A 54,144-nucleotide genomic window follows, 5' to 3' on the forward strand; every position below is an offset into this window, starting at 1 on the left:
CGGGTGGAGTTGACTGGTACTAATAGGCCGAGGGCTTGTCCTCAGTTGCTCGCGTTCACTGTGTTGGTTCTGAAACCACGAACAGCCCCGCCTGTAATGGGTGGTGTGGCGTTCACAGTTTCATAGTGTTTCGGTGGTCATAGCGTGAGGGAAACGCCCGGTTACATTCCGAACCCGGAAGCTAAGCCTCACAGCGCCGATGGTACTGCAGGGGGGACCCTGTGGGAGAGTAGGACGCCGCCGAACAAATTTTGGGAAAACCCCCGCATCGTTGGATGCGGGGGTTTTCTGCGTTCGGCTAGAAAGTGACCTCGGCCGTTTCCATCGTCCCGCCCTGCCGGCCGGGCGCGCTGTGCCATTTCCAGTAGAGATTGGTGTGGGCGATCACCTGTTCCGGGGCGGGGGCGCCGTACTGGGAGAGGTCCTCGGTCGTGTGGGCGTCCGCGACCAACGTCGCGTCGTAGCCGCGGACGATCGCGCCGTGCAGGGTCGAGCGGATGCAGATGTCCGTCTGGGCGCCCGTGACGAAAAGCCGGCCCACCTTGTGCTCGGCCAGCACGGACTCCAGCTCGGTGTCCTCGAAGGAGTCCGGGTAGTTCTTGTGGACGAGGGCCTCGGTGTCGTGGCGGACCAGCTCCGGGACGTACTTCCAGTTCTCGCTGCCCTCCTTGAGCTCGTCGTCGGAGTGCTGCACCCAGATCACTGGTACCCCGGCCGTGCGGGCCTGGGTGAGCAGGGTGTTGATGTTGGCGATGACGCCGTCCCGGTTGGGGGTGCCGGCGACCACGCCGTTCTGGACGTCGATGATCAGCAGTGCGGTGTTGGGGCGATCGGGAAGTGTGGTCATGCGGACACGGTAGAACTCGGCACTGACACCGGGCACCGGATATTTGGGGTGAGGGCTCTGGCGGTCGCGGCTACCGTGACTGCATGAGTACCTCGACCAGCAGTGACTACGTCGTCCGCGGCATACGGCCCGACGAGTGGGCGGCCGTGAAGCAGTTGCGTCTGGACGCGCTGCAGGACCCGGTCGCGCACATCGCCTTCCTGGAGACCTACGAGGATGCCCTGGCCCGGCCGGACTCCTTCTACCAGGAGCGGGCCGTCGGATCCGGTGAGGGATCCCGGGCGGCACGGCAGTTCATCGCCGAAGCGCCGGACGGAACCTGGGTCGGTACCGTCACCGTGCTGCTGGAGGAGGCCGGGACCGAGGACTGGGCCGGATATCCGGTCGAGCAGCGGCAGGGGCATGTGGTCGGGGTGTTCGTACAGCCTGAGCACCGCGGGAACGGGCTGATCAAGGCGCTGTTCGACGCCGGTGTGGCCTGGGCCTGGGAGCAGGACGTGGAGCGGGTGCGGCTGTTCGTCCACGCGGACAACGCGCGGGCCCAGGCGGCGTACCGCAAGGCCGGGTTCGGTCCGAGCGGGCGGGTCGTGTCGTTCTCGAAGGACGAGGCCGAGAACGAGCTGGAGTTCGTGCTGGAGCGCGGGTCAGGCCGGTAGTTCCTGGTGGGGCCAGCGGGCCCGGGCCTGTTCGCGGGAGCGGAGCAGGGCGAGGGTCGGCAGGCCCTGGCCGGCTCCGGTGGCGAGCAGGTCGGGCAGCTGGGGCAGCGGGGCCACGGCCGCGACGTCGTCCAGGACGAGGGTCATTGGTGGGTCGAGCCGACCGGAGGATGACCGTTCGGCCATGCGCCGGCCGCGCTCGACCACGCTTGAGACGAGGGCCGTCAAGAGGGGCATCGCGCCCGGATCGGTCCTCGGGTCTTCGATGGATGCACCGACAACATAAAGCGTGCCCCCTTCGTGAACAAAGGAATCCAAGGTGAGCGCATCAGTTCGGTTTGGGGCGCAGGCTTCGCGGATGTTGACCGTGAAGAGGGCGGACAGCGCCCGGCTGGTCAACTCCTGCGCCATGTCCCGGCGTTCCGGGTAGGCGGTGAGGGCGGCCTCGAGTTCGCCGGCGGCGCCGGGGGCGGCGCCCGGGTGCGTGCGAAGGGTTCGTACGGCGTCCTGGACCTGGTTGCCCTGGGACCAGCGGTGCACGTGGCGGATGGTGCGGTTCTCCAGGGCGGCGGCGTGGAGATAGCTGCGCAGGAGGGTCGTCGCCGTGTCGGCCATGGCCTGGTCGAGCTTGGCGGTGGGGCGGACAGGGCTCAGGAGGGCGGTGGCTCGCTGGAGTGCGGTCTGTTTGTCCTCGCAGCCGGTGGTGGGGGGCCAGTGGAGGCGGGCCGGGGTGTCGCAGAGGTGGGTGGGGTCGTAGAGGAGGGTGGGGCCGAGTTTGGAGCGGGCGTCCTTGGTGTCCGTCCAGAGGGCCGGGTTCGAGGTGACGACCACGGTGGGGCCGGGGGCGTCCTGGATGGCCCGGGTTGCGGGTGTGAGGCGGCTTGCGGGGGGTCCGTAGACCACCGCGCCTGCGGCACGGTTCGTTTCCCACCCACCCGCCCGTTCACCGTCGGTCGAGAAGTGAGCCAACGGCCCCGACGCCGCCGCCCCCTGCAACGCCTCCGCCGGGTGTCCCACTGTCCCAGCCTCTGTCGGCTGTCCCACTGCCGCAGCCTCTGCCGGCTGTCCTGCCTTCCCGGCCTCTGCCGGCTGTGTCGTTGTCCCCGTCTCCGGCTGCTGTGCCGTTGCGGGCTGTGCCGGCCATGGGGCCGGGGGCGTGCGCGGTACGGGGACCTCGTGGTGCCGGTCCGGTGGTGGGGCGGGCGTCGTGGCCGGTGCCGGGCTCTGGGCCGGTGCGGACGACTTGGCGCGGCCTTTCGCCGCCCCGCGCTCGAAGGCTCGGTTCACCCGTCCTGCCCGCCATCTCGCCACCGTGCCCATCACGAATATGGCGAGGACGATCAGGGCCATCAGCTGCCCGATGAGCAGGCCCCAGAACAGGCCCCAGCCGGAGAGCTGGGACGGAGGGGTGTCGGGCCAGGCGCCGGCGAGGTCGTGGGGCCGGCCGATGAGGTGGCGCATGGCCAGGGGGGTGCGGGTGAAGGTGATGCCCTCGGGCCAGGCGCCTCGGGAGAAGAGGCCCGACAGGCCCGTGGACGTCCACACCAGCAGGGTCATGCCGAGGATGAAGGCGATGAAGCCGACCAGGAGGCCGTCGGGGATGCCGCCCTGGCCTTCCCGACGGCCGTCGCGGCCGTGGCTGTCACGGCGGCCGTGACCGCGGTTGTCCGGTCTCACGCTTGCTCCCCTACGCCACCGTCGATTCGGAGTCGCCCAGATGCTGCTCCACGAAGGCCGCCGCCCGCTGCTCGGCCTCCAGCTCCGCGGCGTGCAGAGCGTTGTCCGCCGCCAGGTCGCTGGAGGACTCGGTCATCGCGCGGTCGGTGAAGACCAGCGGTCGTTCCGTCTCCGTGATCAGGTGCTTGACCACCTGGACGTTGCCGTTGACGTCCCAGACCGCGATGCCGGGGGTGAGGGTGGGGATGATCTCCACCGCCCAGCGCGGCAGGCCCAGCACGCGGCCCGTCGCCCTCGCCTCGTCCGCCTTCTGCGCGTAGATCGTCCTGGTCGACGCCATCTTCAGGATCGCGGCCGCTTCCTTCGCCGCCGCGCCGTCGACCACGTCGGACAGGTGGTGGACGACGGCGACGAAGGACAGTCCGAGGCGGCGGCCGAACTTCAGCAGCCGCTGGAACAGCTGGGCCACGAACGGGCTGTTGATGATGTGCCAGGCCTCTTCGACGAGGAAGATGCGCTTCTTGCGGTCGGGGCGGATCCAGGTGTGTTCCAGCCACACGCCGACGATCGCCATGAGGATGGGCATGGCGATGGAGTTGCGGTCGATGTGGGACAGGTCGAAGACGATGAGGGGCGCGTCGAGATCGATGCCGACCGTGGTCGGGCCGTCGAACATGCCGCGCAGGTCACCGTCGACCAGCCGGTCGAGGACCAGGGCGACGTCCAGGCCCCAGGCCCGTACGTCGTCTATGGCGACGTTCATCGCCTCCGCGGACTCCGGCTCCGGGTGCCGCAGCTGCTCCACGATGTCGGTCAGGACCGGCTGGCGGTTGACGATCGACTCGTTGACGTAGGAGTGGGCGACCTTGAGGGCGAAGCCGGAACGTTCGTCCAGGCCGTGGCCCATCGCGACCTCGATGATCGTGCGGAGCAGCGCGAGCTGGCCCGTGGTGGTGATCGCGGGGTCGAGGGGGTTGAGGCGGATGCCGTGGTCCAGGGCGGCCGTCGGGTCCAGGCGGATGGGGGTTATCCCCAGCTCCTCGGCGATGAGGTTCCATTCGCCCACGCCGTCCTCGCCCTGGGCGTCCAGGACGACGACCTGGCGGTCCTTGAAGCGCAGCTGCCGCAGGACGTACGTCTTCTCCAGAGCCGACTTGCCGTTTCCGGACTCGCCGAGGACCAGCCAGTGCGGGGCCGGGAGCTGCTGGCCGTAGAGCTGGAAGGGGTCGTAGATGTAGCCCTTGCCGGAGTACACCTCGCGGCCGATGATGACGCCGGAGTCGCCGAGGCCGGGCGCGGCGGTCGGGAGGTAGACCGCCTGGGCCTGGCCCGTGGAGGTGCGTACCGGCAGCCGGGTCGTCTCGACCTTTCCGAACAGGAAGGACGTGAAGGCTTCGGTGAGGACGGACAGCGGATCCCGCATGTGGTGTCCCTACCTTCGGATGCCGGTGGCGAACGGGAGGGTGTTCACGAAGGCACGGTGGTGCTCGCGGTCGCACCATTCCAGCTTCAGGTACGACTTTCCGGCGGAGGCCCTTATGGTCCGCTTGTCGCGGTTGAGGGCTTCGGGGGAGCGGGCGGAGACGGTGATGAAGCCGACCAGGTTCACCCCGGCGGCGCCGCTGGCGAGGTCTTCACCCCGCTGGTCGAGGCGGTTGTGCGCGGCGACGTCCCGGGGGTCCACCGTCCGGTTCATCTTGGCGGCGCGGGAGGCCTCGGCCTCGTCGTTGGTCTTCTCGGTCAGCATGCGTTCGATGGCTACCTCGGTGGGTTCGAGATCCATCGTCACGGCGACCGTTCGGATGACGTCCGGGGTGTGGACGAGCAGGGGCGCGAGGAAGTTGACGCCGACGGGGGTCATCGGCCACTCCTTGACCCAGGCCGTGGCGTGGCACCAGGGGGCGCGGGTGGCGGACTCGCGGGTCTTGGCCTGGAGGAAGGTGGGCTCCATGGCGTCCAGTTCGGCCGGCCAGGCGTTGCGCTTGGTCATCGCCTGGATGTGGTCGATGGGGTGGTCCGGGTCGTACATGGAGTGGATGAGGGAGGCGAGCCGACCCTGGCCGAGGGGCTGGCGGACACGGATGTCGGCCTCCTGCAGGCGCGAGCAGATGTCGGTCAGCTCGCGGGCCATGACTACGGCGAGGCCGGCGTCGCGGTCCAGCTTGCGTCCGGACTGGGGCCGTGCGGCGCGTGCCATGGCGTGGGCCTCGGCGGCCAGTTCGCGGGTGAAGTGCATGCAGGCGACGAGGTAGGCACGGTGCTGCTCGCTGCTGGTGGACACCATGGACTGGAGCTGGTCGTAGGACTGCTGCAGCCATTCGGGTGAGCGGGTGTCGCCGCGCTGGGTGACGTCCTTGGCGTGGGCGTCGGGGTCGGCGGGCAGGGTGCGGGCGAGCATCTGCAGCCGGGTGACGAAGCCGTCGCCGTTGGCCACGTGCTTGAGCAGCGTGCCGAAGCGGTCGACGAGGGCCTCCTGGTCCTCGGAGTCGCGCAGGCCGACGCCGGGGCCCTCGATCTCGATGCAGGCCGTGACGGTCTTGCGGTCGGCGTGCAGGAGTACGGCGATCTCGTCGGGCCCGAAGGGCGCGGCGAGCCAGGTGATCCGTCCGATGCCCGGCGGCGGGCCGATCTCGACCTCGCGGCCTTCCAGCCGGGTGCCGGCCTCCATGGCACCGGAGCGGTAGGTGGCGCCGTGCTTGATGGTCCGCTTGTACGAGCGGTTGATCTCGAACCACTTGTAGAACGTGCGGCGCTTGTAGGGCACGTAGACCGCGGCGAGCGCGATCAGCGGGAAGCCCGTGAGCAGCACGATCCGCAGGGAGAGGACCGGGACGAGGAGGCCGCACATCATGCCGAGGAACGCGCCGGCGATGATCAGGGCGATCTCGCCGGACTCGCGGTTGCGGCCGACGATCGCGTTCGGCCGGGCCCGGCCGATCAGATACGTACGGCGGGGCGTGACCGGATGGGCCATGTGGGACTCGGTCGTCAACGCCCTTCACCTCCCGAGCGGTTGCTGCTGTTGCGGGTGTTGCTGGCATGTGGGGTGTTGGCCGGGCTGGGTGCGCGCGGCGCGGGTGTTGCGGAGGGGACGGCCCCGCCGCCGCCCTGGGGGGTGCGGCTGCTGTGGGCTGCGACGCCGCCGGAGGCCGGGTTGGCCGGGCGGGGTGCTCCTCCGCCGCCTCCTCCGTTGCTGTCGGCGCGGGAGCTGTGGGTCTTGATGCCCTGGGCGACGAAGGAGGCAGGGGAGGTGATGACCGCGGCGGCCTTGCTCTCGGCGCCCTGCATGATGCGGTTGTTGCGGCCGTTGGCGATCTCGTCGCCGAAGCCGGGCACGAAGCGGTAGATCATCGCGCTGGCGAAGATGGCGAGCAGGATGATGGACAGGCCGGAGACGACGGCGGAGAAGGAGTCCGGGCCGTTGTCGCCGGAGAGGGCTCCGGCCAAGCCGAGCACTATCACCACCACGGGTTTGACGAGGATCACGGCGATCATGATCCCGGCCCAGCGGCGCACGTGGCCCCAGAGGTTCTTGTCGACCAGGCCGGCGTAGACGACGGTGCCGAGGAGGGCGCCGACGTAGAGCAGGGCGGCGCGGATGACCAGCTCCAGCCAGAGGATGCCGGCGGCGAGGATGCTGACCAGGGAGACGACGATCAGCATGATGGGGCCGCCGCCGATGTTCGTGCCTTTGTCGAGGGCGCCGGAGAAGGTGCCGAAGAAGGTGTCGGCCTGGTCGCCGGTGGCTTTCGCGAGGACGTCGGTGACGCCGTCGGTCGCCGAGACGACGGTGTACAGGATCAGCGGGGTGAAGGCGGAGGCGAGGACGGTCAGCCAGAGGAAGCCGATGGCCTCGGAGATGGCGGTGGTCAGCGGCACGCCCCGTACGGCCCTCTTGGCCACGGCCAGCAGCCACAGCAGGAGCGTCAGGATGGTGGACGCGGCGAAGACGACGGCGTACTGCTGAAGGAACTTGGTGTTCGTGAAGTCGACGTTCGCGGTCTCCTTCACGGCGTGGCTGAGCTTCTGGATGGTCCAGGAGGCGGCGTTGGCACAGCCCTTGGCGAGGGAGGTGAGGGGGTCGACAGTGCCGAGGGTGTCGTTGGGGTCGTTGCTGGTGAGGCCCTTGGAGCCGTTGTCCTTCTCGCAGAACTGCTTGGCGGCGCCGTGGATCAGGTCGCAGCGGTCGGTGCTCTTCGTGGGCGAAGGCGTGGGGGAGGGCGCGGCGAAGGCATGGGTGGCTGCGAGGACCGCTGCCGTCTGCACGGCCGTGACGGCGGCTGCCAGGGTGAGTACGCGGCGGCTAGCGGGCATAGGTGAACCCTCCGTACTCGTCGACGGCCTTCGAGATATCGTCCGAGCTGGAGGCCTTGTCGTCGCCGGGTACGGGCGCCGGGCCCTCCTGCTGGGAATGCGTGATGATCTTCCAGTCACCCGCGGTCCATTCGAGTTTCATCGTGATGGTGAACCAGCTGTTGGTGACCGGGTTGGTGGACTTGTCGCCGGCGAGACCGAGGAGTCCGCTGCACCAGACCGCGACCGTGGCGGTGTCGCTGGTGGACTCCGTGACCTTGGTCCCGACGGGACTCGTGCGCGAGACGAACGTGTAGCCCTGGGGAGCCGCCCCGCTCGCGCTCAGGCCGAGGCTCTGGTTGAACGCCGGTGTGTAGGCCTTATCCATCGCCGCCTGGGACGTCGTCACCTTGGACGGCGTGACGATGGCCTGGAGGATGAAGTTGCGGCGGGCTTTGTCGAACATGTCCGCCGAGCCCAGTGCCACCGCGTAGTTCGCCGCGGCGCTCTGTGCTCCCTGTGGTGTGTGGGCGAAGCCGGACGGGATGGTGGCGGTCTTCGTCTCCACCGGCTTTGTGCCGCTGGCCGCGGTGGACGAGGTGTGCGGGCGGTCGTCCTTCGTTCTCGAGCCGTGGCCGGGCGAATCGTCTCCTCGGTTCGCGAAGGCGATCGCGGCGACGAGGAGGACGACCACGCCGACGACCGTGACCAGGCTCCGTGAGGAGGAACGGCCGCCTCGTCGGGGTGCCCCGCCGTACGGGTCGCCCCCGGGCAGCCGGGTGCGGGTCTGGCCCGCCTCGGTGTAACCCTGCTCGTCTCCGTGACTCATGCCGCGTACGCCCCCTCCACCTCGTAGAGATACGACGGTAGCCGTGCTGGTTCCCGCGCGGGCGCGGTGTGGTGACTCGACATCAGGGAAACGCAACCTCTGCCGGTGGGCACGACGGGTGGGTGGGGTGGAGGGGACGACCGGGCGTGCCCGGGAGGGTACGGAGGGAGCGGGCCGTCAGACCGCCATGCCGTACACGATCGTGAACAGCGTGCCGAGGGAGCCGATGATGAAGACTCCGGTGAGGCCGGCGATGATGAGGCCTTTGCCCTGTTCCGCGCTGAAGGTGTCGCGCAGCGCGGTCGCACCGATCCGCTGTTTGGCGGCACCCCAGACCGCGATGCCGAGGCAGAGGAGAATGGCGACGGCCATCACCACCTCGATCATCACCTTGGCCTCGTTGCCCAGGCTGCCGAAGGGGCCCCAGTCCGGAGCGATCCCGCCGATGATGGTGTTGATGTCTCCCTTGTCGGCCGCAAAGAGCATGTAAGTCACCGCCCCTGGTGGGTAGTTCTGCATCGCCTCTGCCGTGTGCAGAGGTCAAGCATCATTCTCGCCGACGACGGCGCCGTCGTATGTCGACTTGACGTCATTGACTGGCGGGTTTCGTACGAATGGCCCGTACGGTCACTCTGTGTATCACGGCAGGTCACGCCGGGCAACGAGGTGGGTGCGGAACCTGTCGTGTGGTTCCGTCGTTGTCCCCCTTTACGACCTGGCACGGTTTCTGACGGCTGGTCGGGTGAGGTGTCGAGACGATGTTCTCACGGACGGAAAACGACGGAAAAGGAGAGGGCCCCGGCGTCGGCCACCGGGGCTCCTGGGCCGGGACGTCTCCGGGCGGGGAGGCCGAGACGTCCTCGGACGAGGGAACGGACGAGGGAACGGGCGCGAGATCGGACGAGGGAACGGACGAAGGGGCGGGTGGGGGATCGGGCAGGGGCTCGCGCAGGGAGGACGGGCCGCGGCCGGCTGCCGTGGCCCGTCCTCCTCTCCGTGCCGCCGAAGGGACCCCACGTCCCCCTCGGGCGGCGGCTCCCCGTGACCCGACGGGGCGGTCGGAGATGCTGCCGCTCAGCCCGTGAAGGCGTCCGTGCCCTCGGGGGTGCCCCAGCCGGTCGGGCCGTCGTAGCCGGACTTGGCGGTGCAGAAGTAGCTGGTGGAGCAGGTGCCGTTGGTCCCGCTGGTGACGTCGTTGAGGGCGGAGGTGCCGGCCGCGGCGTACGGGTACTTCGACGGGTAGTCGGCGGAGCCCGGGGTGCCCGCGAGGGCGTAGACGCCCGCGATGATCGGGGCGGAGGCGCTGGTTCCGCCGTAGGTGTTCCAGCCGGTGCCGTCGGAGCCGTAGGTGTCGTAGACGGAAACGCCGGTGGCGGGGTCGGCGACGGCGGAGACGTCGGCGATCATGCGCTTGGTGCAGCCGGTGTCGGTCTGCCAGCTCGGCTTGGCGTCGTAGGCGGAGCAGCCGGAGCCGGTGCCCTCGGTGCTGGACGTCCTCCAGACGCTCTCGCTCCAGCCGCGGCTGTTGGAGGAGGACTTCAGGGCGGTGCCGCCGACGGCGGTGACGTACTTGGAGGCGGCCGGGTACTCGGCGCCGTAGCCCTCGTCGCCGGCGCTGGCGGTGATGGCGACGCCCGGGTGGTTGTAGTACTTGGAGTCGTACGAGGTGTCGGAGGACGACTCGGAGCCGCCGTAGCTGTTGGAGACGAACTTCGCGCCCAGCTTGACGGCCTCGTTCACGGCGGTGCCCAGGTTGGCGTCGCTCGCGGACTTGGCCTCGACGAGCAGGATGTTGCAGTTCGGGCAGACGGCGGAGGCCATGTCGAGGTCGAGGGAGATCTCGCCTGCCCAGCCGCTGTCGGCGCTGGGCAGCGAGGTGGTGGAGCCGGTCTGGCCGACCTTCTCGAAGCAGCCGTTGTCGCCGGTGCAGTCCGGCAGGCCGTAGTACGAGCGGTAGGCGGCGAGGTCCGCCTCGGCGTTCGGGTCGTCGTAGGCGTCGACGATCGCGATGGTCTCGCCGGAGCCGGCCGAGGCGGCGGCGTCGGCCAGGCCGTAGGCGTCCTGGAGGTCGCTCGGGCCGTACCCGGTCGGGGAGTCGGAGGCGGCCTTCGGGCTGACGGTGCTGGGCGCGATGCCCTTCTTGGCGGCCTGCTCCTCCTGGAAGGCGGTGGTGCCGCCGGTGACGCGCAGGGCGTGGCAGGACGCGTAGCCCTTCTTCGGGGTCGTGGAGCACGCATTGGTGTACCGCACATGGGCCTTGGCGACCTGTGCGGCGATGGCCTGTGCGCTCACGTGGTGGGCCGTCGGGGTGGCCGCGTCCGCGTGGGCGGCGGTGCCGAGTCCGGCGGCCACCAGTGCCGCGGTGGCCGCGGCGGCGGAGCTGATGCGGCGCCATCTGCCGCGTATGTGTGGGGTGGTGGGGGCGGGCGTACGCAACGTACAGCCTCCTGTGGATGGGGTTGACAGAGGCCTGCGGGCGGGGGACCACCGGTGTGAGGTTTCCGGTGGGGGCGGCGGCCCGCCACGACGATCGCTTGTTGAGTACGCGACAAACAAGTCAGGGCTTCGAATCCTGACTCCCGCCATACCGAAGGGGGTTGGCGGCTTACTGGTCGATGGCCGTGGGATGGAAGTGTGCTGGCCTGTGCTTGACCTGCGGCACAGGGTGGGCCCAGCTTGCTTCTGCGCGCGTAGAGGGTGGCCTGTCCCTGCGGGCGGCGCCGCCGGGCGTCAACGCGGGCGGAGTCCGTGCAGCAGCAGGTGGACGTGTACGTCCACGCCGGCCAGGGCCTCCTCCGCGTCCAGGGCGCAGCTGGCGATGAGGGCGGCGAGGCCGTGCAGGGTCGCGGCGGCGACCATCATGATGCGCTCGGGATCGCCCGGGACGATCTCGCCCTGGTCCTGGGCCTGCGCGATCATCCCGGTGAGGGAGGCCAGGGAGCGGTCGACGGCCGAGGCGAGCTGTGCGGAGCTGTCGGGGTCGTGCTTGCGCGCGAACATCAGCTCCAGGAGTTCCGGATTCTCGACGGCGAAGCCGAGGTAGGCCCGCGTCAGTGCCGTCATCCGCTCCTCGAGGGTGCGGCCGGGGTGCTCGGCGGCGGCGTCCAGGGTCCGGTTCAGGCGCTCGTACCCGTCCAGTGCGAGGGCGTCGAGCAGGGCCTGCTTGTCCTTGAAGTGGCGGCCGGGAGCGGCGTGGCTCACGCCGATGTCACGGGCCAGTTCGCGCAGCGAGAGCGCGCCGGCCCCCTTCTCCCGCAGGGTGCGCTCGGCGCTCGTGAGCAGGGCTGCGCGCAGGTCTCCGTGGTGGTAGGGGCGGCTCGCGGCTGACGGGGACATGCGGGACATGCGCACCATCGTATCCCGATGTTGACGTCGTCAATATAGTTGCCGTTGCCATCATTGTTGTCATTGACAGCATTGTTGGCGATGTCTACATTGGGCTGCATGGCTGAGACGACCGAAGCGCGCGGCAAGCGCACATGGAACGCGACCCACCTCCCCGACCTGGCCGGCCGTACGGCCGTGGTCACCGGCGCCAACAGCGGCATCGGCTTCGCGGCCGCGGACGCGCTGGCCCGGGCCGGGGCGCACGTGGTGTTCGCGGTACGGGACCTCACGCGCGGCGGTGCCGCGGCGGCGAGGGTGAGCGGCAGCACCGAGGTGCGCCGCCTGGACCTGGCGGACCTGGACTCGGTCCGGGAGTTCGCCGCCTCCTGGGACCGCCCGCTGGACCTGCTGATCAACAACGCGGGCGTGATGATGCTGCCCGAGCAGCGGACGAAGCAGGGCTTCGAGATGCAGTTCGGCACGAACCACCTCGGGCACTTCGCGCTGACGAACCTGCTGCTGCCGTACGTCACCGACCGCGTCGTGACGGTCTCCTCCGGCCTCCACCGCGCGGGCGACGGAGTGATCCACTTCGAGGACGTGAACCTGCGCGGGCGCTACTCCCCGTCCCGCGCCTACGCCCAGTCCAAGCTGGCCAATCTGCTCTTCACCCTGGAACTCCAGCGCCGCCTGGCCGAGGCGGGCTCGTCGGTGCGCGCCCTGGCGGCCCACCCCGGCTACGCGGCCACCAACCTGCAGAGCCACCACGCGAACCCGGTGGCACGGGCGTTCATGGGCCTCGGCAACAAGGTGCTCGCACAGGACGACCGCTCCGGTGCGCTTCCGACCCTCTACGCGGCCACCCAGGACCTGCCCGGTGCGTCGTACGTCGGTCCCGACGGCCTCGGGGAGATGCGCGGCACCCCGACGCTGGTCGGTCGCAGCGCGGCGGCGAGCGATCCGGAGGCGGCCCGGCGGCTGTGGACGCTCTCGGAGGAACTGACGGGCGTTCAGTGGCGGTCCACGACGGCCCGGACGTCCTGACTCCGGCTCCGGCTCCGGCTCCGGTGTCGGGAGGCGAGGCCCGTGGTGGCCTCCTCTTTCGGCCGTGATGTGTGGGCGACGAGGAAGAGCAGTGCGCCACAGGTGGCGACCAGGATCCAGCCCGGGCGGGACGCCTGGGGGAGCCCCGCCGGGCTGGTGGCCGTGACCAGGCCGCCGGCGAGAGCGATGCCGAGGGCGGAGCCGAGTTGCCGTGCGGTGGAGGTGATCGCCCCGGCCACGCCGGCACGGGCGGGCGGCAGTCCATTGACCGCGGTGTTGGTGATCGGGGCGTTGGCGAAGCCGAACCCGATGCCGATGAGCGCGTATGCGGTCAGCAGCAGGAGCACGCTCGTGTGCGGGGTGAGCCGGACCAGGCAGAGCCCGCCGGCCGTGATGAAGCCGCCGGCAAGGAGCAGCGGCAGCCGCGGTCCCGCGCGACCGACCATGCGGCCGGACCAGGGGGCGCAGACGGTCGCTCCGACGGCCATGGGCAAGGTCGCCACGCCGGCGGCCAGCGGCGTCCATTCCCGAGTGCGCTGCAGGTAGAGGGTGTTCAGCAGCAGGGTCATGTTCAGGGCGACGAAGACCGCCACCGCGCCCACGACGGCACCGCTGAAGACCGGGCGCCCGAAGAGCCGCAGATCCATCAGCGGATCACGTCGGCGGGACTCGACCCACACGAATCCGGCTGTCGCCACGGCCGCCCATGCGTATCCCGCCAGTGCGGCGGGCGACGTCCAGCCGATGCGCGGCCCTTCGATCAGGACGCCGACCGCGGCTGCGAGGACCATGGTCAGCAGCACCTGGCCGGGCAGGTCGAGCCGCCGGGCCCGCTGTGCCCGGGACTCCGGCACGAACACCGCACTGAGCAGCAGAGCGGCCGCGATGACGGGTGCGTTGATCCAGAACAGCGCCCGCCAGCCGAGCCCTGCGAGCAGCGCGCCGCCCGTGACGGGTCCGGCGGCCATGCTCAGTCCGAACACCGACGCCCAGATGCCGATGGCCTGCGCCCGTTCCTTCGGGTCCGGCATCGCGTTCACCACGATCGCGAGCGCCACGGGGCTGAGCATCGAGGCGCCGATGCCCTGCAGGGCGCGCGCCGCGATGAGTACGCCCGCCGACGGGGCGAGCGCGCAGACCAGTGAGCCCGCGCCGAACACGACCAGCCCCCACCGGAACACCCGGCGGCGTCCGAAGCGGTCCGCCAGTGCGCCGGAGGAGATCAGGAGACTGGCCAGGACGAGGGTGTAGGCGTCCACGGTCCATTCGAGACCGCGCGTGCCGACATCCAGGCCGCGCCCGATGGCGGGCAGACCCACATTGACGATGGTGGTGTCCAGGCCCACCAGGAACATGCTCAGGCAGCAGACGGCCAGTACCGTCCAGCGTCTGCGCGCGCTCAGCATGGGGGGAACAGGGTGTGTCGTCGCGGTCACGGTCTACCTCTGATGTCCGGGAACAATGCCCGGCAAGGCTCGGCCCGGGCGACGGCCGAGGCCCATCAATTTTGCGAACACTGCAAAACTGGGTCCATGAAGACAGGATCCAGGGACGCGGAGCTGGAGCAGATCCTCGACGGCATCGGGCCCCGGCTGCGCAGGCTGCGCCGGGAACGGGGACTGACGCTCGAGGCACTCGCGGCCACGACCGGGATCTCGGTCAGCACACTGTCCCGGGTGGAATCGGGCAAGCGGAACCCGACTCTGGACCTGCTCATCCCGCTGGCACGGGCGCACCACGTCGCACTCGACCAGCTGGTGGCGGCGCCGGCCAGCGGCGACCCTCGGGTGCATCTCCGGCCCCTGCGCAAGGAGCGCGGGAGCGTCCTCGTGCCCCTGACGCAGTACCCGGGCCGAGTGCAGGTCTTCAAGCAGGTACTGGCACCCCGCCGGCCGGAACTGGTCACCCACGAGGGCTACGAATGGCTCTACGTCCTCGCCGGTCGGCTACGCCTCATCCTCGGGGCGCAGGACTTCACGCTGCGGCCCGGCGAAGTGGCCGAGTTCGACACCACCGAGCCCCACTGGTTCGGCCCCGCGGACACGAGCGCCGTGGAGATCCTGCACCTGTTCGGTCCACGAGGAGACCAAGCAGTCGTCCGCGCCGGACCGTCCACAACCGATCCCGCCCCGCCGACCGTCCCAGACCCACCGTCGACAACGCCATGACCCGCAACAACCAGGGCACGCGGGACCGGCCGCAGACACCCGCGACTCTCCGGCTGACACCGTCGAGCGCCTGAGCGGCCGGCCGAGGTCCTGGCGCGGCATCGCCACGCGGTACGACGAGACCCCGGACAGCAGGTGACGCAGGCCACCGTCGAGCGCTGTCACACTCACGGACCGTGCGCGGTTCTACAAGCACCGCATCGACGCGGAAGTGAGAGGAGCATCGTCATGAAGGCCATGATCGTGTGTGTCTCCGTTTCGCACGGCAACACCCAGAAGGTCGCCGACGTCCTGGGTCACGTCCTGGAGGCCCCCGTCGTCACCCCGGAGCAGGTCGACCCGGCCGAGCTGTCCGCCTGCGACCTCGTCGGATTCGGGTCGGGGATCTTCTCGATGTCGTTCCATCCGGGCCTGCGCCGGTTCGTCCGCGCCCTTCCGAGGGAGCAGCGACGCAAGGCGTTCGTCTTCGCCACCAGTGGGTTTCCCGAGCCGCCGTTCCGTCCCTACACCCGCCCCCTCACGGGACTTCTCGAACAGAAGGGCTTCGAGGTGGTCGGCTCCTTCTCGTGCCGCGCGCTGGACACCTGGCTCCCGTTCAAGCCCGTCGGCGGTGTCAGGAAGGGACGCCCCGACGCGGCCGACCTGGTGGCGGCACGCACGTTCGCCGAAGGGCTGCGGGCGCAGGAGTAGGACAGTGAGCGGGAGAACCGTGTGCCCTGCGAGCCGCCGACCTCACCCGCGTGGTCATCCACTCGGAGACCGTCCACCCCGACGTGCAAGCCGCCAGGTCAGTCACCGGCCTTTTTGCCGAACCATCCGAGCGACCGGATGAGGAACGCGCCGGTAAAGAGGATGCCGAGAGGAACGATTTTGAACCAGACGGCATCGGCTTTCGCGGCCGCGAGCAGGGCGATGGCGCCGATGGCCAGCGCCAGGAGCACGAGCATGCCCAGAAGGACACGAATCCTGGAAACCAAGGGAGGACTCTCCAATGTTCAGACGGGCTCTATTGACCAGACAGCGTCCGCTCCCCGTTGGACCGCCGGCGGTGGTTGACCAGTAGGGAGGCAGCAAGCTCCCCGGTGTGACAGCACGGCTCCGTCAGGAAGCTCACGGGGCGAGTCTCCCAACGCTGGCTTCCAAAGACGCCAGTAGAACTACGGAATCGAATACGTAGGTTCACCGGCCGGCGTGTGTCGGGGAGGCCGGGTGTGAGAAGAGGGGACTCGTCCAAGCAGTCCTCACCCTCCACCTCAACGCCTCGAACTGAGAAGGCTCAGTACGGCGGGAGCTTCCGCCAAGTGCAGGAGCCGTTCAACGACCGCAAAAACCAAAAGAAGCGACGTGTAAGGGTGCAATGGATGGAACCTGTGGCGCTCCGGGCGTTTCGCTCGGTGTGCCTCATGTGGCATGCGCTGACTAGAGCACAACCTATGGGGGCGAAAAGTGGAACTGCCCCGGAAGGCGGGAGATATGAAGCTCTATCAGCGAATCGCGGCCATCGGTGTTTCCGTCGTTGCACCATTTCTGCTCAGCACGAGCAGCGCCCAGGCACAGGACAACGGTCTTCTCTCGCTGCTCAACGGGAACTCGATCACGCTCCTCTGCATCCCGGTGGGACAAGCGGGTCAGGGGAACAGCGTGAGTGGTACACAGAACATCAATTGCAGCCAGAGCGCCGGACAGACCTCGACTCCACCCGGCCAGCAGGGCCTCACGGGCTACGAGGTGGTGCCGAAGAACTTCGACGTCCTTCCCCAATCGCTCGGTGTCCCTTTCGAGGCGGACTGCCCCGCCGGCAAGAAAGTGACGGGCGGGGGAATCCGCTGGACCGGGCACAGCACGGACATCGGTGAGCACGACAACGGCCCGACCAACGACAGCACCGGGTGGGTGGTCAACGTATTCAACACCGGGAACAACACGTTCTCGGGCACCGTCTACGCCATCTGCGTCAACACCGGCACCTGATATCCGGGTCGTTGCCGGTCCGCGTTCGGATGATTGCACCGCACAGGTGCACGACGCGGGCGGAGATGCGGCCGGTTCACGAGGAATTCGACGCGATGCGCGCCGGTGCGGGTGCAGTACCGGCGCGCCGTTTCTGTCCGCCGGCTCCACGACAGCTCAGCGGCCCGCGACGTCACACGGCGAAGTGGTCGAACTCGCCCGCCTGGACGCCGAGGACGAAGGCGTTCCACTTGCCGCGGGTGGTGGTGACGACCGTGTCGGCGGAGCGGAGGTGGAGGGGAGTGTCGCCGCTGTCGTCGTGGAGGCCGGGGGCGGGTTCCTCCTTGAGCGCGGAGAGGAGGGCGCCGAAGGCGGCGGGGGTGGTGGTGAGGACCGTTCTGCTGGGGTCGGCGGATTCGGTGAGGTGGACGGTGCCGGGGGTGGTGGCGGCTATGTGTATGCAGGAGTCGCCCTCGCCGCAGTACGAGGACTTCTGCCAGGTGAGCTCGGACATCATGGGTTCCTTCAAAGGTCCTGGGCGATGGAGTGGATCATTTCCCGTGACTTCTCGGGGGAGAGTGCTTTGGCTTCCATCCGCTTCAACAGGACGCGGTACTTGTTCAGCTGCGCCTCGGCGTCGAGGAAGACGGGGCCGTGGGACTGGTCGAGGTGAACCGTGTCGAGCTGAGGGACGGGGCCGCGCGAGTAGTAGATCGACTGCCCTGACCCCGGGAAAGCCCCGGCGGCGAAAGGCAGCACCCTGACGGTGATGTGATCCCGCTCGGTCGCGTCCAGCAGGTGCCGCAACTGGGCTCGTGCAACGGCCGGCCCACCGAACTGCATGCGCAGGGCGGCCTCGTGGATGAGCACGAGGTACGGCGTAGGCGGGACCCGGTAGAGCACGGCCTGGCGTTTGATGCGGAACGAGATCCGGTGCTCGATGTCGGGCGGAGCGAGATCGGGCACGACCTGGCGGAACGTCTCGCGGGCGTGGTCGACGGTCTGGAGCAGGCCAGGGATATGCACGGTGATCGCGGTGCACAGGTGCGTCGCGTGGTGCTCGACCTCGGCCAGGTCGAGCAGTGAGCCGGGCAGGATCTCGCGGTACTCCTCCCACCAGCCGCGTTTCCGGTCACCGATCAGGCCGGCGATCGCCTCGACGAGAGCGTTGTCCGAACAGTCGTAGTGGCAGGCCAGCGCACGCACGCGCTCGTGGCTCACCCCGGCCCGGCCTGCCTCGATGTTGCTGATCAGGGTCTGCTTGGATCCGAGCAGTTGACCGGCCTCGGTGGCTGTCAGGCCTGACTGCTCCCGGAGTTTGCGCAGCTCGGTGCCCAAGCGGAGTTGGCGCCCCGTCGGATTGGCTCTCACGGGCTTGTCCTCCTCGCCGCCCCAACTGTCACTCACATGGGTGCATCTGAAATGGGTTTTAGCGAAATCGAGTAATGCATTACTCGGACGCCGCTACCTTACAACCGGGCCCCCACCCCAGAAGCGCACCGGATCGACGGACCGGCAGGCCACTGGGCACCCGGACACGACGCCTCAACCGCCTTCACCGACCGGAGACTTCCATGCCCACCGTAGCCCCGCCCTGGACCTACACCCTTCAACTCCCGCATGATCCACGCGCACCGGGGATCGCGCGGGCGACGCTGCGCAGCGTTCTTGCCGCGCACGATCTCTCCGCCCTCGCGCCCACCGCCGAACTCCTGGCCGCCGAGCTGCTCGCCAACGCGCATCTGCACACCGCCGGGCCCTACGCCCTGCGTCTGCTCGGCAGGGAGCCGGGGCGACTCTGCGTGGCCGTCTGGGACACCGACCCGCGGGTTCCGCCCGGCTTCTGCGCGGAGGGGGCCGCCGTGGCGCCGGACGACGCCGAGTCCGGGCGCGGGCTGCACCTCGTACGGGCGTGTGCCGATTCCTGGGGAGCGTCCGTGCTGCGCGAGCTGGGGGCGTCGAAGGGCGGGAAGCTGCTGTGGGCGGAGTGCCGTGGTGGGGGCGATCCGGCGTGACGCGCGGGGGGCGCGAGAGGGGGGCGCACAGTACCGTGGGGTGCACGCCTTACGCCTCTCCGGAGAAGCACAGCGGCCATAGGTAGGTTTCACAGGAAAATCTCAGTGAAGTCAGGGCGGGATTCTCACCTTCATGGGAGAGAGTGAGGCCTGATGAAGCGCATCTCACGCATCTGGCTCACCTCGCGTCCCGCCTTGCTGTGTGCTGTGGTGACGCTCGCCCTGACGTCGGCATCCGTGGCCGCCGCCTCGGACGGGCCGGGCCCCTTCGGGGTCACGGCCGTCGCCGACGTGACCTCACCGAACAAGCGGATCGGTGCGCTGTTCGACGCGGACCGGGTCGGCAAGCTGGCCGGCGGGCACTTCTGCAGCGCCTCGGTGGTCCACAGCCCGCAGCGCACGCTGATCGTCACCGCCGCGCACTGTGTGGACGAGGACAACGGCGATCTTGTCTTCGTGCCGGGGTACCGGGACGGCAAGGCGCCCTACGGGGTGTGGAAGGTGGGCAAGCGGTTCCTGCCCGACGGGTGGGCCAAGAAGCAGAGCGAGGACAGCGACATCGCCTTCGTCCACCTGGAAGAGGTCGGCGGGAAGCGGATCGAGGACGTCGTGGGCGGCAACCGGTTCGCGCCCGGGGTGGCCACCGGTGCCACCGCCGTGACCGTCACCGGCTATCCGGACTCCCGCGAGGCGCCCATCACCTGCACCAACAGGCCCGCCCCGCAGGGCCGCACACAACAGCGCATCGACTGCCCCGAGTTCACCGGCGGCACCAGCGGCAGCCCCTGGATCAACGGCGACCGCCAGATCGTCGGAGTGCTCGGCGGACACGACAAGGGCGGCACGACGGCGGACACCTCGTACAGCGTGGTGCTGCGCAGGGAAGCGGCCGAGCTGTACAGGGACGCGATCGGCGCCCGCTGAGAGCACCTCCCCCGGGACGCCTACCTGTGAAATGGCGCCACTTCGCGCCCAAATGGCCTTGAACGGCCTCCGCATGGGGGAAAGTTGAACCGTGCGGAAGGTATGGGTGATCGGTGGAGCGGCCGTCGGGCTCGGCATGGGCTTCGTCATGCTGCTCGTCATCGGGGTGTACGTCGTCGCCGGAAACCTCGTCAACAGCGCGACGACGAGCGGCCGCGGGCTTGCCAAGGGAGCCGTGCCGTCCGCCTACAAGCAGCTGGTGCAGCAGTGGGGCAATCTGTGTCCCGCGCTCAGCCCGGCTCTGCTCGCCGCCCAGCTGTACCAGGAGAGCGGGTGGAACCCGACGGTGGTCAGCCCGGCCGACGCGCGCGGCATCGCCCAGTTCATCCCGGGCACCTGGGCGACCCACGGCATCGACGGCAACGGCGACGGCAAGCGCGACATCTGGGACCCGAACGACGCGATTCCGTCGGCCGCTTCGTACGACTGCGAACTGGCGAGGTATGTGAAGACCGTCCCGGGAAACACCACCGACAACATGCTCGCCGCCTACAACGCGGGCGCCGACCGAGTCATAAAGGCGGGCGGCGTCCCGGGCATCAGCGAGACGCAGAACTACGTCCAGCGCATCCGCAGCCTGGAGAAGAGCTTCGCCGCGCCGGTCCAGCGGCTCGATCCCACCCGGCAGGCCGCCGGTGCCATCGGGTTCGCGCAGAGCAAGCTCGGCACCCCGTATCTGTGGGGCGGCAACGGCACCGCCGACCAGGGCGGCCGCTTCGACTGCTCGGGCCTGACCAAGGCCGCCTACGAGGCGGTCGGGATCACGCTTCCCCGGGTGGCCAACGACCAGTACAACGCGGGCGCGCACCCCTCGCGGGGGCAACTGCTCCCCGGGGACCTCGTCTTCTTCTCCGACAACCTCACCGATTCGCGGGCCATCCGGCACGTGGGGATCTACGTGGGCGGTGGATACATGATCGACGCGCCGCGGTCGGGGGCCGTGATCCGGTTCGACCCGATCGACACACCCGACTATTTCGGTGCCACCCGGGTCACCGAGGATGGCGCAAAAGCACTCCCCACCAAGGTGTGAACGGTCCGTGAACCTGCCCCCTGAGCTGCAATAACGAGTCTCTCTTCGATAACGTCTGCGTGATCATTCAGTGGAGAGTGGAACGTATTAACGGGGGCCGTGCGTTCCTGTTGACGTAGCCGAGCGGACGTCAGTGCGGCAGTGCAGCGGAAGCGGATCTACGAACCACGGGGGGCAGGAGCGACGCACACGAGGTGCGTCCGGGAAGACGACGAAGGGGCCGCAGCACCATGGCTGTACTCGCCGAATCCGGATCGAACCCCGACGTCGAACTGCTCTACGACATCAACGGCCTGGCCAAGGACGCGCCGCACGGGTTCGACCGGGTCATGGAGTTCGTAGGTGAGTACGGGCTGCTGCTCGCGATGGTGCTGATGGTGCTGTGGTGCTGGTGGTCGGTGCGCCGCCGGGCCGACGAGGACGCCGCGTCCTCGGTCGCCGCGCTGGTGTGGGCGCCGCTCGCGGCCGGCCTCGCGGTGCTGGTCAACGTACCGATCAGAGGATTCGTCGCCCGCCCCCGGCCGTTCAACGACCATCAGGGACTGGACGTCCTCGTCTCCGGCAAGACCGACTTCTCCTTCGTCAGCGACCACGCGACGATCACGATGGCGCTCGGTGTCGGGATGTTCGTCGCCAACCGCCGCTTCGGCATCGCGGGCATCGCGCTGGCGCTGCTGGAGGGCTTCTGCCGGGTGTACATGGGCGTGCACTACCCGACGGACGTCATCGGCGGCTTCGCGCTCGGCACGGCGGTCGCGCTGCTCCTGTCCCCGCCGGCGATGGCCCTGCTCACCCCGGTGATGAAGGCGGTGGAGCGGTCGCCGCGGGCGGGCTGGATCGTCCGGAGCCGCCGGGCGCCGGGCGAGCGGAGGGACGCGCTGGTCCCGGGCGCCCGCAAGCCGGTGGAGTCCGAGGAGCGCGACCTGGCGGCGTGAGTCCCGCGCACGACGGCGACCGCAGACCCGTCACGGCTCCGCCGTCACCCGCCGGAAGGCCGAGCTGGAGCCCCTGGCGTGAAGTGCCCCGGCAGGGCGCGCTCGGCAGGGCGCGCTCCGCACCGCGGTGCCCGGCCACGGCTGCTGGGACCGGGCCGGCACTTGCGCTGACGCCCCTGATCCCGAGATCCCGAGATGCCCGAGATCCCGATGCCGAATGGATCCGCATTCCTCCCTTTGGCTCCGTTCAGCTGGGCATGTCATGGCGGGCTCCTGCAGGCTTGAAGCGCAGAAGGATCCTGCCCGGGAAGGGATAGCTGTGACGAAGCAGACCACAGAGTTCTCTGCTGGTGGCTACGGTGACCACGAGACCGAATTCAAGACGCTGTTCGACACTCTGGGGTCTGCGCTGCAGAACTTGATCTTCGATGAAGCCGTGACTCCGGCGGCTTCGGCGGAGTCCGGGTCGGCGGGCCAGTTCTGCGCCGTCATGATCCTCGGCCACTCGGACCGTGTGGACACCCCCGGCCTCACTCCTGAGCAGCGTCGCGCCGACGAGCTGGCTGCCAGCACGAGCCGTGCCGAGAGTGCCAGAGACTGGCTGTTCGACCAGATCGCCGAGCTCGTGCTGGCGGCAGGAGGCATCGTCCCGGCCGACATCGCCTCCCTGCAGAACGTCGCTTTGCCGATCGCGGCATGTGGCTCCGCCGACCTGATCCACGTCACTCCCGCGAGTCCGGCCGAGCGAGCCGAGAACCGTCGGGTGCAGTTCTTCGTCTCGACCTTCTCGCCCGGTACACCGTGAACGAAAACGCGGTCGTCGCCAGCTGTGCCGGAGCCGTGCTCCAGAGCTACAGCCCCGGAGCCGTGCTCCGGAGCTACAGCCCCTGTGCGTAGGCGAAGAACCTCGCCGGGTCGTACTGCTTCTTCACCTTGGCCAGGCGCGGGGCCGCGTCCCCGTAGTACGCCGTGCGCCAGTTCGTCAGGGTCGGGTCCGTGTAGTTCTGGTAGGCCGCGCCGGAGGCGTACGGCTTCATCGCGGTGTGGGCGGAGGTGAGCCAGGCCTGGGCCGAGGAGCCGGTGCCCCCCGCGCCCCAGGACGCTATGTACTGCGCCAGCATGCGCGAGCGGCGGTGGACGAAGGCGGTCGCCGTCGGGCTGACACGGTTGACCGCGCCGCCCAGCGCGGTGAACGCGATGCTGCCCCCGCCGCCCCGGACCGAGCCGATCTGCCGCAGCAGGGTCTGGATGCCCGCCGAGGACAGGGAGCGGTCGAAGAAGTCGGAGCGGGCCGCGTAGGTCTCCCGGCCCAGGCGGCCCTGGGGGGAACGGCCGGGGGTGGAGCCCGGCAGGTGGCACTGGGCGTCCGTGGAGAAGGAGGAGCAGCCGGCGTAGATCTCCATCGCCTCCTCGTAGCCCCGGCGGCGCAGGGTCACGGAACGGGCGTCGGCGCCGGCCTTGTGCGCGAGCTGGTCCACCGCGTTCTGGAGTTCGCCGTAGGTGCCGAGGGAGAAGCAGGCCACCGAGATCGTCGGGGTGCCGCCCGGGGTGTTCGCCAGGTGCAGCGAGGACCAGATCTCGTCGGGCTGGGACGGTCCCCACTCCTGCCAGGCCTTGATCACCGTGGCGGCCTTGGACCACGACCAGGTCATGTACGCGGTCACCGCCTGCGGTGCCGCATGCGTCTTGAAGTGCAGCTCGGTGACGACGCCGAAGTTGCCGTTGCCCGCGCCGCGCAGCGCCCAGAAGAGGTCGGAGTGGTTGTTCGCGTCGGCGGTCACCTGCGTGCCGTCGGCGGTGACGAGCGTCGCCTGGGTGAGGCTGTCGCAGGTCAGGCCGTAGGCGCGGGAGGCGACACCGTGGCCGCCGCCGAGGACCAGGCCGGAGACGCCGACGGTGGGGCAGGAGCCCGCGGGTATGGTCACGCCCTTCGCGCCGAGCGTCCGGTAGACGTCGATCAGCTTGGAGCCGGCGCCGACCACCGCCTGCCCGCCGCTCACCCGGATCCGGTTCAGCCGGGAGACATCGAGGATCAGCCGGTTGTCACCGGAGGAGTAGCCTGCATAGGAGTGTCCGCCATTGCGTATGGACACCTTGATCTGATGTGCGTGGGCGTACGCCAGGGTCGTACGGATGTCGTCGGCATGCGAGACATAGGCGACCGCGGCGGGCTTCAGGCCGTCGAAACGGGTGTTGTACAGCTGGTGGGCCGTCTTCCAGGTGGTGTCGCCGGGGCGCACCAGAGGGCCGTCGAGGTCGCGGGCGAGAGCTGCCCAGTTCGCGGCGGCGACCTGACTGGTGGTCTTCAGGGCCGTACCGGAGGATGAGAAGGCGCGCGTCGAGGACCCGGCGGACGTGCCCGAGCCAGAACTGCATCCCGTCAGCGCGGTCGCCGCGAGTGCGGCCGCGCCGCCCGATATGAACGTTCGCCGTTGCATGTCCGTCGCCCTTCCTCGGCTCTCCTGGGACGAGACGACGGTGTGCGCACAGAGGTTCCCGTGACAGGTGAACGAGCGGCGAATACGTGTTCGTGCAACCCCCCTGTCGGAATCTCCATGTGCCCTCCCCGTAAGCATTCCGTGACCTAACCAGGCCGATGGCAGGGGTTCACCCTCCGTTCACTTATGGCCATCGGCCGCTTCACCTGATCTGCCTAATTTCGGCCCTACCCGATGCGGGGGCGGTCATGAACGCGCTCGCGCTCTCTTACTTGCCTCGCACGCCGCCCCTAGCGGCGGCTCCTGGAAGGAACTCCCGAAAGTGAAGCTTCAGCGCAAGAACCGGCTGCGCGCCCTGTCTCTCGGTGCCATCGCGGTCTCCGGCGCCCTGGCCCTGACGGCGTGCGGCTCGGACGACAACGGCAACAACAACGCCGGCGGCAAGTCCTCGGCGCCGGCCAGCGCGGGCTCCATCAAGTGTGACAACGCCAAGGGCCAGCTGCTGGCCGATGGCTCCTCCGCCCAGAAGAACGCGATCGACGCCTGGGTGAAGCAGTTCTCGCAGGCCTGTGGCGTGCAGATCAACTACAAGGGTGGCGGCTCCGGTGCCGGTGTCACCTCCTTCAACCAGGGCCAGCTCGCCTTCGCCGGTTCCGACTCCGCGCTGAAGCCGGAAGAGGTCACCGCCTCCAAGCAGGTCTGCAAGGGCGGCGAGGGCATCGACCTCCCGATGGTCGGCGGCCCGATCGCCCTCGGTTACAACGTCCCGGGTGTCGACAACCTGGTCCTGGACGCTGCGACGACCGCCAAGATCTTCGACAGCAAGATCAAGTACTGGGACGACGCGGCCATCAAGTCCCTGAACAAGGGTGCCAAGCTCCCGCACCTGAAGATCCAGGCCTTCCACCGCTCCGAGGACTCCGGTACCACGGACAACTTCACCAAGTACCTGATCGCCACCACCCCGGCCAACTGGAAGTACTCCGGCGGCAAGGCCTGGCAGGCGCAGGGCGGCCAGGCGGCCTCCGGCTCCGCGGGTGTGGCCCAGGGCGTCAAGCAGAACTCCGGCGCGATCGGCTACTTCGAGCTGTCCTACGCCAAGGACATGACCACCGTCTCCATCGCCACCGGCGCCAAGGCCCCGGTCAAGCCCTCCGTGGAGAGCGCCACCGCCGACATCGCGGCCGCCAAGGTCGTCGGCACCGGCAAGGACCTGTCGCTGAAGCTCGACTACGCGACCAAGGCCGAGGGTGCCTACCCGATCACCCTGGTCACCTACGAGATCGTCTGCGACAAGGGCAACAAGGCGGACACCCTGCCCGCCACCAAGGCGTTCCTCAACTACATCGCCTCCGAGGACGGCCAGAAGCTGCTGTCGGACAACAGCTACGCGCCGATCCCCGACGAGATCATCGCCAAGGTCCGCACCACCATTGCCGGCCTGAGCTGACCTGATCCCAGAGTGCGGCCCGGTTCTCCTGCGACCCGGGCCGCACCGTCCGGTGCACCGCCGCCCGGAGCCGGTCCCCGAAAGGGGATCGCCTCCATGGAGCCGCCCACCCAGTGGCTCCGCAGACCGGAGAACCTCGATGGACATATCAACAAAGACCACTGACGCACCCCCGCCCACGCCCGAGCCGGACGTGGCCAGGCTGAAGCGCAACGCCCGTGGCGCGACCCGCCCCGGCGACCGCATCTTCCTCGGCCTTTCCCGTGGCTCCGGCATCCTGTTGCTGGTGATCATGGCCGCGATCGCGGTCTTCCTCACCTACCGTGCCTCCCTCGCGATCAGCAAGGACCACGGCAACTTCCTGACCACCTTCGAGTGGAACACCAACCTCACGCCGCCGAGCTTCGGCATCGCGGTGCTGGCCTTCGGCACGATCGTCTCCTCGATCATCGCCATGGCCCTCGCGGTCCCGGTCGCCGTGGCGATCGCGCTGTTCCTCACCCACTACGCCCCGCGCAGGCTGAGCGGTCCGATCGCCTACGTGATCGACCTGCTCGCCGCGGTGCCGTCCATCGTCTACGGCCTGTGGGGCGCCCTGATCCTCGTCCCGCACATGCAGGGGCTGTACGGCTGGCTGAACGACTACCTCGGCTGGACCGGCATCTTCTCCTGGGACGGCGGCGCTCCCCGCGCCATGCTCACCGTCGGCATCCTGCTGGCGATCATGATCCTGCCGATCATCACCAACGTGAGCCGCGAGGTGTTCCGCCAGGTCCCGCGGATGCACGAGGAGGCCGCCCTGGCCCTCGGCGCCACCCGCTGGGAGGTCGTCCGCATGTCGGTGCTGCCCTTCGGCCGCTCCGGCGTCATCTCCGCCTCGATGCTCGGCCTCGGCCGTGCCCTGGGCGAGACCATGGCCGTGGCCACCGTGCTCTCCCCGAGCTACGACATCCAGACCAGCCTGCTCGACCCGGGCGGCGGCACCTTCGCCCAGAACATCGCCAGCAAGTTCGGTGAGGCCACCGAGCAGGGCCGCGACGCGCTGATCGCCTCCGGCCTGGTGCTCTTCGTCATCACCCTGCTGGTCAACGGCGCGGCCCGTGCGATCATCGCCCGCCGCAAGGAGTACTCGGGGGCCAACGCATGAGCACCGCAGCCGTCCGCCACAAGCGCGCCAGCACCCTGCGGGCCGCCAGCCTCCCGAAATGGACGCCGTACGCCATCGCGGCCGGCTCCCTCGCGCTCGGGATCGGCATCAGCGCCGCCGCCGGCCTGCAGAGCAAGATCCAGTGGGGTCTGATCGCCGCGATCCTGTTCGTCCTCGGCACCTACGGCATCGCCGCCAAGGTGGAGGGCCGCCGCCAGGCCAAGGACCGGGTCGTCACCTCGCTCGTGTGGGTCGCCTTCATGGTCGCCGTCGTCCCGCTGGTCTCCCTGATGTGGGTGACCATCTCGCGCGGCGTGAAGGTCCTGAACGTCTACTTCCTGACCCACTCCATGGGCGTCGTCGCCGACTCCGAGCCGGGCGGTGGTATCTACCACGCCATCATCGGCAGCCTGGAGCAGGTCGGTCTGGCCACGCTGATCGGCGCCCCGATCGGTGTGATGACCGCGATCTACCTCGTCGAGTACGGGCGCGGCCGCCTCGCGTCGGCGATCACCTTCTTCGTCGACGTCATGACGGGTATCCCGTCGATCGTCGCGGGTCTGTTCATCCTCAGCCTGATGCTCATCTTCAAGATGCAGCCGTTCGGCTTCGCCGGTTCGCTGGCCCTGGCCATCCTGATGATGCCGGTCGTCGTCCGCTCCACGGAGGAGATGCTCAAGCTCGTCCCCAACGAGCTGCGTGAGGCCTCGCTCGCCCTCGGTGTGCCGAAGTGGCGGACCATCCTGAAGGTGGTCCTGCCGACGTCCATCGGCGGTATCACCACGGGCGTTATGCTGGCGATCGCCCGTATCGCGGGCGAGACCGCTCCGGTGCTGCTGCTGGTGTTCGGCAACCCGTTCATCAACAACAACCCCTTCGAGGGTGCGCAGGCGTCGCTGCCGCTGTACATCTACCAGCAGTATTCGCAGAGCGCGGGCGCCAACGCGGCCTACGACCGCGCCTGGGCGGCGTCCCTCACGCTGATCGCCTTCGTGATGATCCTCAACCTGGTGGCCCGCGGCATTGCCCGCTGGAAGGCCCCGAAGACCGGTCGCTGACCGCGGCCCCCTCAGCGACTGACTGGAAGTGAAGTACTAATGGCCAAGCGAATCGATGTAAGCGGACTCACCGCCTACTACGGCTCCCACAAGGCGATCGAGGACATTTCGATGACCGTCGAGCCGCGCTCGGTGACGGCGTTCATCGGCCCCTCCGGCTGCGGCAAGTCGACGTTCCTGCGCACCCTGAACCGTATGCACGAGGTCACCCCCGGTGGCCGCGTCGAGGGCAAGGTCCTCCTGGACGACGAGGACCTCTACGGCCCCGGCGTCGACCCGGTGTCGGTGCGGCGCGAGGTGGGCATGGTCTTCCAGCGCCCGAACCCGTTCCCCACGATGTCGATCTTCGACAACGTGGCCGCGGGCCTGCGCCTGAACGGCAGCTACAAGAAATCCGAGCTCGCCGACATCGTCGAGAAGTCCCTCAAGGGCGCCAACCTCTGGAACGAGGTCAAGGACCGGCTGAACAAGCCCGGCTCGGGTCTCTCGGGCGGTCAGCAGCAGCGGCTGTGCATCGCGCGTGCGATCGCCGTCGAGCCGAAGGTGCTGCTCATGGACGAGCCCTGCTCGGCCCTGGACCCGATCTCGACGCTCGCGATCGAGGACCTGATCGGTGAGCTGAAGGAGCGCTTCACGATCGTCATCGTGACGCACAACATGCAGCAGGCGGCCCGTGTCTCGGACCGCACGGCCTTCTTCAACCTCTCCGCCGTCGGACAGCCGGGCCGGCTGATCGAGATCGACGACACCGAGCGGATCTTCTCCAACCCCTCGGTCCAGGCCACGGAGGACTACATCTCCGGCCGCTTCGGCTGAGCCGGTGCGGTTCCTCCGCTAGAACCCCTCGCGGTGCTGCATGGCGGTGCCACCGCGAGGATGCAAAAGGGCCCGCCCCTGGTTCCCGGGGGCGGGCCCGCAGCATGTCACTCGGCCACTTCGGTCCGTTCCCACCAGCGGTAGACGGTGACCCGTCCGTCCGAGGTGTCCTCGTGCCGTGTGGTGACCTTGTAGTGCTCGTATCCGCCGGTGTGCGGGATCTTCAGCTCTTGGCCGGGGGGAACGATCGGCACGGTGGTGCCCGCCAGATCGTCCGGCCCGCCTTCGAGGAGTGCCTTGGTAGTCATATGTCCAGTCTTGCCACTGGGGCGACTACCGCATCTCGGGACCGTCCGGGGTGCTACAGCACCGTCAGCTTCACGATTCCGAAGGCGAGGGCCGCGACCAGGGCGGCGGCCGGCATGGTGATGAACCAGCCCATGACGATGTTCTTGGCGACGCCCCAGCGCACCGCGTTGACACGCTTGGTCGCGCCCACGCCCATGATCGCCGAGGTGATCACATGGGTCGTGGAGATCGGGGCCTTGAAGAGGTAGGCCGTGGTGAACATGATCGACGCGCCGGTGGTCTCGGCGGCGAAGCCCTGCGGAGGGTCGAGTTCGATGATCTTGCGGCCCAGCGTGCGCATGATGCGCCAGCCGCCCGCGTAGGTGCCCAGCGACAGCATCAGCGCGCAGACGACCTTCACCCAGACCGGGATCGGATCGCCGTAGGTCTCATGGCCGGAAATCACCAGTGCCATCACCACGACACCCATCGTCTTCTGGGCGTCCTGGAGACCGTGACCGAGGGCCATGCCGGCCGCCGAGACGGTCTGGGCGATGCGGAAGCCCCGCTTGGCCTTGTGCGGGTTGGAGCGGCGGAACAGCCACAGGATGGCCGTCATCACCAGGTAGCCGACGATCAGGCCGACGACCGGCGACAGGAACATCGGGATGACGACCTTGTCCAGGACGCCGTTCCAGAGCACGGTCGTGCCGCCCGCCAGGGCCGCGCCCACCAGGCCGCCGAACAGGGCGTGGGAGGACGAGGAGGGCAGGCCGTAGTACCAGGTGACCAGGTTCCAGATGATCGCGCCGAGGAGGGCCGCGAAGAGGATGCCCATCCCCTGGGAGCCCTTGGGCGTCTCGATCAGGCCCTCGCTGACGGTCTTGGCGACCCCGGAGCCCAGGAAGGCACCCAGGAGGTTCATCGCCGCGGCCATGGCGAGCGCCGCGCGCGGGGTCAGCGCACGCGTCGACACCGACGTCGCGATCGCGTTCGCCGAGTCGTGGAAACCGTTCGTGTACGTGAAGAAGAGCGCGACCGCGATGGTCACGATGAGAGCGAAGGTGTCCATCGACGCCTCAGGACTCCTTGACGGCGATGGTCTCCACCGTGTTCGCCACGTGCTCGAACGCGTCCGCCGCCTCTTCCAGGACGTCGACGATCTGCTTGAGCTTGAGCACCTCGATCGCGTCGTACTTGCCGTTGAACAGGTGGGCCAGCAGCTTGCGGTGGATCTGGTCCGCCTGGTTCTCCAGCCGGTTGACCTCGATCCAGTACTCGGTGAGGTTGTCCAGCGTGCGCAGGTTCGGCATCGCCTCCGCCGTCAGCTCGGCGGCCCGGGCCAGCACCTCGATCTGCTGCTCGACGCCCTTCGGCAGCTCCTCGACGTTATAGAGGACGACCAGGTCGACGGCCTCCTCCATGAAGTCCATGATGTCGTCGAGGGAACCGGCGAGGGAGTAGATGTCCTCGCGGTCGAAGGGCGTGATGAACGAGGAGTTCAGCTGGTGGAAGATCGCGTGCGTGGCGTCGTCACCTGCGTGTTCCGCGGCCCGCATACGCTCTGCGATCTCGGCCCGGGCAGACGCGTCCGCCCCGAGCAGTTCCATCAGGAGTTTCGAGCCCGTGACGATGTTGTCCGCGGATGCGGCAAACATGTCGTAGAAGCTCGTCTCCCTGGGGGTCAGACGAAAGCGCACGTGGGGTCCTCGGGGTGCTTCGGTTTCGGTCAGGCTGATGCTAGGCGCAACATCCGGCCACGGCTATCGGGCCGTCCCCCAGTGTCGCCCATGGGGCATGGTGATCAGCACAGGGGCGTACCAAGGGCCCTTTACCCAGCAAAATTCGTTACCATATACCCACCAGGGGTATGTATCCGCAGTTCGTCCCGAGATGGAGGCCCGCGATGACGACGACCGAGGCCGGCGCCACGCACGGTTACCACAAGCAGAAGGACGAGCACCTCAAGCGACTGCGCCGGATCGAGGGCCAGATCCGCGGCCTGCAGCGCATGGTCGACGAGGACACCTACTGCATCGACATACTCACCCAGGTCTCCGCGTCCACCAAGGCCCTGCAGTCCTTCGCCCTGCAGCTGCTGGAGGAGCACCTGCGGCACTGCGTCGCCGACGCGGCCCTCAAGGGCGGCGAGGAGATCGACGCGAAGGTGGAGGAAGCCACCAAGGCGATCGGCCGGCTGCTGCGCACCTGAGCCGGGGGCTCCCGCCCTGGCCGCCGGCACCGCCGGGACCTCAGGCGCCCGCCGTCTCCCGCTCCTCGGCCACCCGCAGCACCTCGTCGATGCTCTCCATGCTGAGCCGGTCCTCGGCGGCCGAGGCGGCGATGATCAGCTCTCCGCACAGGTCGATCTCGGCGAGGGCCACGTGGTCCTGAACTGCCGTACCGCGGACCGGAGCCACGTGCATCACCTCATCTCTGCCGTCACCACTTCCTAGAGTAGGCAGTGGTCTACACACCGCGCATGGCACGGACGGGCTAGTTCAAGAGTGGGGTTCCGGACTAGTGCGCAGGCTGGTTCTCGCCACCGCCGCCGCTCTCGTTCTCGGCGATCCGGCCCGCGTAGATGTCCTGCGGACGCGGCAGGCGCACGTCGACAGGGGTGCCGAAGCTGTACAGCAGCGTGGTCGAGGCGACCGCCACGCTGGCCTTCTCCCGGCCGTTGACGAAGCTGAAGCGCTGGCGCAGCTTGCGGATGCGGCCCTCGTCGTCCAGGTAGGCGTCGAACGGAACCTCGGACGAGGCGAACCCTCTCGCCGCCGCCCGCAGCGGCGCCCTGTCGTCGGCCGAGGCGGAGGCCGCCGCGGTGGTCAGGTCCGCGGTGCCCCGGTAGTGCCGCACCGGCGTCCCGGCGACCTCGGTCTGCCCCACGTAGGTCGCCCTGCGGGTCCCGCGCAGCACCTCGGCGGCCGTGTACGGGTCGGTCACGCCGCCGGTGACCAGGTTGCCGTCGGACAGGCTCGCGGTCTCCACCCGCACCCACTTGTCGGGGGGCACCCCCGCGCCGCGGTTCTTCATGAACAGGGCGCCCGGGGCGAGGAGTTCGGTGATGGGCCGGTGCTCGGAGGTGCCCGCCGGGTCCTCCGGCAGCACGACGGTCAGCCGGCCGATGCGGTGCCGGTAGTCGTAGACCCCCCTGCCGCGGATGGTGACCCGGGTGCCGCCGGTCGCCATCTCCATGGACGTGGTGGCCTTGGAGGTGCCCGCCCCGCGCAGGGTGTCGGCGGCGCGGTGCAGGGCGGCCACCGGGTCGCCGAGCGAGCCGCTCACGCCCTCCGCGGCGGCCCCGCTGCCGGAGCACCCCGTGGCACCCGCCCCGAGCCCGACCATGATCCCCACCGCGACGGCCGTCCTGCCTGCGCGCCTGTGCTGCTCCCGCCGATCCATCGCCTGCCTACCCCCAGCCGGTACGTCCGTCACGGGCCCCCTGTCGTTTCGGTTAACGACGAGTAGGGGGTGCCGTCACGCGCCGCCCGGGCCGTACCGAGGGCGGAAAATGGCCATACAACCTCTTTAACCGAGCGGGTCGGTAACGTTGTCACCGTGGTGCAGCAGGAGGGGCCGGAGGGAATCCGGCAGGGGCAGGAACACCTCACGACGACGACCGAGCAGGGCCGCTTCTGCCTGGCCCGGTGCACGTGCGGCTGGCGCGGCCCCGCCCGCCGGGCCCGCAGCCAGGCCCGTACGGACGCGGAGGGGCACCTGGCGGGCGGGTGAGAGCGCCTGGCGGGCAGGCTGAGGGCATCTGGTGGGCGCGTGAGGGCGCCTGGTGGGCGGTGAGGGGCGCCTCGGGCGGGGGATCCGCCCGCCCCTGGGCTCAGGTCTGTTCGATGGGGTGGCCGAGGGCGTCCACGAGTTCGCGGTCGCGGGGCTGGGTCAGCCGGCCGCGGGCCGAGCCGGGGGAGAGCCACAGGATGCGGTCCACCTCGGCGGTCGGGGTGAAGTGCCCCGTCGTCGCCTCGGCCGCCCAGTAGCGCACCTGCTTCGGGCGGCCGTTGGCCAGATAGTGCATGGTCGGCAGCTCGGGGCCGGGGTCGGCCGCGTACCCCGTCTCCTCCGCGACCTCGCGCAGGGCGCCGGCGAGCGCGGCCTCACCCCGCTTGAGCTTGCCCTTGGGATGCGACCAGTCGTCGTACTTCGGCCGGTGGACCAGGCAGATCTCCAGCCCGCCGTGCACCGGCGAGCGGCGCCACAGCACGCAGCCCGCCGCCTGGACCGTGGTGTCGTTCACACCGCCTCCTCGGGAGGGTTCAGGGTGCGCTGACCGTCTGCTTCTGCCACGCCTGCTGGAAGGCGAACCTGGCCGCCTCCACCTCGTGCCGCTGGTCGGCGTGGAGCACGCCGAGGGCGTACGCCGTCGCCGGGGCGATACGGGGGGTGCGGGCCGCCTGCGCTGCCGCTGCCGCCGCCTCGGACGCGTCCCGGTGCCGGTTCAGTGCCTGGCCCGCCGCCAGCAGTCGTACGTCCACCGGCGCGTCGCCCTCGCACAGCACCTCACGGGCGTACCGGTGCAGGCGCAGCAGCAGGCGGACCTGGTGCCAGGGGCCGTCCTGGGGGTGCGGGGACGGGTCCGGGGACAGGCCGTGGACCAGGGCCTGAGCGTTGTAGGGGTGGCCCGCGGTGATCAGGGGCAGGACGGCGACGGCGTCCGTGAGGCGCTCCTCGGCGGCGGCGGCCAGGGGGCGCAGACCGGTCGTGGGGGCGGCCGGGGTCAGGGGGACCTCGCTGGCGAGTACGGCGACCTTGTCGGCGACCGCGTGGAAGCGGGAGGAGCCGAGGGCCTGGAGAGCCGTGGAGTGGGCCCGGGTCCGGGCCAGCGTCAGCTGTCGCTCCAGCAGGGCGCCTGCTTTGGCCGCGCCGACCGTGAGGTTGCCGCGTTCGGGGGCAACCGTCCGGCGGGCCGGGCCACCGGAGTTCTCCAGTGCTGCACCCACCCGTGCCGCCCCGGCGGCACGACTGCCCGCGGCCGGGTCGACGACGAGCGCCGCCGGCACGGACTGCGCGGGGACGGCCGTGGAACCCGACAGACGGTGCAGCGCCAGCAACAGGCGTTCCAGGCGGGACTCGCAGGCGTGCTCAAGGCCCAACGTGCCGGAGAGCCATGCCAGTTCGGGGCGCATCTCCTCCGACCAGGTCGCGTCCAGGAGCGGACGGAACGTGTGCAGGCTGCCGCTGATGCGGCGGGCCGAGTGGCGCAGGGCGCGCGCGGCGTCGACGGACTCCTCCGCGCCGTTCGCCGGGGCGGAGCCGGTCTCCCGGTGCAGGCGCAGAGCGCGGAGGAACTCCGTGGCCTGGGCGCGCAGGTAGCCCGCGAGAGCCTCCCCCGTCACCGCCTTGGCCATCGGGTCCGTCGGGTCAAGGTGTTGCTGTGCCACGCCGGCGCCTCCGGGCGTCTATGAGCATCTCCTGAACGTTGCGCAGGGGCTGTCCGTCCGCGTCGGTCGCATGCCGGGTCCACTCGCCGTCGGGGCCGAGGTGCCAGGAGGCGGTGCCGTCGGACATGCCGGTGTCGAGCAGCCGGTTCAGGGCCGCCCGGTGGCCGGGGTCGGTGACCCGGACCAGGGCCTCTATCCGGCGGTCGAGGTTGCGGTGCATCATGTCGGCGCTGCCGATCCACACCTCGGGCTCGCCGCCGTTGCCGAAGGCGAACACCCGGGAGTGTTCGAGGAAGCGGCCGAGGATGGAGCGGACCCGGACGTTCTCCGACAGGCCCGGGACACCCGGGCGGATCGCGCAGATGCCCCGCACCCAGATGTCGACCGGCACGCCGGCCTGGGACGCCCGGTAGCAGGCGTCGATGATCGCCTCGTCGACGATCGAGTTGACCTTGATGCGGATGAAGGCCGGACGGCCCGCACGGTGGTGCTGGACCTCCTTGTCGATCCGCGAGATCAGGCCGTCGCGCAGGGACTTGGGGGCGACCAGCAGCCGGCGGTAGGTCTCGCGCCGCGAGTAGCCGGACAGGCGGTTGAAGAGGTCCGAGAGGTCCGCGCCGACCTGCGGGTCGGCCGTCAGCAGGCCGAGGTCCTCGTACAGGCGCGCCGTCTTCGGGTGGTAGTTGCCCGTGCCGACGTGGCTGTAGCGGCGCAGCGTGTCGCCCTCCTGGCGGACGACCAGGGACAGCTTGCAGTGGGTCTTGAGTCCGACCAGGCCGTAGACGACGTGGCAGCCGGCCTCCTCCAGCCTCTTCGCCCACTTGATGTTGGCGTGCTCGTCGAAGCGGGCCTTGATCTCGACCAGGACGAGGACCTGCTTGCCGGCCTCGGCGGCGTCGATGAGCGCGTTGACTATCGGGGAGTCGCCGGAGGTCCGGTAGAGGGTCTGCTTGATCGCGAGGACGTCCGGGTCCTCGGCCGCCTGCTCCACGAAGGCCTGCACGGACGTCGAGAAGGAGTCGTACGGGTGGTGCAGCAGGACGTCCCGGCTGCGCAGGGCCGCGAAGATGTCGGGTGCCGACGCCGACTCGACCTCGGCCAGGTCACGGTGGGTGCCCGCGATGAACTTCGGGTACTTCAGCTCCGGGCGGTCCAGGCCGTGGATGCGGAACAGGCCGGTGAGGTCGAGCGGACCCGGCAGCGGGTACACCTCGGCCTCGGAGATCTTCAGCTCGCGCACCAGCAGGTCGAGCACCTCGCGGTCGATGGACTCCTCGACCTCCAGGCGCACCGGCGGGCCGAAGCGGCGCCGCATGAGTTCCTTCTCCAGGGCCTGGAGGAGGTTCTCGGCGTCGTCCTCCTCGACCTCCAGGTCCTCGTTCCTGGTCAGGCGGAAGGCGTGGTGCTCCACCACCTCCATGCCCGGGAACAGCTCCTCCAGGTGCGCGGCGATGACGTCCTCGATGGGGACGTACCGGCCGGGCGCTGCCTCCAGGAAGCGGTTCAGCAGCGGCGGCACCTTCACGCGCGCGAAGTGCTTGTGGCCGCTGACCGGGTTGCGTACGACGACGGCCAGGTTCAGGGACAGGCCGGAGATGTACGGGAAGGGGTGCGCGGGGTCCACGGCCAGCGGTGTGAGGACCGGGAAGATCTGGTGCCGGAACAGCGTGAAGAGACGTGCCTGCTCCTTGTCGGTCAGCTCGCTCCAGCGGACCAGGTGGATGCCCTCCTCCGCGAGGGCGGGGGCGATGTCCTCGTGGTAGCAGGCGGCGTGCCGGGCCATGAGCTCGCGCGAGCGGGCCCAGATCATCTCCAGCACCTCGCGGGGCTGGAGGCCGGAGGCCGAACGGGTGGCGACGCCGGTCGCGATACGGCGCTTCAGACCGGCCACCCGGACCATGAAGAACTCGTCCAGGTTGCTGGCGAAGATCGCCAGGAAGTTCGCGCGCTCCAGCAGCGGCGTGTTCGGGTCCTCGGCCAGCTCCAGGACGCGCTCGTTGAACGCGAGCCAGCTGCGCTCCCGGTCGAGGAAACGGCCGAGCGGCAGGGGAGCACCCTCGTTCGGTGCCTCCTCGTACGCGTCGAGGTCGGCATCGATGTCGGGTTCCAGGTCGGAGACGTTCGCTGCCACGGTGAGTGGCCGGTGCGCGGCTATGGAGCCCACGGAGGGCTGGGGGTGCTGGGCCTCTGCCTGGGTGTCTTGCTGACTCATGACCCCATTCTTCCGCGCCAGGGGCGATACGGGCGCGTCGGAACGTGCGGGTGGGAGCGTCACGACCCCGTTCCTCCCGGGCCCCTCGGGGGGCGGCGAAGGCTCTGGCACGGCGGGCTTCATTGGCCGAGCGTCGCAAGCCTGGCTGAATCAATGGTTACGGCGACATGACGTGCGGGATATCGCAGGGCGGCTCGACGGCGTATCCGTCGTGAAAGTGACCGGCCGCCGCGCTCCCGGGCCGCCCGGTGCGGAGCGGGGCAACGGCCCTGGTCATCGCGTGGCGGGCCGCTCACCCGCCGTGGTGCGGCACGGGCCGGGGACGGCCTTCGGGGCAGCCATCACCCGTCCGGGCCACGACCGCTGCCCGCCGGGACTACGACCGTTCCCCCGTCCAGGCTACGACCATCCCTCGGCCGGGCTACGACCGTGCCCCCCGTCCGGGCTACGGCCACCCCCTGACCTGGGCCTGCGTCACGTCTCGGTGCGGTACATCAGGTCGGTCTCGTACGTGGTGAACCCCAGCCGCTCGTACACCGAGACCGCCGATTTGTTGTCGGCGTCCACATAGAGCATCGCCGTCGGCAGGCCCTGCGCGGCCAGGTGGCGCAGGCCGATCGTGGTCAGGGCCTTGCCCAGGCCGCCGCCCTGCTCGCCCGGCCGGACCCCGAGCACGTACACCTCGCCGAGCCCCTCCTCGGCGTGCACCTTGGTCCAGTGGAAGCCGACCAGCTCCCCGGACCGCTCGGCGAGGAAGAACCCGGCCGGGTCGAACCACGCCTCGCCCTTGCGGTCGTCCAGGTCGCGCTGGGTCAGCGAGCCCTGCTCGGGGTGGTGCGCGAAGGCGGCCGCGTTCACCGCGAGCCAGGCCGTGTCGTCCTTGCCGGGCACGAAGGCGCGCACGCTCACGCCCTCCGGCAGCTGCGGGTCGGGCAGTTCCAGGGCCGCCAACGGCCGCCGCATCTGGCGCAGTTCACGGAACAGGGTCAGCCCCAGCACCTGGGCGAGGTGCCGGGCGGCGGAGTGCCCGCCGTGCGCCCACACCCGCAGCCGCTTGCCCGAGGCGGCCAGCAGCGCCGAGCCCAGCGCCCGGCCGTGCCCGTGCCCGCGGTGCGCCGGGTGGACGACCAGTTCGGCGGCCGGCGCCTCCACCGGGTCGGTGTCCTCCAGCTGGGCGTAGCCGACGAGTTCGTCCCCGACGGTCAGCAGCAGATGCGACACGCCGTCGCGGGCACCGCCGCGCAGCTGCAGACGTCCCTGCTCGGACACCGGCTGCTGTCCGTCGACACGGGCGGCCTCGGCGAGCAGTCCGAGCACGGCCTCGGCCCGGCCCGGGCCGAGTTCGGCGAAGGTCTCGATGGAGCGGGAGGGAAAGGGCCGTACGGCGTCGTCGCTGCTCATGCGTACGAGGGTACGGGGCGTGCGGGGTGAAGGGGCGACAGCGCAGCGGGTAAAGGAAAGGGCAAAGGGAAACCAGGATGTAACCATGAACACCCTGTCGCGCTACGCGCGTTGACCCTAGGCTGCGCCGCGAACGGGCCAAGGCCACCGTCCACCCACAGGGGGGTCCCATGTCAGCCACGCCGCGGCGCACCAGACGCCGCACCTACGCCGTTCTCGCGACGACCGCCGCACTCGCCACGGCCGCCGCCCTGGCCGCCGCGCTGCCCGCGCAGGCACACACCGGCCACGGCGACCACGGCGGACACGGCCGGCCCGGCCGCTACCAGGACGTCCAGCTCCTCTCCTTCAACGACCTGCACGGCAACCTGGAACCCCCGGCCGGCTCCTCCGGCCGGGTCTCCGAACTCCAGCCGGACGGCACGACGAAGACGATCGACGCGGGCGGCGTCGAGTACCTCGCCACGCACCTGCGCCAGGCCCGCGCGGGCCACCCGTACTCGGTCACCGCGGCCGGCGGCGACATGGTCGGCGCCTCCCCGCTGCTGTCCGGCCTCTTCCACGACGAGCCCACCGTCGAGGCGCTCAACAAGCTGAAGCTGGACGTCACCTCGGTCGGCAACCACGAGTTCGACGAGGGCGCGAAGGAACTGGCGCGCCTGCAGAACGGCGGCTGCCACCCCACGGACGGCTGCTCCACCGACAAGCCGTTCAAGGGCGCGGACTTCCCGTACCTGGCGGCGAACGTCCAGGACGAGAAGACGGGCAGGCCGGTCCTGAAGCCTTACTGGGTGTGGAAGAAGAAGGACGTCAGGATCGGCTTCATCGGCGTCACCCTCAAGGGCACCCCGGACATCGTCTCCGCCGACGGCGTCAAGGGCCTGGCCTTCAAGGACGAGGCCGAGACGATCAACAAGTACGCGAAGGTGCTCCAGCGCCAGGGCGTCCGCTCGATCGTGGCCCTGATCCACGAGGGCGGCTTCCCCGCCTCCGGCTCCTACAACTACGACTGCGACTCCCCGGGCGCGGGCAGCGGCATCTCGGGCCCGATCGTGGACATCGCGAAGAACGTGAGCCCGGCGGTCGACGCCCTGGTCACCGGGCACACCCACCAGGCCTACGTCTGCACGGTCCCGGACCCCTCGGGCAGGCCCCGCATGGTCACCTCGGCGGCCTCCTTCGGCCGCCTCTACACCGACACCACGCTGACCTACGACCGCCGCACCGGCGACGTCGTGCGCACCGCCGTGAAGTCCGCGAACCACGTGGTCACCCGGGACGTCCCGAAGGCCGCCGACATGACGGACCTGATCTCCCGCTGGAACACCCTGGCGGCCCCCATCGGCAACCGGCCCATCGGGCACATCGCCGCCGACATCGACAACACCGGCACCGAGTCCCCGATGGGCGACCTGATCGCCGACGCCCAGCTCGCCCACGGCCGTGAGCTGGACCCGAGGACCAGCCTCGCCCTGATGAACCCGGGCGGCGTGCGTGCGGGCCTCACCTACACGGCCAAGGGAGCCGAGGGGGACGGCGTCGTCACCTACGCCGAGGGCTTCACGGTCCAGCCCTTCGCCAACACCGTGAACCTCCAGGACCTCACCGGAGCCCAGCTGCTCCAGGTGCTCAAGGAGCAGGTGAGCGGGCCCAACGCGGCGGCCCCGAAGATCCTCCAGCCGTCCGCGGGTCTCACCTACACCCTGGACATGACCAGGTCCGGCGCGGACCGCGTCGTCACCGACTCCGTCCGGCTGGGCGGCGCCCCCCTGGACCCGGCGGCCACCTACCGCGTCGCCACCAACAGCTTCCTGGCGGGCGGCGGCGACGGCTTCCCGACCCTGGGGCAGGGCACGAACGACCTGGTGGGCGGGGATGACCTGGGCGCCCTGGTGAAGTACCTGACGGCGAACTCCTCGGCCGCCTCACCGATGGCGCCGCCCGCGGCGGACCGGATCAGGATCGTGCAGTAGAGCCCGAGTGGCTGCCGCCGCGGTTGCGGCATGACCCCGGGAGCCGGTCCCGGGGTCATGCCACCGGGGCCCCCGCGGAACCGGCCCCTGCGGAACCGGCCCCTGCGGAACCGGCCCCTGCGGGGCCGGCCGCGCCGGGGCCGGCCGGCCCCGGCGCGGGAACCTGGGACTCCCAGCGCCGGTGCAGCACCGCGGCGAGCACCGCGAAGGTGCCCAGCGGAAGCCCCAGGAACAGCAGGAGCGTGGGCGGGTCGGCCGAGGTGCACAGCAGCACCACCCACAGCAGGAATGCGCACAGGAGGGCGACGAGCCCGCCGGTGACCGCACGCTCCCACGCCTTGCGGTGCCCGGCCCGCCGCCGGATCAGCGCCTCCACCTCGGGCCGCCGTTCCCAGGCCGCGCCCCGGTGCAGGGCGGCGGCCCGACGCAGCGCGGCGACCTCGGTGGGCGGATCGTCCAGCTGCAGGTCGTCCATGTGCGGGAGCACGAAGCGCCGGCCCTCGGTGTCGTACAGGTACGTGATCCACTTGCGGGCGGACCTGGCGGCGTTCGGCACCGGCTCGGCCCGGATGTCGTAGATCTCGTGCCAGGCCCGGCCACGCTCGGTCACTGCCCGGCGTGCGGTGATCCCGCGCGCCCCGACGAGCGTGCGGCCGCGCCGCATGTACAGCGCCAGCTTCGCGATCCCCACGAGGTAGAGCGCGGCGAACGACACCGGAACCCACAGGGGGAGGGTGTGGTCGTGCCACATACGGAAGAAGCCGTTCAGGCTCAGCAGCCCCAGGACGAAGACCATGAGAAGCGGTGACCGCCTGTGCTTGCGGTACTCGCGCTCGATCCCGCTTCCGACCTCGTCCACTTCCGCCCCCGACGCTCTGTCCGTACACCTGTGCGCAGGGATCGTAGAGCGGGGCGCCGGGGGCGGGAAGGCGGGGTGCCGCTGACGGGCGTGAGCGCAGTGCGCCGTGGGCGGCAGCGTGGGTCGCGGCCGCCGCCAAAGGGCCGCGTGTCCTGTACTTCGACGACGGCAATGGCCGGCTCGTCTACACCTTCGTGCGACGCTCTGAAGATCCGCAGATCCTGGTGTTCGAGGTCTTCTGGCAATGACCGCGCAGGGTGGGCGCCTACGGCACCTCCGGCGGCGCCGTAGGCGCCCCCGGCAGCCGTACCGTCGCCACTGTGCCGCCGCCCTCCGCGTGGTCCAGGGCGACCTCGCCGCCCGCCTGCCGGACCGTACGGGCGACGATGGACAGGCCGAGGCCCGAGCCGGGCAGGGCGCGGGCGCTGGGGGAACGCCAGAAGCGGTCGAAGACGTGCGGGAGTTCGTCGGCGGGGATGCCGGGGCCGTGGTCGCGCACGGTCAGTTCGCCCTCGCTCAGCTGCACCTCGATCGTGCTGCCCTCGGGGCTGAATTTCACCGCGTTGTCGAGGATGTTGACCACCGACCGCTCCAGCGCGGAAGGCTCCGCCCGGACGTACCAGGGCTTGAGGTCCGCCGTGATCGTCAGCTCGGGGCCGCGCAGCCGGGCCCGGCGCAGTGCGGACTCCACCGTGTCCTGGAAGGGGACGACCTCGACGCGTTCGCCGCGCTGGCTCTCCGAGCGGGACAGCTCCTGCAGGTCGCCGATCAGCGACGCCAGTTCCGTCATCTGTGCCGTCACGGAGGCGAGGAGTGCCTTGCGGTCCTCGGGCGGGAGCGGGCGGCCCGTCTCCTCGCTGCGGGTGAGGAGTTCGATGTTGGTGCGCAGGGAGGTGAGAGGGGTGCGCAGTTCGTGGCCGGCGTCCGCGATCAGCTGCTGCTGGAGGTCGCGGGAGCTGGCCAGGGCGGTGGTCATCGAGTTGAAGGACCGGGAGAGCCGGGCGACCTCGTCCTCGCTGTCCTCCTCCACGGGGATGCGGACGGCCAGGTCCTCCGTGCGGGCCACGTGCTCCACGGCCTCGGTGAGCTTGTCGACCGGACGCAGACCGGCGCGGGCCACCGCGAGACCGGCCGCACCTGCTCCTACGACACCGATGCCGGAGACTAGGAGAAGGACGAGAGCAAGGTCGCTGAGCGTCTTCTCGGTGCCGCGCAGGGGGACGGCGGCGACGAAGGCCGCGTGGCTGCTGGCGTTCGTGAGCGGATCGGTCAGGGTCAGGGGCACGGTCAGTACCCGTACCGGGTTGCCGTCCGCGTCCGTGCCGTTGCGGAAGACCTCGTAGGTGACGGGCCCGGTCCCGGAGCTCTTGATCACGTTCAGGTCGCTCCGGGCGACCTTGACGCGGCCCAACGAGGTGCCGAAGAGACAGACCTTGCCGTCCGGCCTGACCACCTGGGAGTAGGTGTTCTGCCAGCCGCCCCGGTGCTCCGGGGACTGCCTGCAGTCGGTGAGGGCGTCGACGACCTGGGCCTGGAGCTGTCGCTGCGGCATGGCCACCGCCTTGTCCAGGTCGGTCTTGAGCTGGTCGTACAGCTTTTGCTGCACGATGAACCAGCACGTCACCGAGACCGCCGCCACCGCGAACGCCACCGCCGCCGCGACCAGCATCGCCAGGCGTGTCCGGATGGGCAGGACCCGGTACCTGCGCAGGAGCTTCTTCACTCCGCGCCGCCCTGTCGCAGCACGTACCCCACGCCCCGGACCGTGTGCACGAGCCGCGGTTCGCCCCCGGCCTCCGTCTTGCGGCGCAGGTACATGACGTAGACGTCCAGCGAGTTGGACGAGGGCTCGAAGTCGAAGCCCCATACGGCTTTCAGGATCTGCTCTCGGGTGAGGACCTGCCGGGGATGGGCCATGAACATCTCCAGGAGCGTGAACTCCGTGCGGGTCAGTTCCACCTGCCGGCCGGCGCGCGTGACCTCCCGTGTCGCGAGGTCCATGCGCAGGTCCGCGAAGGAGAGCGCCTCGTCCTCCTGCGCCTCGGCGGAGACGGACGCCGCATAGGAGCTGCGGCGCAGGAGTGCACGGATACGGGCGAAGAGTTCGTCCAGCTCGAACGGCTTGACCAGGTAGTCGTCGGCCCCCGCGTCCAGTCCCGTCACCCGGTCGCCGACCGTGTCGCGGGCCGTGAGCATGAGGATCGGGGTCATGTCCCCGGTGCCCCGGATCCGCCGGGCCGCCGTCAGGCCGTCCATGCGGGGCATCTGGATGTCCAGGACGACCAGGTCGGGCCGGTAGGCGGGGGCCTTGTCCAGCGCGTCCGCGCCGTCGACCGCGACCTCGGTTTCGTACCCCTCGAAGGCGAGGCTGCGCTGGAGCGCCTCGCGCACGGCGGGCTCGTCGTCGACGATCAGGATGCGCAGGGGGTCACGGTCGCCATCGGCGGGGCTCATCGCTCGCGATTCCTCGGGGTGCGGTGGTCGTGTGGGCGGAGTGTCCCTCAGCCTCGCACGTTTGCGGGCTGCCGGGCATGCAGGCCGGGCTAGGCCTGGAGCGCGGCCAGACCGTGGACCGTGTTCAGGCGGCGCAGCGGCACCTTGCGGCGGTGCCGGCGGTCGGCCGAGGTGCGCAGGCCCATCATCTCGGGGACGCGCGGGACCTCCGCGGGGCGGGGTACCGGGGTGGGCCGGGGCGCCGCGGTCGACGCGTGCAGTTCGTACGCGACCGCGAGGGCCGGGGAGAGGGCGGCCGGACCGGTGCCGGCGCCCTGGTGGGAAACCTGCTTGATCATGACGTACTCCCTGATGTGCGGGGGATCGATCAGCTGGTGGAGCCCGCCCGCAACTTCGCCAGGTCGGACTTGACGGTGTTGACGGGGATCGCGAATCCGAGGCCGACGCTGCCCGCGTCCGAGGACGAGGAGGCCTGCGAACTCGACGAGTACATGGCCGAGTTGATGCCGATGATGTGGCCGCTCGCGTCGATCAGTGCACCGCCGGAGTTGCCGGGGTTGAGCGAGGCGTCGGTCTGGATGGCCTTGTACGTGGTCGTGGACGAGCCAGTGTCGCCGTTGAACTGGCGGCCGCCGAACTGGAACGGCCACTGTCCGTCGCCGCTCTGGTCCTGGCCCTGGCTCTCGTCCGTGGAGACCGTCACGTCACGGTCGAGCGCGGAGACGATGCCGCTGGTGACGGTGCCGGTCAGGCCCTCGGGGGAGCCGATGGCGACGACCGTGTCACCGACCTGGACGCCGCTGGAGTTGCCGAGCGCGGCGGGCTTGAGGCCGGAGGCGCCCTTCAGCCTGATCAGCGCGAGGTCCTTGGAGCTGTCGGTGCCGACGACCTCGGCCGGGTAGCTCTTGCCGTCGCTGGTGCGCACCTTGATCGTGCCGGCGCCGGAGACGACGTGGTTGTTGGTGACGATCTCGCCGTTGCCGGTGATGATGACGCCGGAGCCGGTGGAGGTGCCGTTGGAGAGGGTCGCCTGGATCTCGACGACGCTCGGGCTGACCGCGGAGGCGATCGCGGCGACGTCGCCCTTCTTGCTGGAGGGGACCACGTTGGTGGTGGTGCCGGCCGAGGTGACCGTGTCGTTCCCGGCCAGCTCGCGGAAGGCGTAGGCCGTGCCGCCCCCGACCGCGGCCGCGACGATCGCCACCGCCGTGAGCAGGCCGACCGGTCCGCGGGCGCGCTTGCGGTTCGGCGCGGGTGCGGGCGTGGGCGTGGGCGACGGAGAGGGCACGGGCGTGGCAGCGGGCATCGGCGTGGTGGCCGTTGCCGGGTCCGGGACCGGGGCCGCCGCCGGGTGGTACGCCGGAGGGGGCGGCCACTGCGGGTTCACGGGAGCGGAGTAGTGCTGCTGCTGCGCGTAGGGACCCTGGGGGTGCTCGTACTCGTACTCGCCGCTGCGGCGGATGCTCTCGGTCATGACAAACAGCCTTCCCTGCCACCATGAGAGCTTCCTGAGTGCTCCCTGAGAAGCCCGGCAGAACCTCGTTTGCCCGATATAAGGACGCTTCTCGCAGCTTGGGAAGGGCTCTCACCCGTCCTTCATGAAGGGCGGCCCGGCCGGAGCACGCGACGCTCTGGCGCATGGGGCCCATGGGGTGCATGTGGCGCATGCGGAGCGACCGGCTCGGCCGGCGCACGAAGCGGCCGGCCGTAGTCCGGTGGGTTCGGCCGCAACCCGACGGGTTCAGCGCGACGGGTTCAGCCGCAGCCGCAGCTGGTCCGCACGACCAGCCGGGACGGGAACGTCTTCAGCCGCTCGCGCCGTGAGCCCGCCACCCGGAGCCCGTCGTCCAGGACGAGATCCACCGCCGCCCGCGCCATCGCCGAGCGGTCCGAGGCGACCGTCGTCAGCGGCGGGTCGGCGAGTGCCGCCTCCTTGATGTCGTCGAAGCCGGCCACCGCGAGCTCGCCGGGCACGTCGATGCGCAGCTCGCGCGCGGCCCGCAGCAGACCGATCGCCTGGTCGTCGGTGGAGCAGAAGACCGCCGGCGGCCGGTCGGGACCGGCGAGCACCTCCAGGGCCACCCGGTAGGCGTCGTAGCGGTTGTACGGCGCCTCGAACAGACGGCCCTCGGTGGTGACGCCCGCCTCGGCCATGGCCCGCCGCCAGCCCTCGACGTGGTCGGAGACCGGGTCGCCGACGGCCGGCGTCTCGGCCGTACCGCCCATACAGGCGACGTACTCGTAGCCGTGCTCCAGCAGGTGGCGTACGGCGAGCTGGGCACCGCCCATGTCGTCGGTGACGACGGCGACGTCGTCGATGGCCTCCGGGCGCTCGTGCAGCAGCACCACCCGGGCGTCCCAGGCGTCGATCTCGGCCGCCGCGAGGTCGTTCAGGGCGTGGGAGACGAGGATCAGGCCGGCCACCCGCATGCCGAGGAACGCGCGCAGATAGTGAACCTCGCGTTCGCCGATGTAATCGGTGTTGCCGACGAGCACCATCTTCCCGCGCTCGGAGGCGGCCTGCTCCACCGCGTGCGCCATCTCGCCGAAGAAGGGCTGGCGGGCGTCCGGGATGATCAGGCCTATCAGGTCGGTGCGGCGCGAGGCCATCGCCTGGGCGACCCGGTCGGGCCGGTACCCCAACTCCTTGATCGCCGCGAGGACACGCTCGCGCGTGGCCGGGGCGACCGGCCGGGGTCCGTTGTTGATGACATAACTGACGACGGCTGTGGAGGTTCCAGCCAGCCGTGCCACGTCATCGCGAGTCACCTTGGCCACGCGCGGAGTCTACGCGGATGGACCCGCTCTGGGCAGGGCTTATCGCATGCCGACTGTGCGGAAGCAATGCCCGCCCAAAGCGGTGTCCATGCCTCCGCTAGGCGTCCGCGTGGAGCTCGGAGCCGTCCAGGACGGCAGAAGTGTCGGCATCGTCCGCCTTTGCCCGGCCCGCCTTGGACTTGGTGTCGTCGCCGGACCGGTCGCCCTTCTCGGGCGTCACGAATCGATAACCGACGTTGCGGACGGTCCCGATCAGCGACTCGTGCTCGGGGCCGAGCTTGGCGCGCAGCCGCCGTACGTGCACGTCCACGGTCCGGGTGCCGCCGAAGTAGTCGTAGCCCCAGACCTCCTGCAGCAGCTGGGCGCGGGTGAAGACGCGGCCCGGGTGCTGGGCGAGGTATTTGAGGAGCTCGAACTCCTTGAAGGTGAGGTCGAGGACGCGGCCCTTGAGCTTGGCCGAGTAGGTCGCCTCGTCCACGGACAGGTCGCCGTTGCGGATCTCCATCGGCGAGTCGTCGTTGACGATCTGCTGGCGGCCCATGGCCAGCCGCAGCCGGGCCTCGACCTCGGCCGGGCCGGCCGTGTCGAGCAGAACGTCGTCGATGCCCCAGTCGGCGGTGACGGCGGCCAGCCCGCCCTCGGTGACGACGAGCACGAGCGGACAGCCGGGGCCGGTGGAGCGCAGCAGCTGGCACAGGCTGCGCACCTGCGGCAGATCACGGCGCCCGTCGATGAGGATGACATCGGCGCCCGGGGTGTCGACGAGGGCGGGTCCCTCGGCCGGAGCCACCCGCACGTTGTGGAGAAGCAGGCCGAGCGCGGGGAGCACCTCCGTCGACGGCTGGAGGGCGTTGGTCAGGAGCAGCAGAGAACTCATACGTCGGTTCCTCCTCGGTCCCTGCGAGGACTGTGCGGACGGGCACTGCTCTGCGATCCCGAAAGCCCGTACACCGGCGGTTTCCCGCTTCGTATACAACGCGTCCGAAAGCACAAAAGGACCCGGGGGCTTCGCTGCCCGAGTCCTCTGCCCAGCAGAATAGCCCACATGAGCAACCGCCCGGCAGGTCAAGCGGCACGTTCCACCGATCGTCCGTATGGCGAGACAGGCAGAAGGGCGCCTATCCGGACGTTCCTGCGCACTGCCGACGGGATCGCGGTCGATTCCGTATACAACCCGGGCACGGTCGTATACGAAGGCGCACCGGACACCTCCCGTCCACTCTCGGGCGACCTCGTGTTCGTGGTCGCCCACGGTTTCACCGGGGACGTCGACCGGCCACATGTACGAAGGGTGGCGGGCGTGCTGGCCCGTTACGGGGCCGTCGTCACCTTCTCCTTCCGCGGGCACGGTGCCTCGGGCGGCCGCTCCACGGTCGGCGACCGGGAGGTGCTGGACCTGGCCGCCGCGGTCCAGTGGGCGCGGGGCTTCGGGCACGCGCGCGTGGTGACCGTCGGCTTCTCCATGGGCGGCTCGGTGGTGCTCCGGCACGCGGCCCTGCACCCGGGCGCGGTCGACGCGGTGGTCTCGGTCAGCGCCCCCGCGCGCTGGTACTACCGGGGCACGGCTCCCATGCGCCGCCTGCACTGGCTGGTCACCCGCCCCGAGGGCCGCGTGGTCGGCCGCTACGGCCTGCGCACCCGCATCCACCACAGGGACTGGGACCCCGTGCCCCTCTCCCCGGTGGAGGCGGTGCCGGGCATCGCGCCGGCGCCGTTGCTGATCGTGCACGGCGACCGGGACGGCTACTTCCCCCTGGACCATCCCCGGATGCTCGCCGAGGCGGCGGGCGGGCACGGCGAACTCTGGCTGGAGTCCGGCATGGGGCATGCCGAGCACGCGGCGGACGACGGGCTGCTGGCCCGGATCGGGGACTGGGCGCTCGCACAGGCGGGCTAGCCTGACCCCGACCATCTTTTGTTCTTTCCTGCCGTCGATTGAGGAACCAGATGCCCAAGGTCACGGTCCGGTACTGGGCCGCTGCCAAGGCCGCGGCCCAGGTCGCCGAGGAGCCGTACGACGCGGCCACCCTCGCCGACGCGCTCGCCGCCGTGCGTGCGCGACACCCCGGTGAACTGACGCGCGTCCTGCAGCGATGCTCCTTCCTCGTCGACGGTGACCCCGTCGGGACCCGCGCGCATGAGACGGTACGGCTGGCCGAGGGCGGCACGGTCGAGGTGCTCCCGCCGTTCGCAGGAGGGTGAGGCGATGAGCGACCAGCAGTATCAGGGCGGCCCGTACGAGGGCTACGACCCCTATCAACAGCAGCATCCGCAGCACCAGCCGCAGCACCAGCAGCCCCAGCCGCAGCACCAGTCCCACCAGCAGCAACAGGCGCATCCGCAGCACCAGTCCCACCAGCAGCAGCAGGCGCAGCAGGCCTGGTCCGCGTACGACCAGTACCCGGCGCAGGCGGGACAGTACGAGCAGCCCGGGTACGACCCGCAGCACACCCAGCAGTGGCAGGGCCAGACCTGGGAGACGCAGACGCACGGGACGATGCCGGCGGCGCAGGAGACGGCGTACCCGCAGCCTCACGACGCCTACCAGCAGCAGCCGCCCCACGACGCGTTCCAGCAGCAGCCGTCCCACGACGCCTACCAGCAGCAGTCGCCTCACGACGCGTACCAGCGGCAGGACTACCAGCAGCAGGGCTATCAGCAGCCGGCCCACCCACAGCAGCCGTCGTACGGAGCCTTCCCGGCGTCCGCGCCCGAAGCGGGAACCGCGTCCGCAGCCGCCCCCTCGCCGGCCGCACCCGCTCCCGAAGCCGCACCCGCGCCCAGACCCACGCCCAGACCTGCGCCCACACCCGCGCCGCAGCCGTACGCGTCCCCGGTCCAGGAGCCGGCCGCCGAGCCGGCGTCCGACGCGGGCGATGCCGGCTACGGCCCCGCCACCCTCGCCGGCAACGCCCGCGTCACCGACGCCCAGCGGGCCCGGGCCGAGGGCCGCTCGCCGATCATCCCGCCCGGCATGCAGCCGGCGCTGCTCACCGCGGTGCTGGGTGTGCTGCTCGCCGTCTCGGCGCCCATCGCCTCGTGGGCCCTCGTGGTGCCGCTGGTGCTGCTCCAGGCCGTCATGGCGGCGGGCTGGTTCCGGCTGAACGGCATGTGGCCGGCCCGGCAGGGCATCGCGCTGGCCTTCGCGGGCGGGCTCGCCGCGGACGTGGCGGTCCTGGCCGCGGGCCGCGAGCACGCGCCGGCCGCGATCCTCGGCCCGCTCGGCATCTGGGTCCTGCTGTCGCTGGTGCTCCAGCTGCGCTCGCACGCCTCGCCCGACGAGCGGATGTACGGCCTGATGGCGACGGTCGTCTCCGCGGCCCTCACGGTTCTGGCCACGGGCTACCTCGGCGCCGAGCCGCACGCGGTCTCGGTGGGCGCGTCGGCGGTCGCGGTGGCCGTCCTGGCCCGCGCCCTGCCTCTGCCCGGCCCGGCCTCGGTCGTGGTCTCCCTGCTCGCGGCGGCGGGCGCGGGGATCGCGGTGGGCGGCACGAAGGGTGCGGCCCTGGGGGCGGCGGCAGCGGCCTGCGCGCTGATCGGCCACCGGGTCGCGAGCTACGACTACCCGTCCCGCTTCGTCCACTTCACGGCGGGCGTGGCGCTTCCTCTCTCGGCGGCGGCACCGGTGGTGTGGACCCTGGGCCGCGCCCTGGGCTAGCCGCCGCAGGGGTGTGTCCCTCTTGCCGGGTGCAGGTCCGTCGTGGCTCGTCGCGCAGTTCCCCGCGCCCCTCACGGCGTCGCGCCGAGCGACTTCCCAGGGGCGCGGGGAACTGCGCGAACGGCCTCCACGCACCCGCACCCGGCGGGCAGTCCGCACTCCTGCGGCGAAACCCCGTACCCGGCCTTTCCCGCGGCGCCCTGTCACAAGTGATCCACAAACAGAACCCGGCCGAGCCCCGCAGGGTTACCGTGGCGTAGCCGTACACCGCCGACCCGGGGGAAACACCACATGCGCGCCCTGCGAATAATCCTGATCCTCGTCGTGATCCTGGGCGGGCTCTTCGTGATCGTGGACCGGGTGGCCGTGTACTTCGCCGAGGGCGAGGCCGCGGACAAGCTGAAGACGACCGAGAACCTGGCGTCGACCCCGGACGTGAGCATCAAGGGCTTCCCGTTCCTGACCCAGGTCGCGGACGGCTCCCTGGACGACGTCGAGGTCGGCATCAAGGACTACGAGGCGGCCACGGGCACCGGCGGCAAGACCATCCGCATCGACGACCTCAAGGCCGACATGAAGGGCGTCGAGTTCTCCGGCGACTACAGCTCGGCCACCGCGGCCACCGCCACCGGCACCGCGACGATCGCGTACGACGAGCTGCTGAAGACCGCCAAGTCCGAGCCGACGCCGGTCGCCCCGGGCGTCACGGCCCGGGTCGTCGGCCTGTCCGACGGCGGAAACGGCAAGATCAAGGTCGCGGTCGACGCCACGGTCCTCGGTACCAAACTGCCCAACCCGGTCTACGTCCTGAGCACGGTCACCGTGGAGAACGACAAGGTCAAGGTGCACGCCGACTCGCTGCCCGCGCTCGGCGGCGGGGCCATCGCCGAGGACCGCGTCCGCCGGATCACCGACTTCCAGCAGGCCGTCGACCAGCTCCCCGGCGGCATCAAGCTGGACAAGGTGGAGGCCGCCGAGAAGGGCGTGGAGATCACGGTGAAGGGTTCGGACGTCAAGCTGGCGGGGTAGTTTCCGACCGCTGGGGAACCGGTGGGACCAGGGGCGTCCGACAGGCGAGACGCCCATGTCCGCACCGCAGATGTCCGGACCGGTACAGGCGCCCGGAGGCCGTCGTGCGACGGCCCGGGCGCCCTTTCCATCCCACAATTCGGACGATCGCGTCTCAGGATGCGACATGCCGGTGACACGCCCGCCCGGACGTCCCTACGATCGTGGCCATGCGGTACTCGACAAGCGTCCTCCAGCCGCGGGGACAGGCGGATCTCACGAAGCGGCGGGCAGTGGACCTGTGCCGCGTTGCCGCCATGCTCTGTCGCCCCTTCTGAGCGAAATTCTGCGGGTGATCCCGCGGATGCCGCATTCTCGGCCGCCCTGTCTGGAAGGGCACCCGTGCGCCGCTCGGGCCCGAGCGCGCACCCTCTGAACTCGCACGCCCCGCCGTAACTGCCCCGGAGGAGAAAGAGCATGAGCCGCAGCGACGTCCTGGTCGACGCCGACTGGTTGCAGGAGCGCCTGGACGACCCGACCATCGCCATCGTCGAGGTGGACGAGGACACGTCCGCCTACGAGAAGAACCACATCAAGAACGCGATCCGCATCGACTGGACCAAGGACCTCCAGGACCCGGTCCGCCGCGACTTCATCGACCAGGAGGGCTTCGAGAAGCTCCTGTCGAAGAAGGGCATCGCCAACGACACGCTGGTGATCCTCTACGGCGGCAACAACAACTGGTTCGCCTCGTACGCCTACTGGTACTTCAAGCTGTACGGCCACGAGAACGTCAAGCTCCTCGACGGCGGCCGCAAGAAGTGGGAGCTGGACGCCCGCGAGCTGGTCGACGGCTCCGAGGTGCCCGAGCGCGCCACCACCGGCTACAAGGCCAAGGCGCAGAACACCGCCATCCGCGCCTTCCGCGACGAGGTGGTCGCCGCGATCGGCTCGAACAACCTGGTCGACGTCCGTTCGCCCGACGAGTTCTCCGGCAAGCTGCTCGCGCCGGCTCACCTCCCGCAGGAGCAGTCGCAGCGTCCCGGCCACGTCCCGACCGCGAAGAACATCCCGTGGTCGAAGAACGCCAACGACGACGGCACCTTCAAGTCGGACGACGACCTCAAGGAGCTGTACGCCCAGGAGGACGTGGACCTCGCCAAGGACACGATCGCCTACTGCCGCATCGGTGAGCGCTCGGCCCTGACCTGGTTCGTGCTGCACGAGCTGCTCGGTCTCCAGAACGTCAAGAACTACGACGGCTCCTGGACCGAGTACGGCTCCCTCGTGGGCGTGCCGATCGAGCTCGGCGCCGGCAAGTAACCCATCCCGACCGACCTTCTGGTCAGACCCCTTACGGAGACAGACATGTGTGGAGCGAAGGCCGGCGGCCCGGACGCCTCGACGATCAAGCCCGGTGAGACCACGATCCAGGGTCAGGTGACCCGCGACGGCGAGCCGGTGACCGGCTACGTCCGGCTGCTGGACTCGACCGGCGAGTTCACCGCGGAGGTTCCCACCTCCGCCACGGGGCAGTTCCGCTTCTATGCGGCGGAGGGCACCTGGACCGTTCGTGCCCTCGTCCCCGGTGCCACCGCCGACCGTACGGTCGTGGCTCAGCAGGGCGGTCTCGCCGAGGTCGCGATCGCGGTCTGAGCAGCCTCAAGAACCGGCCGAAGGGCCGCACCCGCCGGGTTGGACGCCTGGGGTGCGGCCCTTCGGCCCGTCCGGACCTACTCTGGACTCATGTTGGCTCGGCGACGTCATCTGTACTTCGCCATGATGGGGACCTGCATCGGTCTCTTCGTCCTGGCCTGGGCGGTCGTGCGCCTGTGGTCGGTTCCCGCGGCGGTCGGGATGTGCGTGGTGGCCATGGTGATCCCGCCCGTGGCCGCGATGGTGGCCAACCGGCGCGGTCCCGAGGACCGCTGGTGGGACGACCCCTCGGGTGACCCGCAGTCCGACGAGTGGTGGGACGAACTGGACGGCAAGAAACGGCCGCGCCCCTAGGGGGACATCGGAATCAGCCGGCGCAGGCAGTGGACCGCCAGCTCGGCCGGTGACCCCGGCCCCTCGACCCCGGCGTCCGTGCCCGCCCACGTCTCCAGCGCGATCCGGATGGCATCGGTGGCGGCTGCCGCCACGAGCCGTACCTCCAGGGGTCCGCCCCGGCCGTCCGACAGGCGCGCGATCACCGGGACGAGACGCTCCTCGGACTCCTGGTTCACCCGGTACCACACCGCGCGCAGCGCGGGATCGTCGGCGACGGCCCGCAGCAGTCCGCGCGTGCGCAGCAGCGCATCGGCGGCCTCCGCGTCCGGCGCCGCCAGCGCCTGCTCGACCGCGGTCCGCAGTGCAGGGCCCAGGGCCGTGCCCGGTTCCGTGGCCTCCAGCAGCGCCCGCCAGCGGTCGGCCCCCACCGTGAGCAGCGGACTGACGGCGTCCTGCTTGGAGCGGAAGTACCGGTAGAAGGTCCGCAGCGCGACCCCCGCGCGCCGGGCGATCTCCTCGGCCGTCGTGGCGTGCGGGCCCTGGGTGGCGAACAGCTCCGCCGCCGCGTGCGCGATGTCGAGCTGGGTGGCGGCCTTGCGGCGCTCGGTCAGGGACGGGGACGGCTCGGTGCTCACCCCAGCAGAGTACGGCGTGCAACCTCAGTGCGGCATGATGTGACGAGATGGCAAATCGTGCCACTTAGGCGTAACGTGAAGCGGCATCGAGGCGCCCGGCGGAAGAGAGCAGGCGCCATGACGGTCCGCCCGGACAGCGGCGGCGCCGGGTTGGAGAAACACATGAACCGCTACGACGGCCGTCGCGCCTTGGTCACCGGCGGCGGCTCGGGCATAGGCCAGGCCACCGCGCTGCGGCTGCTCGCCGAGGGCGGCACCGTCGTGGCCGCCGACGTCAGCGAGCGCGGCCTGAGGGACACCGCCCAGAAGGCCGCCGCCCACGCGGACCGGCTCACCACGCTCGTCGTCGACATCGCCGACGAAGCCTCCGTGCGGGCCGGGGTGGCCGCCGCGACCAGGGCGCTGGGCGGCCTGGACGTCCTCGTCAACGCGGCCGGCATCCTGCGCTCCTCGCACACCCACGAGACCGGTCTCGACGAGTTCGAGCGCATTCTGCGGGTGAACCTCGTCGGCACGTTCCTGGTCATCCGCGAGTCGATCCCGGCGCTGCTCGACGGCCGGGACGCCGCCGTCGTCAACTTCAGCTCGACCTCGGCGACCTTCGCGCACCCCTATATGGCGGCCTACGCGGCCAGCAAGGGCGGCATCCAGTCCATGACCCACGCCCTGGCCGCCGAGTACGCCGGGCGGGGCATCCGGTTCACCGCCGTACAGCCGGGATCCATCTCCTCCGGCATGACGGACGGCAGCGGAGCCAGCGGACAGAGCGCCGGTCCCGGGCTGCCCGAGGACGCCGACATGCGCCTGTTCGCGAAGCTCTCCCCCG

The 54,144-nt window shown here is 70.2% G+C and carries 57 protein-coding genes and 1 rRNA gene (1 of these 58 only partly in view); 27 read left to right on the forward strand and 31 right to left on the reverse strand.

Annotated features, from left to right (window positions below):
• Nucleotides 1-129 precede the first annotated feature (129 nt).
• Nucleotides 130-246 (forward strand): 5S ribosomal RNA (gene rrf, locus ACFZCP_RS03670).
• 52 nt (nt 247-298) lie between these two features.
• Here rrf and ACFZCP_RS03675 read toward each other — a convergent pair.
• Nucleotides 299-847: an isochorismatase family protein gene (locus tag ACFZCP_RS03675; RefSeq protein ID WP_391423734.1), complete on the reverse strand. Its 549-nt coding sequence runs from the start codon at nt 845-847 to the stop codon at nt 299-301.
• Nucleotides 848-930: 83 nt separating this feature from the next.
• Between ACFZCP_RS03675 and ACFZCP_RS03680 the strand changes: the two genes are divergently transcribed.
• Nucleotides 931-1,503, forward strand: a complete 573-nt coding sequence (locus ACFZCP_RS03680; RefSeq protein ID WP_391423736.1) for a GNAT family N-acetyltransferase — start codon at nt 931-933, stop codon at nt 1,501-1,503.
• On the opposite strand, the gene ACFZCP_RS03685 is transcribed toward ACFZCP_RS03680, so the two are convergent.
• The 8 genes from ACFZCP_RS03685 to ACFZCP_RS03720 form a co-directional block, all read right to left on the reverse strand.
• Nucleotides 1,492-3,180, reverse strand: coding sequence for a type IV secretory system conjugative DNA transfer family protein (locus ACFZCP_RS03685; protein WP_391423738.1), 1,689 nt, complete (start codon nt 3,178-3,180; stop codon nt 1,492-1,494). The two genes, ACFZCP_RS03680 and ACFZCP_RS03685, sit on opposite strands and share 12 nt — an antisense overlap.
• A 10-nt stretch (nt 3,181-3,190) precedes the next feature.
• Nucleotides 3,191-4,603, reverse strand: coding sequence for an ATP-binding protein (locus ACFZCP_RS03690; RefSeq protein ID WP_391423739.1), 1,413 nt, complete (start codon nt 4,601-4,603; stop codon nt 3,191-3,193).
• Nucleotides 4,604-4,612: 9 nt separating this feature from the next.
• Complete coding sequence (locus ACFZCP_RS03695) at nt 4,613-6,172, reverse strand: SCO6880 family protein (protein WP_362681940.1); 1,560 nt, start codon at nt 6,170-6,172, stop codon at nt 4,613-4,615.
• A complete protein-coding gene (locus ACFZCP_RS03700; protein ID WP_362681937.1) occupies nt 6,169-7,494 on the reverse strand; it encodes a hypothetical protein in 1,326 nt (441 codons plus the stop codon). Before ACFZCP_RS03700 ends, ACFZCP_RS03695 begins: the two co-directional genes overlap by 4 nt.
• Nucleotides 7,484-8,302 carry a hypothetical protein gene (locus ACFZCP_RS03705; RefSeq protein ID WP_362681934.1) on the reverse strand — a complete coding sequence of 273 codons (819 nt, stop codon included), beginning with the start codon at nt 8,300-8,302 and terminating at the stop codon, nt 7,484-7,486. The genes ACFZCP_RS03700 and ACFZCP_RS03705 overlap by 11 nt, the downstream gene beginning before the upstream one ends.
• Nucleotides 8,303-8,479: 177 nt before the next feature.
• On the reverse strand, nt 8,480-8,788 hold the full coding sequence (locus ACFZCP_RS03710) for a hypothetical protein (RefSeq protein ID WP_014673544.1): 309 nt from the start codon (nt 8,786-8,788) through the stop codon (nt 8,480-8,482).
• Between the two features lie 588 nt (nt 8,789-9,376).
• A complete protein-coding gene (locus ACFZCP_RS03715; RefSeq protein ID WP_391423741.1) occupies nt 9,377-10,738 on the reverse strand; it encodes a peptidase S8 in 1,362 nt (453 codons plus the stop codon).
• Nucleotides 10,739-11,032: 294 nt separating this feature from the next.
• On the reverse strand, nt 11,033-11,647 hold the full coding sequence (locus tag ACFZCP_RS03720; protein ID WP_391423743.1) for a WHG domain-containing protein: 615 nt from the start codon (nt 11,645-11,647) through the stop codon (nt 11,033-11,035).
• Between the two features lie 99 nt (nt 11,648-11,746).
• On the opposite strand from ACFZCP_RS03720, the gene ACFZCP_RS03725 reads away from it, so the two are divergent.
• Nucleotides 11,747-12,673: an oxidoreductase gene (locus ACFZCP_RS03725; protein ID WP_391423745.1), complete on the forward strand. Its 927-nt coding sequence runs from the start codon at nt 11,747-11,749 to the stop codon at nt 12,671-12,673.
• On the opposite strand, the gene ACFZCP_RS03730 is transcribed toward ACFZCP_RS03725, so the two are convergent.
• Nucleotides 12,640-14,079 (reverse strand): DHA2 family efflux MFS transporter permease subunit, encoded by a 1,440-nt coding sequence (locus ACFZCP_RS03730; protein ID WP_391423747.1) that lies wholly within the window; start codon nt 14,077-14,079, stop codon nt 12,640-12,642. The two genes, ACFZCP_RS03725 and ACFZCP_RS03730, sit on opposite strands and share 34 nt — an antisense overlap.
• Before the next feature lie 126 nt (nt 14,080-14,205).
• Here ACFZCP_RS03730 and ACFZCP_RS03735 point away from each other — a divergent pair, with 126 nt between their 5' ends.
• The gene (locus tag ACFZCP_RS03735) at nt 14,206-14,841 is read left to right on the forward strand and encodes a helix-turn-helix domain-containing protein (protein ID WP_391423749.1); all 636 of its coding nucleotides are present in this window, start codon (nt 14,206-14,208) and stop codon (nt 14,839-14,841) included.
• Nucleotides 14,842-15,069: 228 nt separating this feature from the next.
• Nucleotides 15,070-15,531, forward strand: a complete 462-nt coding sequence (locus tag ACFZCP_RS03740) for a flavodoxin domain-containing protein (RefSeq protein WP_391423750.1) — start codon at nt 15,070-15,072, stop codon at nt 15,529-15,531.
• A gap of 98 nt (nt 15,532-15,629) precedes the next feature.
• Here ACFZCP_RS03740 and ACFZCP_RS03745 read toward each other — a convergent pair whose 3' ends face one another.
• Nucleotides 15,630-15,788, reverse strand: a complete 159-nt coding sequence (locus ACFZCP_RS03745; RefSeq protein WP_391423753.1) for a hypothetical protein — start codon at nt 15,786-15,788, stop codon at nt 15,630-15,632.
• A 526-nt stretch (nt 15,789-16,314) separates the two neighbouring features.
• Between ACFZCP_RS03745 and ACFZCP_RS03750 the strand changes: the two genes are divergently transcribed.
• Nucleotides 16,315-16,812: a hypothetical protein gene (locus ACFZCP_RS03750; RefSeq protein WP_391423755.1), complete on the forward strand. Its 498-nt coding sequence runs from the start codon at nt 16,315-16,317 to the stop codon at nt 16,810-16,812.
• A gap of 172 nt (nt 16,813-16,984) precedes the next feature.
• On the opposite strand, the gene ACFZCP_RS03755 is transcribed toward ACFZCP_RS03750, so the two are convergent.
• Both ACFZCP_RS03755 and ACFZCP_RS03760 read right to left on the reverse strand, forming a co-directional pair.
• On the reverse strand, nt 16,985-17,305 hold the full coding sequence (locus ACFZCP_RS03755; RefSeq protein ID WP_391423757.1) for a DUF397 domain-containing protein: 321 nt from the start codon (nt 17,303-17,305) through the stop codon (nt 16,985-16,987).
• An 11-nt stretch (nt 17,306-17,316) separates the two neighbouring features.
• Nucleotides 17,317-18,162: a helix-turn-helix transcriptional regulator gene (locus ACFZCP_RS03760; protein ID WP_362681910.1), complete on the reverse strand. Its 846-nt coding sequence runs from the start codon at nt 18,160-18,162 to the stop codon at nt 17,317-17,319.
• 203 nt (nt 18,163-18,365) lie between these two features.
• On the opposite strand from ACFZCP_RS03760, the gene ACFZCP_RS03765 reads away from it, so the two are divergent.
• The 5 genes from ACFZCP_RS03765 to ACFZCP_RS03785 all read left to right on the forward strand — a co-directional run bounded on the left by ACFZCP_RS03765 (nt 18,366) and on the right by ACFZCP_RS03785 (nt 22,563).
• Complete coding sequence (locus ACFZCP_RS03765) at nt 18,366-18,806, forward strand: ATP-binding protein (RefSeq protein WP_391423759.1); 441 nt, start codon at nt 18,366-18,368, stop codon at nt 18,804-18,806.
• Between the two features lie 153 nt (nt 18,807-18,959).
• Complete coding sequence (locus tag ACFZCP_RS03770; RefSeq protein WP_391423761.1) at nt 18,960-19,730, forward strand: trypsin-like peptidase domain-containing protein; 771 nt, start codon at nt 18,960-18,962, stop codon at nt 19,728-19,730.
• Nucleotides 19,731-19,866: 136 nt separating this feature from the next.
• Entirely contained in the window at nt 19,867-20,823 is a 957-nt protein-coding gene (locus tag ACFZCP_RS03775; RefSeq protein ID WP_391424682.1) for an NlpC/P60 family protein, read from the forward strand.
• Between the two features lie 230 nt (nt 20,824-21,053).
• Nucleotides 21,054-21,758, forward strand: coding sequence for a phosphatase PAP2 family protein (locus ACFZCP_RS03780; protein ID WP_391423762.1), 705 nt, complete (start codon nt 21,054-21,056; stop codon nt 21,756-21,758).
• Between the two features lie 319 nt (nt 21,759-22,077).
• Nucleotides 22,078-22,563 carry a hypothetical protein gene (locus tag ACFZCP_RS03785; RefSeq protein WP_391423764.1) on the forward strand — a complete coding sequence of 162 codons (486 nt, stop codon included), beginning with the start codon at nt 22,078-22,080 and terminating at the stop codon, nt 22,561-22,563.
• A gap of 73 nt (nt 22,564-22,636) precedes the next feature.
• On the opposite strand, the gene ACFZCP_RS03790 is transcribed toward ACFZCP_RS03785, so the two are convergent.
• Entirely contained in the window at nt 22,637-24,196 is a 1,560-nt protein-coding gene (locus ACFZCP_RS03790; protein WP_391423766.1) for an FAD-binding protein, read from the reverse strand.
• Between the two features lie 322 nt (nt 24,197-24,518).
• On the opposite strand from ACFZCP_RS03790, the gene pstS reads away from it, so the two are divergent.
• The 4 genes from pstS (at nt 24,519) to pstB (ending at nt 28,667) form a co-directional block, all read left to right on the forward strand.
• Nucleotides 24,519-25,646, forward strand: coding sequence for a phosphate ABC transporter substrate-binding protein PstS (gene pstS / locus ACFZCP_RS03795; RefSeq protein WP_391423767.1), 1,128 nt, complete (start codon nt 24,519-24,521; stop codon nt 25,644-25,646).
• A 139-nt stretch (nt 25,647-25,785) separates the two neighbouring features.
• Nucleotides 25,786-26,793 (forward strand): phosphate ABC transporter permease subunit PstC, encoded by a 1,008-nt coding sequence (gene pstC / locus ACFZCP_RS03800; RefSeq protein WP_391423769.1) that lies wholly within the window; start codon nt 25,786-25,788, stop codon nt 26,791-26,793.
• Nucleotides 26,790-27,851 carry a phosphate ABC transporter permease PstA gene (pstA, locus tag ACFZCP_RS03805; RefSeq protein ID WP_391423771.1) on the forward strand — a complete coding sequence of 354 codons (1,062 nt, stop codon included), beginning with the start codon at nt 26,790-26,792 and terminating at the stop codon, nt 27,849-27,851. Before pstC ends, pstA begins: the two co-directional genes overlap by 4 nt.
• Before the next feature lie 39 nt (nt 27,852-27,890).
• Nucleotides 27,891-28,667 carry a phosphate ABC transporter ATP-binding protein PstB gene (pstB, locus tag ACFZCP_RS03810; RefSeq protein ID WP_362681883.1) on the forward strand — a complete coding sequence of 259 codons (777 nt, stop codon included), beginning with the start codon at nt 27,891-27,893 and terminating at the stop codon, nt 28,665-28,667.
• A 107-nt stretch (nt 28,668-28,774) separates the two neighbouring features.
• Here the strand turns inward: pstB and ACFZCP_RS03815 are convergent, their stop codons facing one another.
• The 3 genes from ACFZCP_RS03815 to ACFZCP_RS03825 are packed head-to-tail and all read right to left on the reverse strand — an operon-like array spanning nt 28,775 to nt 30,655.
• Nucleotides 28,775-28,975 carry a DUF5988 family protein gene (locus ACFZCP_RS03815; RefSeq protein WP_391423773.1) on the reverse strand — a complete coding sequence of 67 codons (201 nt, stop codon included), beginning with the start codon at nt 28,973-28,975 and terminating at the stop codon, nt 28,775-28,777.
• Nucleotides 28,976-29,028: 53 nt separating this feature from the next.
• Nucleotides 29,029-30,027, reverse strand: coding sequence for an inorganic phosphate transporter (locus ACFZCP_RS03820; RefSeq protein ID WP_391423775.1), 999 nt, complete (start codon nt 30,025-30,027; stop codon nt 29,029-29,031).
• A gap of 7 nt (nt 30,028-30,034) precedes the next feature.
• Entirely contained in the window at nt 30,035-30,655 is a 621-nt protein-coding gene (locus ACFZCP_RS03825; protein WP_330339106.1) for a DUF47 family protein, read from the reverse strand.
• Between the two features lie 206 nt (nt 30,656-30,861).
• Between ACFZCP_RS03825 and ACFZCP_RS03830 the strand changes: the two genes are divergently transcribed.
• Nucleotides 30,862-31,167 carry a metal-sensitive transcriptional regulator gene (locus ACFZCP_RS03830; RefSeq protein ID WP_362681875.1) on the forward strand — a complete coding sequence of 102 codons (306 nt, stop codon included), beginning with the start codon at nt 30,862-30,864 and terminating at the stop codon, nt 31,165-31,167.
• A 40-nt stretch (nt 31,168-31,207) separates the two neighbouring features.
• On the opposite strand, the gene ACFZCP_RS03835 is transcribed toward ACFZCP_RS03830, so the two are convergent.
• Both ACFZCP_RS03835 and ACFZCP_RS03840 read right to left on the reverse strand, forming a co-directional pair.
• On the reverse strand, nt 31,208-31,375 hold the full coding sequence (locus tag ACFZCP_RS03835; protein WP_362682054.1) for a hypothetical protein: 168 nt from the start codon (nt 31,373-31,375) through the stop codon (nt 31,208-31,210).
• Between the two features lie 100 nt (nt 31,376-31,475).
• Nucleotides 31,476-32,360 carry a hypothetical protein gene (locus tag ACFZCP_RS03840; protein WP_391423778.1) on the reverse strand — a complete coding sequence of 295 codons (885 nt, stop codon included), beginning with the start codon at nt 32,358-32,360 and terminating at the stop codon, nt 31,476-31,478.
• A 156-nt stretch (nt 32,361-32,516) separates the two neighbouring features.
• On the opposite strand from ACFZCP_RS03840, the gene ACFZCP_RS03845 reads away from it, so the two are divergent.
• Nucleotides 32,517-32,690 carry a hypothetical protein gene (locus ACFZCP_RS03845; protein WP_391423780.1) on the forward strand — a complete coding sequence of 58 codons (174 nt, stop codon included), beginning with the start codon at nt 32,517-32,519 and terminating at the stop codon, nt 32,688-32,690.
• A gap of 100 nt (nt 32,691-32,790) precedes the next feature.
• Here ACFZCP_RS03845 and ACFZCP_RS03850 read toward each other — a convergent pair whose 3' ends face one another.
• The 4 genes from ACFZCP_RS03850 to mshD all read right to left on the reverse strand — a co-directional run bounded on the left by ACFZCP_RS03850 (nt 32,791) and on the right by mshD (nt 37,961).
• On the reverse strand, nt 32,791-33,204 hold the full coding sequence (locus tag ACFZCP_RS03850) for an NUDIX domain-containing protein (RefSeq protein ID WP_391423782.1): 414 nt from the start codon (nt 33,202-33,204) through the stop codon (nt 32,791-32,793).
• 19 nt (nt 33,205-33,223) lie between these two features.
• Nucleotides 33,224-34,348 carry a CHAD domain-containing protein gene (locus ACFZCP_RS03855; RefSeq protein WP_391423784.1) on the reverse strand — a complete coding sequence of 375 codons (1,125 nt, stop codon included), beginning with the start codon at nt 34,346-34,348 and terminating at the stop codon, nt 33,224-33,226.
• The gene (locus ACFZCP_RS03860; RefSeq protein ID WP_391423786.1) at nt 34,329-36,683 is read right to left on the reverse strand and encodes an RNA degradosome polyphosphate kinase; all 2,355 of its coding nucleotides are present in this window, start codon (nt 36,681-36,683) and stop codon (nt 34,329-34,331) included. The genes ACFZCP_RS03855 and ACFZCP_RS03860 overlap by 20 nt, the downstream gene beginning before the upstream one ends.
• Nucleotides 36,684-37,034: 351 nt before the next feature.
• A complete protein-coding gene (mshD, locus tag ACFZCP_RS03865; RefSeq protein WP_362681860.1) occupies nt 37,035-37,961 on the reverse strand; it encodes a mycothiol synthase in 927 nt (308 codons plus the stop codon).
• Nucleotides 37,962-38,131: 170 nt separating this feature from the next.
• Here mshD and ACFZCP_RS03870 point away from each other — a divergent pair, with 170 nt between their 5' ends.
• Nucleotides 38,132-39,934 (forward strand): 5'-nucleotidase C-terminal domain-containing protein, encoded by a 1,803-nt coding sequence (locus tag ACFZCP_RS03870; RefSeq protein ID WP_391423789.1) that lies wholly within the window; start codon nt 38,132-38,134, stop codon nt 39,932-39,934.
• 55 nt (nt 39,935-39,989) lie between these two features.
• Here the strand turns inward: ACFZCP_RS03870 and ACFZCP_RS03875 are convergent, their stop codons facing one another.
• From ACFZCP_RS03875 to ACFZCP_RS03905, 7 genes are all read right to left on the reverse strand, one after another.
• Nucleotides 39,990-40,793: a hypothetical protein gene (locus tag ACFZCP_RS03875; RefSeq protein ID WP_391423791.1), complete on the reverse strand. Its 804-nt coding sequence runs from the start codon at nt 40,791-40,793 to the stop codon at nt 39,990-39,992.
• Between the two features lie 265 nt (nt 40,794-41,058).
• Nucleotides 41,059-42,516, reverse strand: a complete 1,458-nt coding sequence (locus ACFZCP_RS03880; RefSeq protein WP_391423793.1) for an ATP-binding protein — start codon at nt 42,514-42,516, stop codon at nt 41,059-41,061.
• Entirely contained in the window at nt 42,513-43,247 is a 735-nt protein-coding gene (locus ACFZCP_RS03885) for a response regulator (RefSeq protein ID WP_391423795.1), read from the reverse strand. Before ACFZCP_RS03885 ends, ACFZCP_RS03880 begins: the two co-directional genes overlap by 4 nt.
• Before the next feature lie 89 nt (nt 43,248-43,336).
• Nucleotides 43,337-43,585 (reverse strand): hypothetical protein, encoded by a 249-nt coding sequence (locus ACFZCP_RS03890; protein ID WP_362681839.1) that lies wholly within the window; start codon nt 43,583-43,585, stop codon nt 43,337-43,339.
• A 29-nt stretch (nt 43,586-43,614) separates the two neighbouring features.
• Complete coding sequence (locus ACFZCP_RS03895) at nt 43,615-44,721, reverse strand: trypsin-like peptidase domain-containing protein (RefSeq protein ID WP_391423798.1); 1,107 nt, start codon at nt 44,719-44,721, stop codon at nt 43,615-43,617.
• Between the two features lie 281 nt (nt 44,722-45,002).
• Nucleotides 45,003-46,025: a substrate-binding domain-containing protein gene (locus ACFZCP_RS03900; protein WP_391423800.1), complete on the reverse strand. Its 1,023-nt coding sequence runs from the start codon at nt 46,023-46,025 to the stop codon at nt 45,003-45,005.
• A gap of 97 nt (nt 46,026-46,122) precedes the next feature.
• A complete protein-coding gene (locus ACFZCP_RS03905) occupies nt 46,123-46,902 on the reverse strand; it encodes a winged helix-turn-helix domain-containing protein (protein WP_391423802.1) in 780 nt (259 codons plus the stop codon).
• Between the two features lie 168 nt (nt 46,903-47,070).
• Here ACFZCP_RS03905 and ACFZCP_RS03910 point away from each other — a divergent pair, with 168 nt between their 5' ends.
• The 8 genes from ACFZCP_RS03910 (at nt 47,071) to ACFZCP_RS03945 (ending at nt 52,701) form a co-directional block, all read left to right on the forward strand.
• Nucleotides 47,071-47,922: an alpha/beta fold hydrolase gene (locus ACFZCP_RS03910; RefSeq protein ID WP_391423804.1), complete on the forward strand. Its 852-nt coding sequence runs from the start codon at nt 47,071-47,073 to the stop codon at nt 47,920-47,922.
• Between the two features lie 50 nt (nt 47,923-47,972).
• A complete protein-coding gene (locus ACFZCP_RS03915; RefSeq protein WP_067316158.1) occupies nt 47,973-48,227 on the forward strand; it encodes a MoaD/ThiS family protein in 255 nt (84 codons plus the stop codon).
• Between the two features lie 4 nt (nt 48,228-48,231).
• Nucleotides 48,232-49,683, forward strand: coding sequence for a hypothetical protein (locus ACFZCP_RS03920; RefSeq protein ID WP_391423806.1), 1,452 nt, complete (start codon nt 48,232-48,234; stop codon nt 49,681-49,683).
• 291 nt (nt 49,684-49,974) lie between these two features.
• The gene (locus ACFZCP_RS03925; protein WP_391423808.1) at nt 49,975-50,712 is read left to right on the forward strand and encodes an LmeA family phospholipid-binding protein; all 738 of its coding nucleotides are present in this window, start codon (nt 49,975-49,977) and stop codon (nt 50,710-50,712) included.
• A 209-nt stretch (nt 50,713-50,921) separates the two neighbouring features.
• A complete protein-coding gene (locus ACFZCP_RS03930) occupies nt 50,922-51,029 on the forward strand; it encodes an Ms5788A family Cys-rich leader peptide (RefSeq protein ID WP_348273507.1) in 108 nt (35 codons plus the stop codon).
• Nucleotides 51,030-51,168: 139 nt separating this feature from the next.
• Nucleotides 51,169-52,014: a rhodanese-like domain-containing protein gene (locus ACFZCP_RS03935; RefSeq protein WP_391423810.1), complete on the forward strand. Its 846-nt coding sequence runs from the start codon at nt 51,169-51,171 to the stop codon at nt 52,012-52,014.
• A 45-nt stretch (nt 52,015-52,059) separates the two neighbouring features.
• The gene (locus tag ACFZCP_RS03940; RefSeq protein WP_010351646.1) at nt 52,060-52,347 is read left to right on the forward strand and encodes a DUF1416 domain-containing protein; all 288 of its coding nucleotides are present in this window, start codon (nt 52,060-52,062) and stop codon (nt 52,345-52,347) included.
• A gap of 90 nt (nt 52,348-52,437) precedes the next feature.
• Entirely contained in the window at nt 52,438-52,701 is a 264-nt protein-coding gene (locus ACFZCP_RS03945; RefSeq protein WP_362681814.1) for a DUF3099 domain-containing protein, read from the forward strand.
• Here ACFZCP_RS03945 and ACFZCP_RS03950 read toward each other — a convergent pair.
• Nucleotides 52,698-53,318, reverse strand: coding sequence for a TetR family transcriptional regulator (locus tag ACFZCP_RS03950; RefSeq protein ID WP_391423812.1), 621 nt, complete (start codon nt 53,316-53,318; stop codon nt 52,698-52,700). The genes ACFZCP_RS03945 and ACFZCP_RS03950 overlap by 4 nt on opposite strands.
• Nucleotides 53,319-53,480: 162 nt before the next feature.
• Here ACFZCP_RS03950 and ACFZCP_RS03955 point away from each other — a divergent pair, with 162 nt between their 5' ends.
• Nucleotides 53,481-54,144, forward strand: the 5' portion of a protein-coding gene (locus ACFZCP_RS03955) for an SDR family NAD(P)-dependent oxidoreductase (RefSeq protein ID WP_391423814.1). It continues 122 nt past the right edge of the window; the window shows 664 of its 786 coding nt (coding positions 1-664); its start codon is at nt 53,481-53,483; its stop codon lies beyond the right edge, outside the window.

This window comes from Streptomyces sp. NPDC007971, assembly GCF_042958635.1.
In the GTDB taxonomy this organism is placed as follows: domain Bacteria; phylum Actinomycetota; class Actinomycetes; order Streptomycetales; family Streptomycetaceae; genus Streptomyces.

What these genes read in the sequence shown, in the direction of transcription:
- ACFZCP_RS03840 (WP_391423778.1), bottom strand. Translation starts at nt 32,360, where the DNA reads ATGGATCGGCGGGAGCAGCACAGGCGCGCAGGCAGGACGGCCGTCGCG.
- ACFZCP_RS03815 (WP_391423773.1), bottom strand. Translation starts at nt 28,975, where the DNA reads ATGACTACCAAGGCACTCCTCGAAGGCGGGCCGGACGATCTGGCGGGC.
- ACFZCP_RS03725 (WP_391423745.1), top strand. Translation starts at nt 11,747, where the DNA reads ATGGCTGAGACGACCGAAGCGCGCGGCAAGCGCACATGGAACGCGACC.
- ACFZCP_RS03870 (WP_391423789.1), top strand. Translation starts at nt 38,132, where the DNA reads ATGTCAGCCACGCCGCGGCGCACCAGACGCCGCACCTACGCCGTTCTC.
- ACFZCP_RS03780 (WP_391423762.1), top strand. Translation starts at nt 21,054, where the DNA reads ATGGCTGTACTCGCCGAATCCGGATCGAACCCCGACGTCGAACTGCTC.
- ACFZCP_RS03730 (WP_391423747.1), bottom strand. Translation starts at nt 14,079, where the DNA reads ATGCTGAGCGCGCGCAGACGCTGGACGGTACTGGCCGTCTGCTGCCTG.
- ACFZCP_RS03680 (WP_391423736.1), top strand. Translation starts at nt 931, where the DNA reads ATGAGTACCTCGACCAGCAGTGACTACGTCGTCCGCGGCATACGGCCC.
- ACFZCP_RS03750 (WP_391423755.1), top strand. Translation starts at nt 16,315, where the DNA reads ATGAAGCTCTATCAGCGAATCGCGGCCATCGGTGTTTCCGTCGTTGCA.
- mshD (WP_362681860.1), bottom strand. Translation starts at nt 37,961, where the DNA reads ATGAGCAGCGACGACGCCGTACGGCCCTTTCCCTCCCGCTCCATCGAG.
- ACFZCP_RS03890 (WP_362681839.1), bottom strand. Translation starts at nt 43,585, where the DNA reads ATGATCAAGCAGGTTTCCCACCAGGGCGCCGGCACCGGTCCGGCCGCC.
- ACFZCP_RS03935 (WP_391423810.1), top strand. Translation starts at nt 51,169, where the DNA reads ATGAGCCGCAGCGACGTCCTGGTCGACGCCGACTGGTTGCAGGAGCGC.
- ACFZCP_RS03755 (WP_391423757.1), bottom strand. Translation starts at nt 17,305, where the DNA reads ATGTCCGAGCTCACCTGGCAGAAGTCCTCGTACTGCGGCGAGGGCGAC.
- ACFZCP_RS03925 (WP_391423808.1), top strand. Translation starts at nt 49,975, where the DNA reads ATGCGCGCCCTGCGAATAATCCTGATCCTCGTCGTGATCCTGGGCGGG.
- ACFZCP_RS03830 (WP_362681875.1), top strand. Translation starts at nt 30,862, where the DNA reads ATGACGACGACCGAGGCCGGCGCCACGCACGGTTACCACAAGCAGAAG.
- ACFZCP_RS03765 (WP_391423759.1), top strand. Translation starts at nt 18,366, where the DNA reads ATGCCCACCGTAGCCCCGCCCTGGACCTACACCCTTCAACTCCCGCAT.
- ACFZCP_RS03710 (WP_014673544.1), bottom strand. Translation starts at nt 8,788, where the DNA reads ATGCTCTTTGCGGCCGACAAGGGAGACATCAACACCATCATCGGCGGG.
- ACFZCP_RS03790 (WP_391423766.1), bottom strand. Translation starts at nt 24,196, where the DNA reads ATGCAACGGCGAACGTTCATATCGGGCGGCGCGGCCGCACTCGCGGCG.
- ACFZCP_RS03775 (WP_391424682.1), top strand. Translation starts at nt 19,867, where the DNA reads ATGGGCTTCGTCATGCTGCTCGTCATCGGGGTGTACGTCGTCGCCGGA.
- ACFZCP_RS03905 (WP_391423802.1), bottom strand. Translation starts at nt 46,902, where the DNA reads ATGAGTTCTCTGCTGCTCCTGACCAACGCCCTCCAGCCGTCGACGGAG.
- ACFZCP_RS03735 (WP_391423749.1), top strand. Translation starts at nt 14,206, where the DNA reads ATGAAGACAGGATCCAGGGACGCGGAGCTGGAGCAGATCCTCGACGGC.
- ACFZCP_RS03700 (WP_362681937.1), bottom strand. Translation starts at nt 7,494, where the DNA reads ATGCCCGCTAGCCGCCGCGTACTCACCCTGGCAGCCGCCGTCACGGCC.
- ACFZCP_RS03745 (WP_391423753.1), bottom strand. Translation starts at nt 15,788, where the DNA reads ATGCTCGTGCTCCTGGCGCTGGCCATCGGCGCCATCGCCCTGCTCGCG.
- ACFZCP_RS03895 (WP_391423798.1), bottom strand. Translation starts at nt 44,721, where the DNA reads ATGACCGAGAGCATCCGCCGCAGCGGCGAGTACGAGTACGAGCACCCC.
- ACFZCP_RS03705 (WP_362681934.1), bottom strand. Translation starts at nt 8,302, where the DNA reads ATGAGTCACGGAGACGAGCAGGGTTACACCGAGGCGGGCCAGACCCGC.
- ACFZCP_RS03770 (WP_391423761.1), top strand. Translation starts at nt 18,960, where the DNA reads ATGAAGCGCATCTCACGCATCTGGCTCACCTCGCGTCCCGCCTTGCTG.
- pstA (WP_391423771.1), top strand. Translation starts at nt 26,790, where the DNA reads ATGAGCACCGCAGCCGTCCGCCACAAGCGCGCCAGCACCCTGCGGGCC.
- pstB (WP_362681883.1), top strand. Translation starts at nt 27,891, where the DNA reads ATGGCCAAGCGAATCGATGTAAGCGGACTCACCGCCTACTACGGCTCC.
- pstC (WP_391423769.1), top strand. Translation starts at nt 25,786, where the DNA reads ATGGACATATCAACAAAGACCACTGACGCACCCCCGCCCACGCCCGAG.
- ACFZCP_RS03920 (WP_391423806.1), top strand. Translation starts at nt 48,232, where the DNA reads ATGAGCGACCAGCAGTATCAGGGCGGCCCGTACGAGGGCTACGACCCC.
- ACFZCP_RS03690 (WP_391423739.1), bottom strand. Translation starts at nt 4,603, where the DNA reads ATGCGGGATCCGCTGTCCGTCCTCACCGAAGCCTTCACGTCCTTCCTG.
- ACFZCP_RS03675 (WP_391423734.1), bottom strand. Translation starts at nt 847, where the DNA reads ATGACCACACTTCCCGATCGCCCCAACACCGCACTGCTGATCATCGAC.
- ACFZCP_RS03910 (WP_391423804.1), top strand. Translation starts at nt 47,071, where the DNA reads ATGAGCAACCGCCCGGCAGGTCAAGCGGCACGTTCCACCGATCGTCCG.
- ACFZCP_RS03940 (WP_010351646.1), top strand. Translation starts at nt 52,060, where the DNA reads ATGTGTGGAGCGAAGGCCGGCGGCCCGGACGCCTCGACGATCAAGCCC.
- ACFZCP_RS03885 (WP_391423795.1), bottom strand. Translation starts at nt 43,247, where the DNA reads ATGAGCCCCGCCGATGGCGACCGTGACCCCCTGCGCATCCTGATCGTC.
- ACFZCP_RS03945 (WP_362681814.1), top strand. Translation starts at nt 52,438, where the DNA reads ATGTTGGCTCGGCGACGTCATCTGTACTTCGCCATGATGGGGACCTGC.
- ACFZCP_RS03820 (WP_391423775.1), bottom strand. Translation starts at nt 30,027, where the DNA reads ATGGACACCTTCGCTCTCATCGTGACCATCGCGGTCGCGCTCTTCTTC.
- ACFZCP_RS03860 (WP_391423786.1), bottom strand. Translation starts at nt 36,683, where the DNA reads ATGAAGCCCGCCGTGCCAGAGCCTTCGCCGCCCCCCGAGGGGCCCGGG.
- ACFZCP_RS03740 (WP_391423750.1), top strand. Translation starts at nt 15,070, where the DNA reads ATGAAGGCCATGATCGTGTGTGTCTCCGTTTCGCACGGCAACACCCAG.
- ACFZCP_RS03930 (WP_348273507.1), top strand. Translation starts at nt 50,922, where the DNA reads ATGCGGTACTCGACAAGCGTCCTCCAGCCGCGGGGACAGGCGGATCTC.
- ACFZCP_RS03915 (WP_067316158.1), top strand. Translation starts at nt 47,973, where the DNA reads ATGCCCAAGGTCACGGTCCGGTACTGGGCCGCTGCCAAGGCCGCGGCC.
- ACFZCP_RS03720 (WP_391423743.1), bottom strand. Translation starts at nt 11,647, where the DNA reads ATGTCCCGCATGTCCCCGTCAGCCGCGAGCCGCCCCTACCACCACGGA.